The sequence below is a fragment of the Janthinobacterium foliorum genome, assembly GCF_978021625.1.
The window spans coordinates 1-56482 of the sequence record NZ_CDXDQE010000004.1 but is presented as its reverse complement, the minus strand read 5'-3'; the positions used below and the strand labels follow the sequence as shown (position 1 = coordinate 56482).

The window sequence follows — 56482 nt, the reverse complement described above, 5'->3', positions numbered from 1 at the left end:
GCTTCCGCCCGCGTGGAATAGCCCTGGAAGTTGCGGTGCAAACGGCCCTGGCGCTGCGCCACGGCCAGGTCGTCCGTGGGCTTGGCGAAATGGTCCATGCCGATGTACACATAGCCGGCGGCCGTCAGGCGCGCGATGCACAAACCCAGCATGGCCAGCTTGGTGGCGCTGTCGGGCATGTCGGCGTCGAGGATGCGGCGCTGCGGCTTGAACAGGTGCGGCATGTGCGCGTAGTGGTACAGGGCGATGCGGTCCGGGCTGGCGGAGATCACCTTGCGCAGGGTTTCCGTCATCGTCTCCAGGTTTTGCTTGGGCAAGCCGTAGATCAGGTCGATGCTGATCGAGCGGAAGCCGGCGTCGCGCGCCGCCTGCATGATGGCCACCGTTTCCGCTTCCGGCTGGATGCGGTTGACGGCTTTCTGCACGTCGTCGTCAAAGTCCTGCACGCCCAGGCTGATGCGATTAAACCCTTGCGCGCGCAGCGAGAACACGCGTTCGCGCGACACCGTGCGCGGGTCGATTTCGATGGAGTATTCGCCATCTTCATCGGCGGCGAACTCGAAATGCTGGCGCAAATGCAGCATCAGTTCGTCCATCTGTTTTTCGCTCAGGTAGGTGGGCGTGCCGCCGCCGAAGTGCAGCTGCTCGATCTGGTTCATGCCGGCAAACAGCTTGCCCTGCATGGCGATTTCCTGTTTTAAATAGCTGAGATAGGTGGCTGCCTTGCTGCGGTCTTTCGTGATGATCTTGTTGCAGGCGCAGTAGTAGCACAGGGTGTCGCAGAACGGCACGTGCACATACAGCGACAGCGGGCGGCGGCCGCCGCGCATGCGCAGGGCGGCCAGCGCTTCGAGGAAATTGCCATAGCCAAAGTCCCCGTTGAAACGGTCGGCGGTGGGATACGACGTGTAGCGCGGGCCGGACTGGCTCATCTTGCCGATGATGACCGGGTCGAATTCGACGACGGCGTCCAGTTCGGCGGAAGCACTGCTGAGTAGTGTAGGCATGATGTGTTTTAATTCTTGAAAAGTTTAGGCGGCCAGGCGTTTCAGGCCGGCGCTCTTGCCGGTATTCGCGGCACCGGATTTGCCGCCGGGCATGGCGACGCGGCGCGGCGGCGGCATCTTGCCGAAATTGAACAGGCTGACGGCTTGCGACAGGCTGGCCGCCTCCTCCGCCAGGCGCGTGGCCGCCGCGGCCGCTTCTTCCACGAGGGCCGCGTTCTGCTGCGTCACCTGGTCCATGTGGGCGATGGCCTGGTTGACCTGGTCGACGCCGATGCTCTGTTCGCGCGAGGCGATGGAGATTTCCTGCATGATGGCCGTCACCTGCTTGACGGAGCTGACCACCTGCTCCATGGTGGCGCCGGCGCGGTTCACCTGCTGCATGCCGGCGCCCACCTTGCCGACGGAAATTTCAATCAGCTGCTTGATGTCTTTCGCTGCCACCGACGAGCGCTGTGCCAGGTTGCGCACCTCGCCCGCCACCACGGCAAAGCCCTTGCCCTGCTCGCCGGCGCGCGCCGCTTCCACGGCCGCGTTCAAGGCCAGGATGTTGGTCTGGAAGGCGATGCCTTCGATCAGGCCGATGATGTCGACGATCTTCTTCGACGAGGTGTTGATTTCATCCATGGTGGTGATGACGTCGGAAACGATCTCGCCGCCCTGCACCGCCACTTTCGAGGCGGCCACGGCCAGCTCGTTCGCCTGCACGGAATTGTCCGCGTTCTGTTTCACGGTGGACGAGAATTCCTCGATGCTGGAGGCCGTTTCTTCCAGGCTGGCGGCCTGCGATTCCGTGCGGCCCGACAAGTCCATATTGCCGACGGCGATCTGCTTGGTGGCCACGGCCATGGTTTCCACGTTGATGCGCACGTCGCGGATGGTAGCGATCAGGTTGCTGTTCATTTGCTGCAGCGCGCGCAGCAGCTGGCCCATTTCATCCGTGCTGTCCGTTTCGAAACTGCCCGACAGGTCGCCGGCGGCAATGGCCCGCGCGCCGTTCAGGGCCTTGCCCAGCGGCTTGAGCACGGACATGCGCAAGGTGTACCAGAGGAAGACGTTGATCAGGAAGCCGAACAGGGTAGCGCCGAAGATGGCGTAATTGGTGATCTCGCCGCCGGCGGCGAACAGGCTGATGATGCACACCAGCAGTTGCAGACAGTTGACGATGGAGGTGGCGGCCCAGATGCGCAGGTTCAGCGACATGTGGGTCAGGCTGTGCAGCAGGTGCGCCAGGCCCGGCCGCACGATCTGTCCGTTCTTGATGACGATATTGCCGCCTTCCTTGTTGCGGATGGCGGCGTACGCTTCTTCGGTGGCCTTGACCTGGTCCTTGTCGGCCTTCACGCGCACGGACATGTAGCCGACGGTCTTGCCCGCTTCGCGGATGGGCGTGACGTTGGCGCGCACCCAGTAAAAGTCGCCGTTCTTGCAGCGGTTCTTGACCAGGCCCGTCCATGGCGTGCCCGCCTGGATCGACGCCCACAGGTCGGCAAACGCCTCGGCCGGCATGTCCGGGTGGCGCACGATGTTCTGCGGCGAACCGAGCAGTTCAGCCTCGCTGAAGCCGCTGACCTGGCTGAAGTACGGATTCACATACACGATATTGCCGTTCATATCCGTTTTCGACACGATGGCCTGATCGTCCAAGACGAGGACTTCACGGTTAGTCACTGGCAAATTTTGGCGCATGGTCGCGGCTTCCTGATCAGTTAAATAAGCAATTGGTGAGTAAGACTTGCACGATTGCAAGAACGGAGATCAGTGTAAGGAGTCGCCAACGCAAATTTATTGATGTAGATCAAAATCCTCCAGATTGGTCGTGCTTGCACGTATTTAACGATAGCAATGCGGCATGTTTTACGGCGGGCTGCCGTGCGCTAGTCGCTGCCCGCCGTCAGCGGCCGCAGATTGCCCACGGCGTAGCCTTGCGCGTAGTCGATGCCCAGCTCGCGGATGACGGCCAGGGTGGCGTCGTCTTCCACGTATTCGGCCACCGTTTTGAGGCCCATCACGTGGCCCACTTCATTGATGGCCTTGACCATGGCGCGGTTGATGGCGTTGCTGGCGATGTCGCGCACGAAGACGCCGTCGATTTTCAGGTAGTCGACGGGCAAGGCCTTCAGGTAGCCGAACGAGGAAAAGCCGCTGCCGAAGTCGTCGAGCGAAAATCGGCAGCCGAGCGCCTTGAGCTTGTGCATGAAGGCTTGCGCCTTGGGCAGGTTGGCGATGACGGCCGTTTCCGTGATTTCAAAGCAGATCTGTTCGGGGGCGATCGCGTAGTGCACGAACTGCGCCGTGATGTAGTCCTGCAAGCCCGTATCGGCCAGCGAGACGCCCGACAGGTTGATCGAGTACAGGGCCGGCGCGCGGCGCCGGCTTTCCGTCATGGCCTCGATGGGCGGCAGGCTGTCGCGCACGCTCTGGATATGGTGGCAGACGGCACGGATCACCCAGCGGTCGATGGACAGCATCATGTCGTAGCGTTCGGCGGCGGGAATGAAGGCGCCGGGCAGGATCAGGTCGCCCTTGCTGTTGCGGATGCGGATCAGCACCTCGTCGTGGAATTCCGGCTGGTCGTGCAGGTGCACGATGGGCATGGCGTACAGGCGGAAATAATCGTGCTCGAAGGCTTCGTTCAGGCGTGAAATCCACAGCATTTCGCCATGCCGCTGCGCCAGCATGACGTCGGACTCCTGGTACACGTGAATGCGGTTGCGCCCCTGTTCCTTGGCCAGGTAGCAGGCCTGGTCGGCCGCGCTCAGCAGCTCGCTCATGGACTTGCTGTCCTGGTTGATTTCCACGATGCCGATGCTCACGCCCAGCTCGAAGCTGCGTTCGCCCCAGGCGAAGCGGAATTCGCGGATGGACTGGCGCAGTTGCTCGCCGATCAGGCGCGCGTGGTCGAGCGGGCAATGCGGCAGCAGCACGCCCAGTTCATCGCCGCCCAGGCGCGCCAGGATGTCGCTGTCGCGCATCTGTCCCTGCAGCATCTTGGACAACAGCTGCAGCAGCACGTCGCCGGCGCCGTGGCCGCAGGTGTCGTTGATGACCTTGAACTGGTCCAGGTCCAGGTACAGCAGCGCATGCACATGACCCTCCTGCTTGGCCGTGTGCAGGGCGCCGGCCACCAGGTGCTCGAATTCGCGCCGGTTGATCAGGTTGGTCAGGGTATCGTGCGTGGCTTGCCAGGATAGTTGCTGGGTCAGCTTGCGTTCATGGCTGACGTCGCGGAACACGACCACGGCGCCGAGGATGTCGCCCTCGCGCGACCAGATGGGGGCGGCCGATTCCTCGACGGCGATGCGCCGTCCGTCGCGCGTGATCAGCAGGGTATGCATGGACATGCCGATGGCCTGGCGCTGGCGCAGGCACCTGATGGCCACGTGTTCGAGCGGCTGACCCGTGTGCTCATCGATGAGGTGCAAGGTGTCCCCGATGTCCAGGCCTTCGGCCATCTGGCTGCTCCAGCCCGTCAACTGCTCGGCCACCCTGTTCAGGTAGCGCGTCTTGCCGAACGGGTCGGTGGTCATCACGCCGTCGCCGATGGAACTGAGCGTCACCTCGGCCAGTTCCTTGCGCTCGGCGATCATCAGCTCGCGCGCCATGTGTTCCGTGATATCCCAGATGATGCCCAGGGTGCGCTCCGGATGGCCGGCCGCGTCCATGAATACTTGCGCCTTGGCCGCCAGCCAGTGTTCGCTGCCGTCGGGCCAGACGACGCGGTATTGCAGGGCGTAGCCGTCGCGCTGGCGCACGCCTTCCTGCAGCACGCTGACCACCTTGTCGCGGTCGTCCGCGTGCACGCAGTCGAGAAAGGCGCGGAACGCATGCGTGAGCGGGCGCTCTTCCATGCCCAGCAGGGTGGCGCCCTTGGCCGACCAGCTGACCGTGCCATCGATGACCTGGCCATGGACGATGCGCGAATCCCAGATTGCCATGTGCGCCGCTTCCAGGGCCATCTGCAAACGTTTCTGCTGGTCGCTCATCATCCCCTCCCCGTCTGGATACGGGTATAGATGCCTGCGCGGCGTTTAAGTTCCCGCCACCTCGCCGGGCGTGGCCGCCGCGGCGCGCGCCACGTCGCGCACGTTCTTTTGCACGGCCACGGCAGCAAACAGGCTGAGCAGGAATGCCATGGCATAGAAGCCCTTTTCGCTGTTCTGCAAGGTGGCGTTCCACAGTCCCACCGTCAGCAGCAGCAAGGCCAGCAGCACGGAAATCCAGCACAGGCCGAAATAGATGCCCGTCACGGCGATGCCTTCGCTGCGGTCGCGCACGGATTTCTGCAGCGAGATGGCGGCGAACAGGCCGTAGGCGAGGATGGTGAAGTAATAGCCCTTCTCGTTGAGCGCCATGCCGGCGTTCCACAGACCGGCCAGATAAGTCAGGATGCCGATCAGCAGGGCCAGCCAGGAGGCACCGATAAAGGCACTGCTGGGACGTTGGAAGGAAGTCGTCTGCATAGGGTCTCCATGGGCGGGCAGGCGCCGCCGGCATGGCCGGGGCGGCAGGCACGGATGCGCCTGCCGCCTCATCAGACCAGAAAGCCTATTTGCGCGACTTGATCATGCGCAACAAAGCCGAGACGGCCGTGACGCCGGCCAGCACCAGGCCGCCGGCGATGACGCCCGCCACCGCATTGATCAGGCTGGGCGTGATGGCGGCCAGCACGGGACCGACGAGGGCCACGCCGCCGACGGCCACTTCCACCTGGTGCAGCATGGCGCTGGCCCACGGCCAGCCGTGCGTCAGAATGCCGCCGCCCACCATGAACATGGCCAAGGTGCCCACCACGGAGAGAAATTTCATCAGCTTCGGTGCCGCCGAGACCAGCATGCGGCCAAACGCCCGCACGCCCTGCATCAGCGCGCCCGCGCCCTTGCGCGCGGACAGGTAAAAGCCCGCATCGTCGAGCTTGACGATGCCGGCCACCAGGCCGTACACGCCCACCGTCATGATGATGGCGATGCCGACGACGACGGCCACCTGCTCGGCGAAGGTGGCCGCAGCCACCGTGCCCAGCGCGATGACGATGATTTCCGCCGACAAAATGAAATCGGTGCGGATGGCGCCCTTGATCTTGTCCTTTTCCAGCGCCACGAGGTCCACTTGCGGGTCGCGCAGCGCCTGCGCCAGTTCGGCCTTGTGGCTGTCGTCCGGATGCAGGTATTTATGGGCGAGCTTTTCAAAGCCCTCGAAGCACAGGTAGGCGCCGCCCACCATCAGCAGCGGCGTGATGGCCCATGGGGCAAACGCGCTGATGGCCAGCGCGGCCGGCACGAGGATGGCCTTGTTCTTCAGCGAACCGACGGCGACGGCCCACACCACGGGCAATTCGCGCTCGGCGCGCACGCCAGCGACTTGCTGCGCGTTCAGGGCCAGGTCGTCGCCCAGCACGCCGGCCGTTTTCTTGGCGGCCACCTTGGTCATCAGGGAAACGTCATCGAGGATGCTGGCGATGTCGTCGAGCAGGGCCAGCAGGCTGGAGCCGGCCATCTCAGCGGGCTCCCACGGGGAAGGCAGGGAAGGTCCGGGCTAGGAAAGTGTTGTTTTTCATGATGTTATTCTTGGTTGTACGGCAAGGAAAAGCGCAGCGAGGGCGTGACACCGATCTTACCCCAGGGATGGCCGGCAGGCCCGCACTGGCCGGGGTAAAATTGCTAATCATCATTTTTTTGGACGCCGCATGCCCTTCGCCACCTGGATCACCTTTGTCATCGCCGCTTCCATCATCGCCGTCTCGCCCGGTTCGGGCGCCGTGCTGTCGATGTCGCACGGCCTGTCGTACGGGGTGAAAAAGACCAGCGCCACCATCCTCGGCTTGCAGCTGGGGCTGCTGGTCGTGCTGGCCATCGCCGGCGCCGGCGTGGGGTCCTTGCTGCTGGCATCCGAAGTGGCGTTCAACATCGTCAAGACGGTGGGCGCGCTGTACCTGATCTACCTGGGCCTGTCGCAGTGGCGCGCCAAGGTGGCCGTGGCGGGCGACCTGCATGCGGCCGCCGTGCTGCCCTCGGGCCGCCGGCGCGTGCTGACGGGTTTCTTGACCAATGTGACGAATCCGAAAGGCATCATCTTCATGGTGGCGGTGCTGCCGCAGTTCATCAGCCCCACGGCGCCGCTGCTGCCGCAATTGCTGATCCTGGCCGTGACCATGTGCACCATCGATCTGATCGTGATGCACAGCTACGCCTTCCTGGCCTCGTCGATGCAGCGTTTTTTCCGCGATGCCCGCGCCGTGAAAAAGCAGAACCGCTTTTTTGGCGGCCTGCTGATGGCGGTGGGCGCGGCCTTGTTCTTCGTCAAGCGGGGCAGCCACGCAGCGTCCTGAAACAGGACAAAATGCAAACATTTGTAAGCCCGCTTGCGGTGCCGGCCCGATAGGACTGTAATCGGGCTGCAGTCTACCTTTCATCCCTGTCCGTCCTGCCTGGAGCGCGCCATGCGTCCGACCCTGCCCCTGCCCCTGTTGAAAACCCTCTGCGCCGTGCTGCTGTCGTCGGCATGCAGCTGCGCCCTGGCGCAGGACCCGCCCGCCCGCGTTGGGCGCATTTCCACCGTCGAAGGCCAGGTGCTGGTGCGCGCCGGCGATGGCGAGGCGCAAAACGCCTTGCTGAACTGGCCCGTCACGACGGATAACCGCCTGAACACCATGCGCGGCGCGCTGGCCGAGTTTCGCGTGGGCGGTGCCGCCGTGCGCCTCGATGGCGATTCCGAGCTGGAAGTGAGCGAGCTCGATGACGACAGTTTTCGCCTGCACCTCGGCTATGGCAGTGTCAGCGTGCGCGTGCGCAGCCCGGACGCGCTGCGCGGTCTGGAATTGACCACCGCCCAGACCCGCGTGACGCTCACCGAACCTGGCTGGGTGCGCATCGATGCGCAACGCCAGCCCGGCACCAGCGTCGTCAGCGTGCTCGAAGGCGCGGCGGACGTGGATGGCACGACGGCCAGCATCACCTTGCGTGCCGGCAAGCGCGCGGAATTGACGGACGACGAGCTGCGCACGGGCGCCCTGCAGCGCGTGGCCTTCGACAACTGGCCCGAAGCCTTGCCCGTCGCCACGCCGGCCTTGCGCTATGTCACGGACGATACCACCGGCTATGAAGAGCTGGACCGCTACGGCGCCTGGCAGGATGACGCGGAATATGGCCCGCTGTGGCTGCCCAGCACGGTGCCGTTGGGCTGGGCGCCGTACAGCGACGGGCGCTGGACCTGGATCGCCCCATGGGGCTGGACCTGGGTCGACAATGCGCCGTGGGGCTATGCGCCGTCGCATTACGGCCGCTGGGTGCTGCGCGGCCAGCGCTGGGGCTGGGCACCGGGACGCGACCGCGCGCGCGTGCCCTGGGCGCCGGCGCTGGTGGGCTGGGTCGGCGGCAACCATGGGCCAGCTGCCGGGTCCAGCCACGGCCAGCGCCCTGGCGTGGGCTGGTTCCCCCTCTCGCCGCACGACCGCTACGTGCCTGGCTACCGCGCCAGCAGCGACTATGAGCACCGCCTCAACCGCTACGCCGATGGCCGCCGTCCCGTGGCGGGCGAGCGCGAACGCCGCGAAGGCATGAGCATGCTGCCCGGCGATCGCTTTGGCGGGCAGCGCACGGTGGACGTGCCGCGCCGCAACCGCACCACCCTGCCGCCGCCCGTCATGCAAAGTTTGCCCTTGAGCACGGCGCCTCCGCCAGCGGGCAATTGGCAGCGTCCCACCGAACGGCCGCGCACGGACAGTGGCCCCCGTGGGCCGCGCGACTGGGTCCACCGTCCTGGCCGCCTGCAGACGGACGATGGCCAGGCGCACGTGGCGCCCCGCCCTGCGCTGCCGTCCCAGCCAGCACGGCCGCCGATGCCGGCGATGCCGGATAGGCCGCCGCAACCCGCGCCGCCGCCGTCGCCGCCCGTGCCATCGCCGCCCGTGATGCCGTCCATGCCCGTCTTGCCACCGGTGCAAGACCATGTGGCGCGCCAGCCCGTGTGGCGTGGCGACGAGCGCCAGCGCGACGAGCGTCCGCGCGTCGAACGGGCGCCGCAGCGTCCCGCCATGGAGCGCCCGGCCATGGAACGGCCGGCCGAGGCCCCGCGCCGCGACGATGGCCGCTGGGAGCGCGAGCGCAGCGAACGCAGTGCGCGCCGCGAAACGCTGCAAACGGCCCCGCCACCGGTAGCGGCGCCGCGTCCGGCGCCGCAGCCGATGCCGGCGCCCGCTGCCCGCCCCGCGCAGGAAGTGCGCACGGAACGTGCCAGCCCGCCGCGTGAACGCGGAAACGAGCGCGGCAATGAAAGGAACAGCGAGCGCGGCAGCGTCGGCCGTAATGGCCGGGAGCAGGTATCGGACCGCTGACGGCCGCCGTCATCATCCCGCCTGGTCGCGCCAGGGCGGCGCTCATGCCGCCAAAGCGGCAGTTCGTCACATGCCGGCGGCACGGCGGCACTGTTTTGTCTACAGTGGCGTGATTGCGGAACAGCGCAATCCTTGTGGTGCGAGAGCATCAATTTTCCGGCTATTTTGTTCAAACGAAATAGTTTTCGCCAGCTGATCCAGCTGGCTTTTTTTTTCCGCCGCGCCGGCGCCACGGCGCGGGGCGCAGCCGCCCCCAAAGTTGGCTACAATACGCTTTTATGCAGCCGTCGCGCGATGTACGCTGCGCCGCCTGTCCTGACCGGCACTGATTGGAATTTCCATGCAAACCACCCCTCCCACCGAACACGTCATTCCTCCCAGCGAATCGCTGATCGAATATCCAAGCGACTTTCCCATCAAGATCATGGGTCCGACGCATGTCGACTTCGCCCCGACCATGCTGGAACTGGTCATCAGCCACGATCCGACCTTCCACGCGGGCCGCATGGAAGAGCGTCCATCGGGCAAGGGCAACTACACGGGCCTGACCGTCACCGTGCGCGCCATCAGCCGCGAGCAGCTCGACGCCCTGTACACGGCGCTGTCGGGCCACCCGATGGTCAAGATCGTCATGTAAGCAGCGCGTCCTGTGCCTGGAAGGCGGCGATTTCGTCGTGCAGCCAGGCGCGGAAGGCGCGCACGGGCTGCCTGTCCGCCACGGCGGGCGGGCTGACCAGGTAATAGCTGTCGGCACTGGGCGCGACCGTCCCGAACAGGCGCACCAGGCGCCCTGCGGCCAGCTCCTGCAGCACCACCACATGGCGCGCCAGCGCCACGCCGTCGCCATCGATGGCCGAACGTATCAGCATCGACAAATCCTCGTACAGCACCCCGCCCGCCGGTTCGGACAGCGGCAAGCCCGCCGCCGCCAGCCACGGCTGCCACGGTTCGATCGAGCGCAGCAAGGTTGCGTGCGCCAGGTCGGCCGGCGTGGCCGGCAGCTGGCCGCCCCGGTAGCGGGGACTGCAGACGGGATAGTAGACATCGCCCATCAGCGGCTGCACCAGCAAGCCCGGATAGTGGCCGCGGCCGAAGCGGATGCCCACGTCGATGCCTTCGGCGGCCAGGTCCTGCAGGCTGCCGCTCGTCTGCAGCACCACTTCGATGCCCGGATGGCGCTCGATGAAATGCCCGAGGCGCGGCGCCAGCCAGCGCGCCGCAAACGAGGGAAGCGAGGTGATCGTCAGGCGCGTGCTGGCCGCGTCCGGGCGCGCGGCCTGCGCCGCCGTGGCGATGTCGGCAAAGGCCTTGCCCAGCGCCAGGGCGAATTGCCGCCCCTGCGGCGTGACCGTCACGTGGCGGCCGTTGCGCTGGAACAGCACGGTGCCCAGTTCCTCTTCCAGCTTGCGCACCTGGTGGCTGATGGCGCCGTGCGTCACGTGCAGCTCATCGGCCGCGCGCGAAAAATTGGCGTGGCGGGCGGCCGCCTCGAAGGCGCGCAGTGCTGAAAAATTAGGCAATCTGGACATGGCGTTTGTTGTGAGTAAAATTCACCAGAATACCGAATATAACTCGTTTTGACGGGACAGCGCGGCGCCGTATGATGAATCCTGTTCACTTATCCACAGGAAGGCCCGCCATGTCCCTCATTCTGTATGTCGACCGCAACCGCATCAGCCCGTACACCTTTTCCACCTTCGTCGCGCTAAGCGAAAAACAGATTCCATTCACCGTGCGCGAGGTCGACCTGGACGCGGGCGCGGCGCGCCAGCCGCCCTTCAGCCGCCTCAGCCTGACGCAGCGCGTGCCGGCCATCGAGCACGACGGTTTTATCCTGGCGGAATCGAATGCGATTGCCGACTACCTCGACGACGTGTTCGGCGCGCCCGCCTATCCCTCCGTGCTGCCGCGCGGCGTGCGCCAGCGCGCGCGGGCGCGGCAGGTGCAGGCGTGGCTGCGCAGCGACTTGCTGGCGCTGCGCAACGAGCGCGATTCCACCGTCGTGTTTCACCCAGCCCCGGCCGCGTTCGCGCCCTTGTCCGCCGAAGCGCAGGCGGCTGCCGCCAAGTTGCTGCACGGCGCCGGCGCACTGCTGCAGGGCGAGCACCTGTTTGGCGCCTGGAGCATCGCCGACACGGATCTGGCGCTGATGCTCTTGCGCCTGATCAAGAGCGGCGCGCCCGTGCCGCCCGCTTTGCGCGCCTATGCGCTGGCGCAGTGGCAGCGCGCTAGCGTGCAGCAATGGCTGGCGGGCGTGCCGCTGCCGCAACGGGCTTAGTCAGCCGCCACACGAGGGCAAATGCCATGCTGGCCGCCGCCGTCACCCACAGCAGGGGCTGTTCCGTGCCGTCCGTGATGGCGGCGATGATGGCGCCGCAGGCGGCCGTGATGGCCATCTGCACGAAGAAGAACAGGCCCGAGGCGCTGCCCGCCTGGGCGCCGTACGGCTGCAGCACGGCCAGCTGGCAGGCGGGAATGGCCATGCCCACCGACACCATCACCAGCAGCATGGGCGCCACCAGCGAGGCCACGTACTGCGGCGCCATGCTGCCCGCCAGCAGCAGGCTGGCCGCGCCCGCCACATTCAGTGCCACCGCCACGCCCAGCAGGCAATCGGCGCCCAGGCGCGGCCCCAGTGCACGGAACAGGCTCGATCCCGCGATATAGCCGCTGACCGTCAGGGCGAACACCAGCGCATACGCGCCGGACGACAGCTGCATGCCCCGTTGCAGCAGCACGGACGATTCCGCGATGAACGGGAAATACGTGCAATACACGCAGCCGATGGCCAGCGCATAGCGCAGGAAATACCGGTCGCCCAGCAGGCGCCGGTACAGCGCCAGGGTATTATTTTGCGGCACGCTATCGGCGGGCCTGGTTTCCGGCACGTATGCGGCGATCAGCCACAGCGACAGCGCCCCCAGCGCGCACAGCACGCCAAACACGGCGCGCCAGCCGAATGCGGCATCGAGCACGCTGCCGGCCAGCGGCGCCAGGATCGGCGACAGGCCCATCATCATCGAAATGCGTCCCAGCATGCGCGCCTGGGTGGCGGGATCGAAACGGTCGCGCACCATGACCCGGCCGATGATGGTGCCGCTGCAGCCGCCGAACGCTTGCAGCAGGCGCGCGGCGATCAGCACGTGCACGTCGGAGGTCACGGTGCAGACGATGCTGGCGAGCACAAAAATGCCCGTGCCGGCCAGCAGCACGGGGCGGCGTCCCCAGCGGTCGGCCAGGGGTCCGCAGGCCAGCATCGAGGCGGCCGAGCCGGCCATGAACAGGCTCAGGGTCAGTTGCAATTGCGCATCGCTGGCATGCAGGGCATCGGCCATGGCCGGCAGTGAGGGCAGATAAATGTCGATGCTGATGCGCGACAGGCAGACCAGCAGCAGCACGATGCCGCCCCAGGCCCATAAGGCAAGTTGTTTCTGCATGATTGGTAGACGTTTCCTTGGCGTGCGCCCCGCTGGCGCACCAGAACGGTGAGAGTAAAATGTTTGTGGTGTAATGCGAAGTGCCAGTCATCACAAAAATCATTGGACCACTTGGACGAACATCATCATGCCGCGAGGAAAATCACCGCACGCCCTGGACTTGCCCCGCCCCACCAGCTGGCTCGACCAGGCTGGCGTCAGCAAGCAGGATGGCGCCTATGAAGCGCTGCGCTCGGCCATCCTGACGAAGATGCTGCCGGCGGGCAGCCGCCTGCCATCCAGCCGCACCCTGGCCGAACGGTGGGAATTGTCGCGTGGCACCATCGAAACCGTCTTCGACCGCCTGCACGCGGAAGCGTACGTGACGCGCGTGCCCGGTTCCGGCACGCGCGTGTGCGCCGTGGTGCCGGAGCGTTTTTTGATGGCAGGCTTTGGCGATGCCAGCCTGGCCGTACCGGCCACCGCCTCCGTGCCCGCTTCGGACACGGGCGTGCGCGATGGCTTGCCCTTCGTGGCCCGGCGCGCGGACGCCAGCCTGTTTGCCATGGCCGCCTGGTCCAAGTGCGCCGCGCGCGCGCTGGCCGCCGCCACGCCGGAGCAGCTGTGCAGCGCCGATCCGGCCGGCTTGCCGCCATTGCGCCAGCAGATCGCCGACTACCTGGGCAAGTACCGCGGCATCCGCTGCGACCCGCAGGACATCGTCGTCACCACCGGCATCCGTCACGCGATCGACTTGCTGGCGCGCAGCATCGTGCGCGATGGCGACAAGGTCTGCCTGGAAGACCCCGGCTATCCGGCCGCGCGTGCCCTGTTCGCCTTGTGCGGCGCCGTCTGCGTGGACATTCCCGTCGATGCCGAGGGCATCGATTGCGCCGCCTTGCGCCAGCACGGCGATGCCAGCGTTGCGTACGTGACGCCGGCGCACCAGTCGCCGCTGGGCGTGACCATGTCCGTCACGCGCCGCCTGGCCCTGCTGGAATGGGCGAACGACAGCGGCGCCTGGGTGGTGGAAGACGATTACGACAGCGAATTCAATTACCAGAGCGCGCCGCTGGCGGCCCTCAAGGCGCTGGACCAGTACCAGCGCGTGATTTACTGCGGCAGCTTCAACAAGACGCTGTTTGCGGGCCTGCGCGTGGGTTTCATGGTCTTGCCGCCCGGCTTGCGGCCATTGCTGCTGCGCACCTTGCAGCTGACGGGGCGCTCCGTGGGCGTGACGGAGCAGCTGGCGCTGGCCGCCTGGATGGAAGACGGCGCCTTCGTGCGCCACCTGCGCCAGGCGCGCCTGGCCTACAAGGAAAGGCGCGACCTGCTGCTGGCTTGCCTGGAACAGATCGCCCCCGGCCGTTACGCGATTACGGGCCAGCAGGCGGGCTTCCATTGCGTGCTGTGGCTGCCGCCGGGCAGCGATGCGCGCGCCTTTTGCGCGCGCGCGGCGCAGGATGGCCTGGCCCTGCAGCCGCTGGGCGACTTTTGCCATGGCGCCCAGCTGGCGCCGGCAGTGCTGCTGGGCTACACGGCCCTGAGCCTGGCGCAGGTGCGCCATGCTGCGCAAAAATTGGGCAGATTGCTGTTGCCCGTGGACAACGCCTGAATGAAACAGCGGGCTGGCTTATAATCACGGCTTCGCCGCAGCGTCCGCAGGGCGCCGGCAGCTGACCACCGAATCTGTCATGACCACCACCCGAACCGAAGCGGCGCTGATCCGCGAGCTGGGCCGCGTCGATTACGAGCCGACCTTTGCCGCCATGCGGGCGTTTACCGATGCGCGCACGACGGAGACGCGCGACGAACTGTGGATCGTCGAGCATCCGCCCGTGTTTACCCTGGGCTTGGCGGCCGACCGCGGCCACCTGCTGGCCGGCGCCGAGAACGTGCCCGTGGTGCAGACGGACCGGGGCGGCGAAGTCACCTTCCACGGCCCCGGCCAGGTGGTGATTTATTTGCTGATGGACTTGCGCCGCAACAAGCCGGGCGGCAAGCTGTATGCGCGCCAGTTCGTGCATAAAATCGAGCAAGCCATCATCAACGTGCTGGCGGCGTATAATCTCGCTGGCGAGCGCATCGATGGCGCGCCCGGCATTTATATTGCCGGCGGACCAGACAAGGGTGCGAAGATTGCCGCGCTGGGATTGAAAGTGCGCGGCAACGGCTGCACCTACCATGGCGTATCGCTCAACGTGGCGATGGACTTGGCGCCGTTTTCCTGGATTAACCCCTGCGGCTATTCCGGCCTGAAGACGGTGGACATGCGCAGCATGGGCGTGGTGGCGCCGCTGGCCGACGTGCAGCGGGCCCTGGCCCATGAATTGACCGTATTACTCGATGTAACCGAGGTAAACAGCGCCGCAGGCGCGCCTCAGGCAGCGGATGCCTGAGCAAACAAACCAACACTGCCCGTCAAGGGCTTGCAGCCATGACTTCTGAGACCATTTCCAGCACCGCCCCCGCCGCGACCGCCGTTCCCGCGTACAACCCGAGCGAAAAGCAAAAAGGCGCCAGCAAGACCTCGCGCATCCCGATCAAGATCATTCCGATCGAGCAAGTCGAGCGCCTGAAAAAGCCGGACTGGATCCGCGTCAAGGCCGCGTCGGCGTCGACCCGCTTCTATGAAATCAAGGACATCCTGCGCGAAAACAAACTCGTCACCGTGTGCGAGGAAGCTAGCTGCCCGAACATCGGCGAATGCTTCGGCAAGGGCACGGCCACCTTCATGATCATGGGCGACAAGTGTACGCGCCGCTGCCCTTTCTGCGACGTCGGCCATGGCCGCCCGGACCCGCTGGACAAGGACGAGCCGGCCAATCTGTCGAAAACCATCGCCAAGCTGCGCCTGAACTACGTCGTCATCACTTCCGTCGACCGCGACGACTTGCGCGACGGCGGCGCCGGCCATTTCGTCGAGTGCATCCAGCAGACGCGCGCCCTGTCGCCGAATACCCGCATCGAAGTGCTGGTGCCCGACTTCCGCGGCCGCCTGGAAAAAGCCCTGAACCTGTTCAAGGATGGCTTGCCTGACGTCATGAACCACAACCTGGAAACGGCGCCGCGCCTGTACAAGGAAGCCCGTCCCGGCTCCGACTACCTGCACTCGCTGAAACTGCTGAAGGACTTCAAGGCCATGTACCCGGACGTGAAGACCAAGTCCGGCATCATGGTGGGCCTGGGCGAGACGGACGAGGAAATCCTGCAAGTCATGCGCGACATGCGCGAGCACGACATCGACATGCTGACCATCGGCCAGTACCTGGCGCCATCGAACAGCCACTTGCCCGTGCGCCGCTACGTGCACCCGGACGTCTTCAAAATGTTCGAAGAGGAAGCATACAAGATGGGCTTTACCCACGCCGCCGTGGGCGCCATGGTGCGCAGCTCGTACCATGCGGATGAACAGGCGCACAGCGCCGGCGTGGAATCGGCGCTGAATTTCTAAGTATCCTGCGCAACATCAAGGCCGCCCGCTGCAGAGCCGGGCGGCTTTTTTTTGCCTGTGCGTATCGTATGCGCCTCATCGGCTGAGCATCCTATACTGGCATGCTGAAAAGGCATGATTAATAAATACGCTATGAGGTGGCGCATGGACGTACGCATCGATGCATCGTGGAAGGCGCGGCTGGAGGGCGAGTTTGCCCAGCCGTACTGGGAACGCCTGGCCGCCTTCGTGAAAGAAGAGTACGCGGCAGGGCCGTGTTGTCCTCCCGGCAAATATATCTTCCGCGCCTTCGACTTGACGCCGTTCGAGCAGGTCAAGGTCGTGATCCTCGGGCAAGACCCGTATCACACGCCTGGCGCCGCCATGGGGCTGTGCTTTTCAGTGCCGGATGGCCATCCCGCGCAGCCGAGTTTACAGAACATCTTCAAGGAACTGGCCACGGACGTGGGTGTCGAGCGCACGCGCACGAATTTGTCGGACTGGGCGCAGCAAGGGGTGTTCCTGCTCAACAGCGTGCTGACGGTGCGCGCCGGGGCGGCCGGTTCGCATGCGGCCAAGGGCTGGGAAAAGCTGACGGACAGCGCCATCGGCCACCTGTCCGCCGAGCGGACGAACCTCGTCTTCATCCTGTGGGGCGGCTACGCGCAAGCCAAGCGCACGCTGATCGATTCCGGCAAGCACCTGGTACTGGCGGCGCCCCATCCATCGCCCTTGTCGGCCAGCAAAGGTTTCTTTGGCAGCAAGCCGTTTAGCCAGGCGAATGCCTACCTGCAGGCGCATGGCCAGGCGGCCATCGCCTGGGGTTAAGTTAAACACAGTACGGCAACCGACAGCGGCAGGCGTTGCTCCCTGCCGCTGTCCTCGCGCGTAACTCTTAAAAACTCGTCGAAAGGCCGGCATAGAAGCTGCGGCGGGCGCCATACTGTGGCGCGCCCACGCCCACGCCGGAACCGTCACGCAGCAGATACGATTTGTCGAACAGGTTGATCAGGGCCAGGCGTCCCTCGACCTTGCCCACGGGCGTGTTCTTCCACGTGTGCGTCAATGCCGTGTTGACCGTGAAATAGCTGGGCAAATGGCCGGAATTGGGCGCGCCACCATCCGGGGTCATGCGCAGGCCGCTGCCGTACAGGAAGTCAGCGCTCACTTGCGAATCGCCAAAGTGGTAATGGCCGCCGCCCGACATCGTGTATTTCTGGTCATGATCGAGATAGACATAGTGGGAGCTGATGTAGTTCAACTCATCGGCGCCAAACAGGGCCTGGCCCGAATTGATGTTGCGGCCCTGCGCCTTTTGCGTGCTGGCATTGAGGAACAGGCCCCAGTTTTTCTCGCTGTAGATGGCGGACAGCTCCAGGCCCTTGGCATAGCCTTGCGCATAGTTAAATGGCGTCAGGATCAGCGCCTGGCCGAACTGGCCTTCGTCCAGCAGATTGCTGATCTTTTTGTAATACGCGTCCGCCGTCAGGGTCAGCTTGGCGTTCACTTGGTGGCTGATGCCGACGTCGTAGTAATGCGTGCGCTCGGCCTTGACGTTGTCGGACTGGCCGATTTCCGGCGCATTCGTCGTGTTGGCGTACAGGTCGATGCTGCCTTGCGCGGCCAGTTCCTGCGGCGGCGGCGTGAAGTAGCGCGAATAGCCCGCGTGCACGGCCGTACCGGGGGCCAGCTGGTAGGCCAGGTTGATGCGCGGGCTCCATTGCTGCTCGCTGGTATAGGCCGAGACCTTGTCGAAGCGGGCGCCATAGTTGAGGGTCAGCGGTTTGCTGATATGCCATTCATCCTGCAGGTAAAAACTCGACAGGGTGCCCGTCTTGCCGCTGTTGTCCAGCACCGTGACGGGCGTGGTGGACGTTTGCGCGCCGTCGTCGGCGGGGAACACGGCCACCGTGTTGTCGCTGGTGGTTTTCTGGCGCGTGTAGGCCAGGCCCGCGCGCAGGGTGTGGTCCTGGTGTACTTTGTAGCTGATGTCGAACTGGGCGCCGGACGCGCTGTTCGAGCGGCGCGAATCGGAGGCCACGCCGTTGTAGATCAGGTCGCCAATGGGATCGGGCGTGAAGTGCAGTTCCGAATACTGGTGGAAGGCGGACAGCTGGTAATTGATGTCGCCCATGCTTTTTTGCAGCGAGACCACGAGGAAGCGGTTCACTTCGCGCTGGTTTTCATCGAGCTGCGACGAGGGGATACTGGACGTGCCCGCCTGCGCATCGCTGTGGCCGGCCAGGGAAAAGCCGGGCGCCTGGTCCGGGTTGTTGGGGATCTGGAAGCGGCCGTTATATGTGCCGAACATGGCGCCCAGGCGCGTATTGTCATCAAGGAAATACGACAGGCTGCCGAAGGTCTTGTTCTGGCGCGTCTTGTCGTGCAGGGCGCTACGCGTGTCCTGCGGGTTTTCCACGCCCAGCGCATTGCCCAGGTAGCTGCCGGACAAATAGTAGTTGAACTTGCCGACGCTGCCGAAAAATTCGGCACTCGGCTCCACATGGTCGTGGCTGCCCACCAGGATGCCGATGCGCCCGCCTGGCGTCATGCCGCCCTCCTTGGTTTCAATATCGACGATGCCGGCCGTGCGCAGGCCGAACTGGGCCGGCAAGGCGCCCGTGATGAAATCGGTCTTGTCGATCAAGCGCGTGTCGATCGACTGGCCAAAGCCGCTGATGCTTTCCGGCAGCTGCACGCCATTGATGCGGTATTGCACGTTGGCATGGTCGTCGCGCACGTGCAGGGCGCCGGACCCCTTCGAATCCTGCGATACGCCTGGCAGGCGCAGCAGCACCTCATTGAATGGCGTGTTGTCGCCCTGTCCCAGCATGCCGACCATGTGGCTGTCGATGCTGTAGATGGTGGTGCCGACTTTCGGCGACAGGTCGATGCGCGCGCTTTTCAGGTGGGCGGAGGTGACTTCCACTGTTTGCATGGCTGGTGGCGCAGCGTCGGTCGCGGTATCGGCGACGGTGGGGCTGGCATCGGCCGGCTCGGCCGCATGGGCGGACACGGTAAACAGGCTGGCAAGGGCGAGCGACAGCGCGCTCAGACGGGGAGTGTGTTGCATGGTAAACCTCAAAATAGTCAACGCCAGGCGGCCCGGCGCGCTTGAAAGCGCGACAAGGGGCAGCCTGAAAAAGGAAAGACAGCGTGGGAACTACAGAGAGAGGGCAGGCGGGCCGCGCACGGGCGGCAAGACGAGGATGGCGACGGGCGCCAGGGTGGCAGGCGCGGCGGCCAGCAAGCGGTACGGCAATAATTGGGCGGGCGGCTCGGCGATGGCCGGCGGCACGGCGATATCGGCCACCTTGTCGATGACGGTGGCGCACAGCGCGCACTCTTCCGCGTCCAGGCTGGTCTTGTGCAGGTGCGACGCGGCCGTCGACAGCAGGAACACGAGGGCCAGCGCACTGAACAGGGCCACGCACAGGCGCCACGGCGTGCGCGCGAGGGCGGACACCGGGTGATGGGCGGGCATGCCGTAGGGCTTGCGGGTGGGCTGGCGGGAAGACATGGGCGAATAGTAGCAAGAAAAACCCGTCGCTGTCAGCGCTTGTTGCAATTGATTTGCGCTATGCGGGCCAAGCAGTATGCCAGTTGATAATGATTTCGCTCCTCCTCATTCATGCTATCGTTCCGCAGCCCAAAATTCCGCGAGTCTCTTCCCAATGTCCAAACGCCCGATGAAGTGCTTGTTCGCCAAGCTGCACCTGTATGCGGGCCTGTGGTTCGGCGCCCTGTTCGTCCTGCTGGGCTTGACGGGCTCGGCCATCGCCTGGATGCCGGAGCTTGACGCGTATCTGAATCCCGGGCTGCTGCAAGCCAGCGCGCCCGCGCCGGGCCAGGCCTTCCAGGTGACGCCGCGCACGCTGCAAGCGGTGCTGGACGGGCTCGCGGCCGACCCCGCTTATGGCAAGCCGAGCCAGATCAATCCACCCGCCGATGCGCGCGACGTGTACGTGGCGTCGTACCGCCAGCCAGGCCAGCCTTCGCCGTTCAGCCAGGCCCTCGTGCGCCAGGTGATGGTCGATCCCTATACCCTGCAAGTCAAGGGCGAGCGCGACTGGGGCCGTTTCGGTTTCTCTCGCCCGCTGCTGATGTCGGGCATGTTTCATCTGCACCGCTATCTGCTGTCGGGCGACGTGGGCAAGACGATCACGGGCATTTCCGGCGTGCTCTTGCTGCTGATTGCCATCAGCGGCATCTATCTGTGGTGGCCGCGCCTGCAGTGGACGGCCATCCGCCGCGCGCTGACGGTGTCGCATGGCGGCTCCTGGCCCCGCTTCAATTACACCCTGCACAAGGCGGCCGGCTTCTTTGCCGCGCCCGTGCTGGCCGTGATCGCCTTTTCCGGCATCTATTTCAACCTGCCGCAGCTGGTCGTGCCGCTGGTGGACCTGGTGTCGACGGTGCCGGATACGGTGAAATTAAAGAATGTGCAGCAGGACGGCGCCGTGCTTGATGCGGGCCAGGCCATGGCTGCCGCGCAAGCTCTGTATCCGCAGGCGCGCGTGTCGCGCATCGTGCTGCCGGCGAAACCGGAGCAGCCGTATGAGATCCGCGTGCGCCAGCCGGACGAAGTCGCCCACGGCGACGGCGCCACGCGCCTCACCCTGGACGCGCGCAGCGGCCAGGCCCTGCGCATCCGCGACCCGCTGACGGCGCCGTATGGCGAGCGCTTCCTGGGCTGGCAATTTCCCCTGCATTCGGGCCAGGCCTTTGGCGTGGCGGGCCGCGCTTTCATTACCGCCTTCGGTGTGATGCCGCTGCTGTTCATGCTGACGGGAACCCTGGTGTGGTGGAAGCGGCGGCGCGGCAGGCGGCAGGCGCGGGGCGCGCAAGCCGGTGCCGGGAATTTGCTATCATCATAGTAGTTTCCGGCAGCCTTTGCGCTGTCCGGCATCCTCACGACAACAAGGAAAAGCAGAGACCATGAGCAATCCCGAGATCACCGTAGCAATGTTGAATGAACGCGGCACCGGCCGCCTGCCCGGCCACCTGGGCATCGTCATCACGCAAGTGGGCGATGGCCAGCTGACGGCGGAATTGCCCGTGCTGCCGCACTTGCTGGCGCCGAACGGCTATCTGCACGCAGGCAGCGTCGTGACCCTGGCCGACACGGCTTCCGGCTATGGCTGCATCGTCAACCTGCCCGAAGGCGCCACCAACTTCACCACCATCGAGTTGAAATCGAACCACCTGGGCACGGCCCGCGAAGGCACGCTCACCTGTACGGCGAAAGTCGAGCACAAGGGCCGCAACACGCAAGTGTGGGATGCCGTGGTGAAAAGCAAGGAAACGGGCAAGACGATTGCCCTGTTCCGCTGCACGCAGATGATTCTGTATCCGAAGTAAGTTATTGATAACGTATCAACGTCTGACAGAACAGTAGCGAGAGGAAGGGAGAGGCGGCTAAGAAGCGCGACCGTACTGCTGGTACGGTGCGCATCGCAGGCCGCCTATACCAACGCGCAGCAGGTTTGGTCAGGCGTTGTCATATTTTCACCCAATTACCCTTGTAGAGAATCGGTCCCGTCGGTCCGTTCGGATCGGGCGAACCGCCTTTCGGTTCCAGGGTGACGGCCAAGAGGGCCACGTCGCTGCCGATGGCGCGCTCGGAGAGGGCCAGTTTGACGCTGCCCTTGTCGGCCAGCAAGCCGAGCGAACGGGGATTGCCGCTCTTCGGCACGGCCCACAGTTCCAGGTCGCGGTCGGCAGGCACGGGCGCGTTGCCCACCATGCGCACGTCGAGGGCGCCGTGGCGGCTGTCGGCCGTCAGCAGCAGGGCCGTTTGCGCTTTCTCGTCCGTCAGGCTGGCCACATAGCTGATCTGCGGCGCATCCAGCAGGCGCGTGGCCACGACGATGACCAGCAGGGCGGCGATGGCGCTCGAAGCCATGCCCAGCGAACGCCAGAACGACAGCGAATCGCGCCACAACGCCCAGCCGCCTTGCGGCGCCAGGTGCAGGCGCTGCTCGATCTGTTTCCACACGCGCTTGGGCGGCGCCACGGGCGTGGCGAATTCGGCCATCGGCTCCAGGCGCTGGCGCCACTCGGCCGTGATATTGCGCAAGTCGGCATCGTTGTGCAGCCAGCCTTCGAAACGCCGCCGCGCGCCCCCTTTCAGGGTGCCCAGCACGTATTCGGAAGCCAGTTTCTGGCGCAGGGTGTCATTGCCACGGATATTCATGATGCCTCCCGTTTCGCCAGACACGTGCGCAGCTTCTCCAGGCTGCGGCGTATCCAGGTCTTCACGGTGCCGATCGGTAGCGACATCTGCTCTGCCACTTCACTGTGCGACAGATCATGGTAATACGCCAGGGCAACCACCTGCCGGTGCAGCCCTTCCAGGGCCGACATGCAAAATGCCAGCGCCTTGGCATCACCGCTCATCTGCAGCGATTCGATCGGCGTGGCCTGGGGGTCTCGGAGTGCATTCATGACTTCGCTATCAAACTGTTCGGCATCGATTTCCACTGTGTCGTCGCTACGCCGCAGCACATCGAACGCCTTGTTGCGCACGATGGTGGCCATCCAGGTCATCGGCGCCGCCAGATGGCTCTGGTAGGAGGCGGCGTTGTTCCAGATGGCGACGAAACCCTCTTGCAAGGCTTCTTCAGCAAGCTCTTGCTTATGCAATATACGCAGCGCGAAGCCAAACAGTTTCGATGATGTGGAGTTATATAGCTGGCGGAACGCCGTGGCGTCCTTGTTCCCGGTGGCAAGCAGCCAGGTTTTGAGTTGCTGCGGGTCGAGCGGTTGAGCGGCTAGGGACACGGCTGGCCTTCACAAGGTGAATGGGATTCACGAATGGGAAGGTTATAACAACTTTGCAATCTTTAGCAACAAGGTTTTGTCGCGTGCGGCATTGCCGTGCGATTAACCGGCGATGGCAGTTTCGAGCAATTTGTGCAGTTCTGCAAATTCGGGCTTGCCCACATAGCGCTTGAGGATCTTGCCCTGCTTGTCGAGCACGAAGGTGGTGGGCGTCAGGGCCACGTCGCCGTAGGCCTTGGCCGCTTCGCCCGTCACGTCGAGCGCCACCTTGAAGGGCAGCTGGCGCGTTTCGGCAAAGTTCAGCACGTAGTTGGCCGGATCGTACTTCATGGCCACGGCCACGAATTCCAGTCCCTGCCCCTTGTACTTGTTATAGGTGTCGACCATTTCCGGCATTTCCGCCACGCACGTGGTGCACGAGGTGGCCCAGAAATTGACCATCACCACCTTGCCGCGCAAGCTCGCCGCAGTGATTTTCTCGCCATGGATGCCGTGGAAGGTCACGTCCGGCGCGCTTTGCTTGTCATTCAGCGACAGATACGCGGCCGCTGCCACGCCCGCCACGAAGACGGCGATGAGGGCTGGCTTGACCCAGGACTTGCTGGCGGATGGCGAAGTTGACATGGTTTTCACTTGAAAAGCGGGGCGATGCGGCCACGATATGACTATTATAGCCGCCGCATCGTCGGCGTGCCCTAGGCCGGATGGCGTAGGTGCTTACTGCTGGACCGTGTCGCTGACGGTGCTGGTGGTGCGCTGCTGCGGCGGGTCCGGCTGCAATTGCTTCAGTTCCGCTTCCGAGATGTAGTCGAACAGCTTGACCACTTTCTGCACGCCGCTCACGCCGCGCGCCACGTCGGAGGCGACCGTGCCTTCGCGCTGGGTCACGCGGCCCATCAGGAAGACGGTGCCGTTTTCCGTGACCACCTTGAACGAGGCGGCCGAGATGGTTTTCATGTCCACCAGGCTGGCCTTGACCTTGGCCGTGATCAGCGCATCGTTCGAGCGCGAGGTGTAGCTGGCAGGGCCGGCGATGATCAGTTCATTCGCCACCGATTCCACGCCTTCGATATTGCGCACTTCGCGCTCGACGGCATTTTTCATCGCCTCGTCGCGCACTTCGCCCGTCAGCAGGACGCGGCGGTTGAAGCTGGTGACGTTCACATGGCCGATGTCGCCGACGATGGAGGGGATGCGTGATTCGCCTTTCAGGGCGATCGACTTGTCTTCGGTCTGGGCGCCCAGGGTGCGGCGGTCCGCCGCGGCGACGCCGCCCATCACCGCGCCGCCGACCATCAATTCGATGCAGCCGGTGAGCGAGGTGAGCATGGCACCGCACAGGAGGGCGGTGGCCAATGGGCGTTGTACGCGTTTCCAGCCTGGGCCAGTACCGAATTTAGTCATTCACGTCTCCTCCGAATAGGGCGACATCGATGCCGTCGCAGATGCAATGTATGGTGGTCAGGTGCACTTCCTGGATGCGTGCCGTGCGTTCTGCCGGCACGCAGATGTGCACGTCGGCGTCCGTCAGCATCTTGCCGATGGCGCCGCCATCCTTGCCCGTCAGCGCGACGACGCGCATTTCGCGCTCGAGCGCCGCTTCCACGGCGGCCATTACGTTGGCCGAATTGCCCGAGGTGGAAATGGCCAGCAGGATGTCGCCGGCCTGGCCGAAGGCCTGCACCTGTTTCGAGAAGATCTCGCGGTAGCTGTAGTCATTCGCCACGGCCGTCAGGATCGAGGTATCCGTCGTCAGCGCCAGGGCCGGCAGCGGAAAGCGCTCGCGCTCGAAGCGCCCCACCAGCTCGGCGGCAAAATGCTGGCAGTCGGCGGCGGAACCGCCGTTGCCGCACGCCAGGATTTTGTTGCCGTTGGACAATGCATAAAACATCAGGTCGATCGCCTGCGCAATGGGTTGCGCCAGTACGGTAGCGGCCTGGATCTTGAGTTCGGCACTTTCGTGGAAGTGCGAGAGGATGCGTTGATTATTCATAGTCTGCCGATTATAGTGCAGGCGCGCGGCATGGCGAACAAGCACTGTTAAAAATGCTTACATATCCAGGATGTTTTTCAGCCAGCTGATATGCCCGCCGTCGATACACAGGGCGTCGAAGCGGCAGGCCGGCAGGCGCTTTTGGCCCAGCAGCCAGGTTTGCGCGGCCACCACCATGCGCCGCTGCTTGGCCGGCGTGATGCTGGCCAGGGCGCCACCGAAGGCCGTGCCCGAGCGCAGCCGCACTTCCACGAAGACGATGCCGGCGCCATCGCGCATGATCAGATCGAGTTCGCCGCCGCGGCACAGGTAATTACGTTGCAACAGTACCAGGCCTTGCAGCAGCAGATAGGCCAGCGCAGCGTCTTCCGCCTGACGCCCCCGTTCCTGCTTCGTTGGCACGGCGGGCGGCCGCATGGCGTGTCCTTATTGCGCCTGCGGCAAGGCGACGGGCGTGGGCGCGGCCGGCGGCCAGGTGCCCAGCGCGCCCTGCTGGTAGGTGGCGGCTTGTTCCGTGCGTTCGAAAACGCTTTGGCCATCTTCGAAGCGCACGGCCAGGCGGCCCGTCACGCCGTCGAGCGTGAATGGCGCGTTGGGCCGCAACGCCACTTCGCGCGCCACGCGGAAGGCGTCGATGCCCAGCGCATACAGGCGTTCCAGGTCGGCCGTCAGGCGGGCGTCGGCCGGTTGCGGCGGCTGCGGATACACCATCACTTGCGGATGGTCGCGCTGCACCTGCCACGGCAAGTCCAGCAGGCGTACGCCGTCCAGTTCAGGACCGCTGGCGCCACGCCCGGCGCCGGGATTCAATGAGGAGGTGCCATACAGGGGCAAGTCGCTGCCGATGGCCACGCGCAGCTGGCGCGCCTGGTCGGCGTCGAGCGCGGCAAACAGCAGGCCGGGCGGGGTATTGGCCAGGCGCGCGCGCAGCTGCACCAGCTCGGCGTCGCTCAGGTAGCCATTCGTGGCCGTCAAGTCCATCGTCTCGACCTTGCCGCCCTGGCGCAGCCATTCCTGCTTGAAGGCGGCGCTGGTGCGGCGCTGCGACGGCGAGCCGGCAGACAGGATCAATGCGCTGGCGCCCGGCTGTTCGCTGGCGGCCCAGGCGGCGACCTGGCGCGCTTCCGCCTCGATCGACAGGCCCATGACGAGCATTTTTTCCGGCAGGCGCGCTTCGCCGCGGTTGTCCGGATGGTTCAGGGCGATCGTCGGCTTGCGTACCAGGTCGCTGTTGGCCACGGCCGTGACGGCCGAGCGCGACAAAGGCCCCACGACGATGTCCTGCTCTTCCTGGGCTTGCGCAAATTTGTTCAGGACGTCGCTGCTGCCATCGCCCGTGTCGATCACCGTCACTTCAAAGCCGCTGCGGTCGCGTTCGTAGGCGGCCATGAAGCCGGCGCGCAGCAATTCGGCGGCCGGGCCCAGGGACGCCGAGCGTAGCGGCAGCAGCAGGCCGATGTGGTGAAGATTGCCATCGGCGGGCGCCGGCGCCGTGGCGGCCGGCATGTCCTGCGCCGTGCCGGTGGCCGGCTTGCCCTTGACGGGGGCCAGCGGCGCGCCATTCTCGTCGTACGAGGTAATATCGGGCACGGCGACGGCAAAGGTCACAGGTTCCGGCGCAGGCGGTTTCGGCGGCACGGGAGGCGGCAGTGGCTTCGGAGGTGGTAGCGGCCTTGTGTTAGATTCAATAGGCGCGCACAATTGCCCGGGCGCGTCGCAAGGCGTGCTGCAAGCGCTCAGCATGCCGGTCGCGGCACAAACAAGCAGTAACTTCACACTATTAGCAAGCATTTAACCTCCAAAATGACCGTACAAGAAATCAGTTCCATCGCCAGCCTGCCCATCATGACAGAGGCGGCGCACCAGGTCTATCCTATCGCAACATTGTATATAGTGGCCACGCCGATCGGGAATGTGACCGATATCAGCCTGCGCGCGCTGCATTTGCTGAGTCTTGCCGATGCCGTCGCCTGTGAAGATACGCGCAACACGGCACACCTGCTGACGCGCTTTGGCCTGAACAAGCCATTGATTGCGGCGCATCAACATAATGAACGGGAAGTGGCGGAAACCCTGATCGCCCGCCTGCACGCCGGCGAGCGCATCGCCCTCGTTTCCGATGCGGGCACGCCCGCCGTCTCGGACCCCGGCGCGCGCATCGTCGACGCCGTGCGCGCGGCCGGCCTGCGCGTGCTGCCCCTGCCCGGCCCGTCGGCGGCCATCACGGCCATTTCCGCCAGCGGCCTGTTAAACGACCAGTTTTACTTTGTCGGCTTCCTGCCGGCCAAGGCCAAGCAGCGCGAAAACATGCTGCACAGCCTGCGCGGCGTGACGGCCACGATGGTGTTTTATGAAGCGCCGCACCGCATCCTCGATTGCGCCACGGCCCTGGCCGAAGCGTTCGAGCCGACGCGCCAGGTGGTGTTCGCGCGCGAACTGACGAAAATGTTCGAGGAAATCCACCGCTGCCCCCTGTCCGAGGCGGAAAGCTGGATACGCGCCGACGCACATCGGGAAAAGGGCGAATTCGTCGTCCTGCTGGAAGGCGCCACGCAAGCGCAGGATGCGGAAGACGTGGAAGCGGAACGCATCCTGAACATCCTGCTGGCCGAATGCAGCGTCAAGCAGGCGGCGAATCTGACGGCGCAGATCACGGGCCGCAAGAAAAATGCCCTGTATGAGCGGGCGCTGCAGTTGAAGGGTCAGGAATAGGCCCCTTGCTGCATATCCTGTGGTGACGCGTCTTCGATACTTACCACTTGCAGCCACTGTCCTTCTTGTCCAGCAACATCAACACGGGCGCCAGCAAGCCCGCCCCCGCATAGGCGGTGCGGCAGTCGCCGCGTTTGCCCTGGGCGATATCGCGCGCCAGCTGGGTTTCCGTTTGCAGCGGCTTGTCGGGGATCTGTCCCACGGCCGTGCCCACCTTGGACGGATCGCGCTCGCCCGCCATCTTGCGCGCCGTCCTCCTGGCCGCTTCCATGTCGAATCTCGGCGTCTCCGGGGTCTCTTGCCTGAAGGTATCGGCACTGGCCGCCGACGTGGCCGGTGAGGCCGGTACGACCGTGATGGCTTGCGGGCTGGATGCCGGCGCCATGGCCGCCGCCGGCGTTTCCCGGCGCGTGGCCAGTTTCGGCTTGCTGATGGGCTTGGGCTCGCGCTTCGGCTGGACGACTTCGGCAGGTGGCGCAGGGGGCTTGGCCGCCAGCGGGCGTATCCACACGGCGATCGACTCCACCTTGGCCTCGCCGGGCGGCAGGGCTGGCGGCTGGACATGGCGCCACAGGTAGATCAATGCGCCATGCAGCAGCAGGGACACGGCGATGCCCAGCGCGATGCCGCGGCCGTCCGGCATGGACCGGCCGCCGCCACCTTTGTCGATACTGAAATCCATTGCCGTCGTCGCCTTCATGTCTGATCGGGAAAACTTGCAAACCTAGTGTCGCATACTTCCAGCAGGTTGAAAAATACATGCGCCTCTGTGCCGCGCGTAAATAATTTACACAGAGTTTCACCTGACCCTTGACCGAAGTGGATACGGCCTGTATTATCTTGGTCTTCGGAGTGTGGCGCAGCCCGGTAGCGCACCTGGTTTGGGACCAGGGGGTCCAAGGTTCGAATCCTTGTACTCCGACCAAATTTGTAGAAAAAAACCCAAGAGTTTCGACTCTTGGGTTTTTTTTCGTCGGTACGGCTGGCGTAGGTCGGGTTAGCGCAAAGCGCGTAAGCCGACAACATTGTTGGCCATGTCCCTGGTGGCGTCGGATTACGCGCTTGCGCGCTAATCCGACCTACCTCAAACAGCGGCGCGTTTCGCCGCGATGGCATTGCCGGCGCGGCTGGAACCCTTGCGCCCCAGCTGCTGCGAGATGAACTGCCCCGCGTCCACCACCAGGTCCAGGTCGATGCCGGTGGCAATCCCCAATCCCTGCATCATGTACAGCACGTCCTCGGTGGCCACGTTGCCGGTGGCGCCCTTGGCGTACGGGCAGCCGCCCAGGCCCGAGACGGACGAGTGATAGATGGCGATGCCCGTTTCCAAACTGGCGTAGATGTTCGCCAGCGCCTGGCCATAGGTGTCGTGGAAGTGGCCGGACAGGCCGCCCACATGGAAGGCCGCAATCGCGCGTTCCATCACCGCCTGCGTTTTGCGCGGCGTGGCCACGCCGATGGTGTCGGCGATGTCGATCTCGTCGCAGCCCAGGTCGCGCATGCGGCCCACCACGTCGGCCACGGCGTCGAGCGGCACGTCGCCCTGGTAGGGACAGCCGAAGGCGCAGCTGATGCTGCCGCGCAGGCGCAGGCCGTGTTCCTTGGCCGCCTTCGCCACGCTTTCGAAGCGGGCGATCGATTCGGCGATCGAGCAGTTGATGTTCTTTTGCGAGAAGGCCTCGGAGGCGGAGCCGAAGATCACCACTTCATCGGCCTTCGCCGCCAGCGCCGCGTCGAAGCCCTGCATGTTCGGCGTCAGCGCGGAATATAGCGTGCCGGGGCGGCGCGCGATTTTCTCCATCACTTCCGCGCTGGTGGCCATCTGCGGCACCCATTTCGGCGAGACGAAGGACGCCGCCTCGATATTGGCGAAGCCCGCCTGTGTCAGGCGGTCGACCAGTTCGATCTTGACGGCTGCGCTGATGGTTTCCTTCTCGTTTTGCAGGCCGTCGCGCGGGCCCACTTCGACGATCTTGACCTGTTTCGGCAAATTGGCTTGAGCGTTCATTTCAATATCCTTGCAAACGGTTGACGATGCCGGCGACAGCTACTCCGGCGTGCAGGCGGCGCATCTTGGCGGCGATCTGCGCCACGCTTTCGCGGCGCAGGGTGGCCGCTGAAATATGCGGCGTGATGGTGATGCGCGGCTCCTGCCAGAACGGGTGCTGCTGCGGCAGCGGCTCGTTGCGGAACACGTCGAGCGTCGCGCCGGCGATATGCCCGGAGCGTATCAGGGTCAGCAAGTCCGGCTCGGCCAGATGCGCGCCGCGCGCCACGTTGATGATATAGGCGCCCGGCAGCAGCATGGACAGGCGCGCGCGGTCGAGCAGGTTGTGCGTGTCCGGCGTGAGCGGCAGCATGCACACCAGCACGCGCGTGCCACGCAAAAATGCTTCGAGTCCCTCTTCGCCGGCATGGCACTGCACGCCGTCGATGTGTTTCTGGCTGCGGCTCCAGCCCCGCAGCGGAAACTCGAACTGCGCCAGCGCTTCGAGCACGCGCGTGCCCAGCACGCCCATGCCCAGCACGCCGACGGGGAAATCCGCCTTATCGAACGCGGGCAGCGGCTGCCAGATGCCGGCGCGCGCCTGCGCCTCGTAATCATCGAAACGGCGGAAATGGCGTAGCACGGCGTGGCTTACATACTCGGCCATCTGCACGCCCATGCCCGCGTCATCGAGGCGCACCAGCGGCACGTGGCCGGGCAGCGCCTCGCCGAATTTCAAGAGCGCGTCGACGCCGGCGCCCGTGTTGAAGATGGCTTTCATACTGGCCAGCGCCGGCAGCATGGCGGCGGGCGGCTGCCAGACGACGGCGTAGTCGCAAGGCGCAACTGCCTCGCCTTCGCGCCAGAAGTGGATCTCGGCTTCGGGCAGCAAGTCGCGGAAGTCGCTGATCCATGCCGCCTCCTTGCCATCCGCGCGTTGTAAAAGGATGCGCATCGTGGCTGCCCCTATGCGGCTGCCTTGAAGGCCAGCAGCGGCGCGCCATCGGCCACCTGGTCGCCGACGGCATACAGCACGTCTTCCACCAGGCCGTCGTGCGGCGCGGCGATCGTGTGCTCCATCTTCATCGCTTCCATGATGACCAGCGGTTCGCCTTTTTTAACATCCTGGCCCTTGTTCACCAGCACGGCGACGACCTTGCCCGGCATCGGCGCCGTCAGGCGTCCGCCTTCCGCTTCCGTCTCGCCTGCGTGGGCCATCGGGTCGCTGTAGTGCAAGGTGTAGTGCAAGCCATCGCTGAACACATGGAACTGCTCGCCGTCGCGCAGCACGGTGCCATGCACGGCCCGCTCGCCCAGCTTGATGTGCAGTTCCTGGCCGGCGCGCGACGTCAGGCTCAAGGGCTGGCCGTTGAACAGCCAGCCATCGTTTTGATAGGCGATGCGCGCGGCATAGGCCTGGTTGCCGCCAGCCTGCGTGAATTCGTCGGCAAACGCCAGGCTGCGTTCCAGGGTGCTGTTCAGGCGCCAGCCCAGGGCATTGCCCCACGGGTCGGCGCGGTGGGCCGATTGCGCTTCGGCGGCCGCTTTTTCTTCCAGCAGCAGGGCGACGGACGCCAGCGCCAGGGCCGTGTCGGGCGCGGCCTGCAGGGCGGGGAACAGCGAATCTTGATTGCGTTCGATGAGGCCCGTATCGAGGTCGGCGCTGGCAAATGCCTGGCCTTCGACCAGGCGTTTCAAAAAGGCGATATTGCTGGCCAGGCCGACGATCTGGTAGCCGGCCAGCGCCTGCGCCATGCGCGCCAGCGCTTCGCGGCGGTCCGCGCCCCAGACGATCAACTTGGCGATCATCGGGTCGTAGAACGGCGAAATGGCGTCGCCTTCGCGCACGCCCGAATCGATGCGCACGGACGCCGGAACGCCCGTGCCGCCCAGTTCGAACGTCACGGCCGGTGGCGACTGCATGTGGCGCAGGGTGCCGATCGACGGCAGGAAACCCTTCTCCGGATTTTCCGCATAGATGCGCGCCTCGATGGCGTGGCCGTGGATCGTCAGTTCGTTCTGTTTTTTCGGCAGCGGCTCGCCAAAGGCGACGCGCAGCTGCCATTCCACCAGGTCGGTGCCGGTGATCATTTCCGTCACCGGATGCTCGACCTGCAGGCGCGTGTTCATTTCCATGAAGTAGAACGAGCCATCCTGGTTGGCGATGAATTCCACCGTGCCCGCGCCCACGTAGCCGACGGCCTTGGCGGCGGCGACGGCCGCCTCGCCCATGGCCGCGCGGCGCTCGGACGGCATGCCCGGCGCCGGCGCTTCTTCCAGCACCTTTTGATGACGGCGCTGCACCGAGCAATCGCGCTCGAACAGATAAATGCAGTTGCCCAGGGTATCGGCAAACACCTGGATTTCGATATGCCGCGGACGCGACAGGTATTTTTCGGCCAGCACCTTGTCGTCGCCGAAGGAGCTGATCGCTTCGCGCTTGCACGAGGCCAGCGCGGCCTTGAAGTCGGCGCTGCTGTCGATGACGCGCATGCCCTTGCCGCCGCCGCCGGCCGAGGCTTTCAGCAGGACGGGGTAGCCGATCTTGTCGGCCTGGCCGTGCAAGAAGTCCGCATCCTGTTCCTCGCCGTGGTAGCCGGGCACCAGCGGTACATTCGCCTTTTCCATCAGCGACTTGGCGGCCGATTTCGATCCCATGGCGCGCATGGCGGATGCGGGCGGGCCGATGAAGACCAGTCCCGCCGCATGGCAAGCATCGGCGAAGTCGGCGTTCTCGGACAGGAAGCCGTAACCGGGATGGATCGCCTGCGCGCCCGTGGCCAGCGCTACGGCGATGATCTTGTCGCCGCACAGATAGCTTTCCTTGGCCGGCGCGGGACCGATCAGCACCGCTTCGTCGCACACGGCGACGTGCTTGGCGTTGGCGTCCGCTTCCGAATACACGGCGACCGTCTGGATGCCCATGCGGCGCGCGGTGGCGGCGACACGGCAAGCGATTTCGCCGCGGTTGGCGATCAGGATTTTAGTGAACATGGTCTCTCTCTATTCTCTCAATGGGGCAGCTGTCTCTTAATGGACCTGTTCTGCTGGCTTGTCGGCTTACGCGCTGCGCGCTAAGCCGACCTACGGATGGTGATGCCGGATAGCGTAGGTCGGGTTAGCCGGCACGGCGTAACCCGACAGGGCTGTCATCAGCAGCCGCACTTCTCTTTCTGTACCGATTCGAGCATGGCGCCGCGCGTTTGCAGGCCCAGCTTGTTCAACAGGACGCGGTCGTCTTCCGCTTCCGGGTTGTCGGTGGTGAGCAGCTTGTCGCCGTAGAAGATGGAATTGGCGCCGGCCAGGAAGCACATGGCTTGCACGGCTTCGCCCATCTGGCGGCGGCCCGCCGACAGGCGCACGCGCGCCTTCGGCATGGTGATGCGGGCGACGGCGATGGTGCGCACGAATTCGAACGGGTCCAGCGCTTCCAGGCCAAACAGGGGCGTGCCTTCCACCTGCACCAGGTGGTTCACGGGCACCGATTCCGGGTACGGATTCAAATTGGCCAGCTGGGCGATCAGGCCCGCGCGCTGCAGCCGCGTCTCGCCCATGCCGACGATGCCGCCGCAGCACACTTTCAAGCCCGCTTCGCGCACGCGGCCAAGGGTGTCCAGGCGGTCCTGGTATTCGCGCGTGGAGATGACGTTGTCGTAGAACTCGGGTGCGGTGTCCAGATTATGGTTGTAGAAATCGAGGCCGGCGTTTTTCAGGCGGTCGGCCTGGCCCTCTTCCAGCATGCCCAGGGTGGCGCAGGTTTCCAGGCCCAGCGCTTTTACCTTGCTGACCATTTCTTCCACTTTGTCCATGTCGCGGTCTTTCGGGCCGCGCCAGGCGGCGCCCATGCAGAAACGCGTGGCGCCGTTGGCCTTCGCCTGGCGCGCCGCGTCGAGCACCGTGTCGATGTCGAGGATTTTTTTCGCTTCCACGCCCGTGTCGTAGCGGGCAGCTTGCGGGCAGTAGCCGCAGTCTTCCTCGCAGCCGCCCGTCTTGATCGACAGCAGGGTCGCCAGTTCCACGTCGCCATCGGGGAAGTTGACGCGGTGGGTTTGCTGGGCCTTGAACATCAGGTCATTGAATGGCAGGTCGAACAGGGCCAGCACATCGTCGATGGGCCAGGTGGCCGCTTCCGGCAGGGTGATGCGCGCCGCAGGGCGGTGCAGTTCGACGGTTTTTGCTGCTTCTTGGACTAAAGACATGGTGATTCCTTCGCTTCTATTTTTTGGCTACGTTTAAGTGTCTGGTTTAATTCTTAGGCTGCTGCGCCGGCCAGTTGGGCAGGCCGGTGAAATCGAGATAGGCTGCCGCCGCTTCCGCGCTCGGCTGCGCCAGGCGCGGCACCCTGCCCAGCAGCGGGGCCGGGATGCGCTCGATCAGCGCATCGATATTTTCATCGAGGAAGCGCATTTCCATTTCCAGTGTGTTGGCGACCCAGCCGACCACCGTCAGGCCGCGCGCTTCGACGGCCTCCACCGTCAGCAAGGCCTGGCTGATGCAGCCCAGGCGCATGCCGACCACGAGGATCACGGGCAGGTCGAGCTGTTGCGCCAGGTCGGCCGAGTCGAAGCCCGGCGACAGCGGCACGCGGAAGCCGCCCACGCCTTCCACCACCACGGCGTCCGAGGCGGCGGCAATTTCCAGGTAGGCGGCCAGGATGGGCACCGATTCGATGCTCACGCCTTCGAGCGCGGCGGCGATGTGCGGCGCGGCAGGTTCCTTCAGCATGTAGGGCGTCGTCAGGCTGCGCAGCATGGTCACATTGCCGGCGGCGATCAGGCTGTCGGCGTCTTCATTATGCAGTTCGCCGTCGCGCATTTCGGCGCCGGCGGCCACCGGCTTCATGCCGCAGGCGCGCACGCCGCGCGCGACCAGCGCGTGCAGCAGGGCCGACGACGTCAGCGTCTTGCCGATCTCCGTGTCGGTGCCGGTGACGAAGCAGGCAAAGTGCGATGGCAGGCCGGTGGCGGCCGGCGCTGGCTGCACGGCCGGCGCCAGGTCCGCCAGCACTTCCGCCACGATAGGGTCATCAAGGCTCATGGCGAGTCCTTTCCAGGGTGTTGACTGCGTTGATCAATTGCGCCACTTCCAGCGCCGTATGGCCGGCCGACAGGGTCACGCGCAGGCGCGCCGTGCCCGCGGGCACGGTGGGCGGGCGGATGGCGCCGACCCACAGCCCCTGCTCGTACAGGCTGGCGGCGATGGCCATCATTTCCGCGTTCTCGCCGACGATGACGGGCTGGATGGCGGTCAAGGAGGGCAAGGCTTGCCAGCGCTGCAGCTGCAAGCCGTCGTTCCATTGCGCCACCAGTGCGGCCAGGTGTATCCGGCGTTGTTTTCCTTCGTCACCGGCGATGATGTCCAGGCTGGCCAGCAGCGCATGCGCCAGCGCGGGCGCGGCCGCCGTGGTGAAGATGTAGGGACGCGCCTTCTGGATCAGCGTTTCGATCACGGCTTCGTGCGCGCATACAAAGGCGCCGCCCACGCCGGCCGACTTGCCCAAGGTGCCCACATACACGAGGTATGGGGAACGCAGGCCGAAGTGTTCCAATGCGCCCCGGCCGTGCTCGCCCAGCGCGCCGAAGCCGTGCGCGTCGTCGACCACCAGCCAGGCGCCGTGCTGCTCGCACAGGGCCAGCAGCGCGGGCAGCGGCGCCAGGTCGCCATCCATGCTGAAGACGCTGTCGGTGACGACGATTTTTGTCTGCGCCGTGCTGGCCGCCAGCAGGGCCGCCAGGGCGTCGAGGTCGGCGTGCGGATACACGCGCGTTGTCACGCGCGCCAGGCGCGTGCCGTCGATCAGCGAGGCGTGGTTCAGCGCTTCCGAAAAAATCTCGGTCTCCGGGTCGCCCGCCGACAGGGCCGTCAGCACGGCCAGATTGGCCATGTAGCCGGTGCAGAAATACAGGGCGCGCGCGTCTTCCAGGTTGGCGCCCACGAAATTGGCCAGGCGCTCTTCCAGCTGGGCGTGGGCGCGGCTATGGCCGCTGATCAGGTGCGATGCGCCGCTGCCGGCGCCATACAGGTCGGCGCCCTCTTTCAGCGCTTCCACGATGCGCGGATGCGCGGCCAGGCCCAGGTAGTCATTGCTGCAAAAGGCCAGCATGGCGCGGCCATCGACCGTCAGGCGCGGCGCGCACGGCGTGTCGACGGTGCGGCGGCGGCGCATCAGGCTGCGCTCTTCCAGTCCGTGCAACTGCTGTTTCAGGCGCGTGAGCATTTCCATCTCAGGCTCCCATCACGCTGTTGAAGACGGCCAGCGTCTGCTGGCCCAGGCCGGCGATTTCTTCATCGTCGAGGATGTACGGCGGCATCAGGTAGACGGTGGAACCAATGGGGCGCATCAGCAGTTCATGCTCCAGCGCCGTGCTGAAGAAGCGGCGCGAGAAATCGGGCGCCGCGTCCACCGCATCGAAGGCCCAGATCATGCCCTGCTGCCTGAAGTTTTGTACCTGGTCATGCTGCGCCAGCGGCGCCAGCGCCTGCGTGATCTTGGCGGCGCGTTTGCGGTTGCTGGCCAGCACATCGTCTTCCTCGAAGATGGCCAGCGTCGCCAGCGCCGCGCGGCAGGCCAGCGGGTTGCCCGTGTACGAGTGCGAATGCAAAAAACCGCGGCGCACGTCGGTGCTGTAGAAGGCTTGATAGATGTCTTCGCGCGTCATCACCAGGGACAGGGGCAGGTAGCCGCCGCTGATGCCTTTCGACAGGCAGACGAAGTCGGGCCAGATGCCGGCCTGTTCGCACGCGAAGAAGGTGCCCGTGCGGCCGCAGCCGACGGCGATTTCATCGAGGATCAAGTGCACCTGGTAGCGGTCGCACAGGGCGCGCACCAGCGACAGGTACAGCGGATCGTGCATGGCCATGCCGGTGGCGCATTGCACCAGCGGTTCGATGATGATGGCGGCAATCTTGTCGGCCTTCTGCTGGAACAGCTGTTCCACTTCACAGGCGGCGCGGCGCGCCACATCCTGCGCTGTTTCGCCCTCGGCCGCCTGGCGGGAGTCGGGCGACATCACCGTCTGCGTTGCCCGCAGCAGCGGGCCGTAGGCGTCCTTGAACAGGGCTACGTCCGTGACGGCCAGGGCGCCGATGGTTTCGCCGTGGTAGCTGCCTTTCAGGCAGACGAATTCCTGTTTGTCACCCTTGCCGCTGTTGCGCCAGGCATGAAAACTCATTTTCAGGGCGATTTCCACGGCCGAGGCGCCGTCGGACGCATAAAAGCTGTGGCCAAGCACGCCGCCGGTCAGGGCGGAGAGCTTTTCCGACAGCTCGATGACGGGTTCGTGCGTGAAGCCGGCCAGCATGGCGTGTTCCAGGCGGTCCAGCTGGTCCTTCAGTTCCGCATTGATGCGCGGATTTGCATGGCCGAACAGGTTCACCCACCAGGAACTGATGGCGTCCAGGTAGCGTCGGCCTTCGTGGTCGTACAGCCAGGCGCCGCGGCCGTGGCTGACGGGGATCAATGGGACCGTCTCGTGGTGCTGCATTTGCGTGCACGGATGCCACACGCTGCGCAGACTGCGTTCGACCCAGCCCGATTGTTTCTCTGCTTTCAAAACTGCTCCAATGATATTCTTAGTCCATGCGCTTCAGACCATTAACTAGCCCATGAGCCAACTCGGCTTGCGCTTGTCGAGGAACGCTTGCACGCCTTCGCGGCCCTGTTCCGAAGCGCGGATCTGCGCGATGCGCTCGGCCGTGTCCAGCAGCAGCGCCTCGTCGACGGGTTGGCCAACGATCTCGCGCACCAGCGTTTTCGCTTGCGCCACGGCGTGCGGGCTGTTGCCCGTCAGCGCTTTGAGCACCTCGGCGGTTTTCGCGTCCAGTGCGTCTGCCTCGACTACCTCGTGGGCAAAGCCGATGCGCAGCGCCTCTTGCGCGGAGAAGCGCTCGGCGGTCAGGAAGTAGCGGCGCGCCGCGTTTTCGCCCATGGCCTTGATGACATACGGTGAAATAGTGGCGGGAATCAGTCCCAGCCGCACTTCGCTCAGGCAGAAATGCACGTCTTCCGCAGCCAGAATGATATCGCATGCGGCGACAAGCCCCATGCCGCCCGCATAACAGTCGCCCTGGATCTTCGCCACCACGGGCTTTGGGCACAGGTAGATGGTGCGCAGCATCTGCGCCAGCTGCAGCGCGTCGGCCTGGTTTTCGGCATGCGTGTAGCCTGCCATCTTCTTCATCCAGTTCAAGTCCGCGCCGGCGCAAAAGGCGGCGCCATTGGCCGCCAGCACGATGGCGCGCACCATGTCGCTGCGGCCCAGGCCTTCGAAGGCGCGCGCCAGTTCGGCGATCGTCGTCTCGTTGAAGGCATTGCGCACGTCGGGGCGGTTCAGGGTCACGGTGGCGACATTGCCCTCGATGACCAGCTTCAGGGTTTCAAATTCCATTGTCTTTTCTCCCTTTTCCGCTTACATGCGGAATACGCCGAACTTCGTGTCCGGGATTTCCGCGTTCAAGGCGGCCGACAGGCCCAGGCCCAGCACCATGCGGGTGTCGGCCGGGTCGATCACGCCGTCGTCCCACAGGCGCGCGGTGGCGTAATACGGGTGGCCCTGGTGTTCGTACTGCTCCTTGATCGGCTGCTTGAAGGCGGCTTCTTCGTCGGCGCTCCACTGCCCGCCCTTGCCTTCGATGCCGTCGCGCTTGACGGTGGCCAGCACGGACGCGGCCTGGTCGCCGCCCATGACGGAGATGCGCGCATTGGGCCACATCCACATGAAGCGGGGTGAAAACGCGCGGCCGCACATGCCGTAGTTGCCGGCGCCGAAGCTGCCGCCGATGATCACCGTGAATTTCGGCACGGCGGCCGTGGCCACGGCCGTGACCATCTTGGCGCCATTGCGGGCGATGCCCTCGTTTTCGTATTTGCGGCCCACCATGAAGCCGGTGATATTTTGCAGGAACACGAGCGGGATCTTGCGCTGGCAGCACAACTCGATGAAATGCGTGCCTTTCAAGGCCGATTCGGAGAACAAAATGCCGTTGTTGGCGATAATGCCCACCTTGACGCCATAGATGTGCGCGAAGCCGCAGATCAGGGTGGTGCCGTAGCGCGCCTTGAATTCGTCGAAATCGCTGCCGTCGACGATGCGCGCGATCACCTCCCGCACGTCGAACGGCTTGCGCGTATCGACGGGGATCACGCCATACAGTTCCTGCGTCGGGTATTTCGGTTCGACGGATGCGCGCAAGTCCATCTGCTGCGGTTTTTTGCGGTTCAGGTTCGAGACGATGGTGCGCGCCAGCGACAGGGCGTGCAGGTCGTTCTGCGCCAGGTGGTCGACCACGCCGGACAAACGCGTGTGCACGTCGCCACCGCCCAGGTCTTCGGCCATCACCACTTCGCCGGTGGCCGCTTTCACCAGCGGCGGGCCGCCGAGGAAAATCGTGCCCTGTTCCTTGACGATGATCGATTCGTCGCTCATGGCCGGCACGTAGGCGCCGCCGGCCGTGCAAGAACCCATCACCACGGCGATTTGCGGGATGCCCTTGGCCGACAGGTTCGCCTGGTTGTAGAAGATGCGGCCGAAATGGTCGCGGTCGGGGAAGACGTCGTCCTGGTTCGGCAGGTTGGCGCCGCCCGAATCGACCAGGTAAATGCAGGGCAGGTTGTTCTGGTCGGCGATTTCCTGGGCGCGCAAGTGCTTTTTCACCGTCATCGGGTAGTACGTGCCGCCCTTGACGGTGGCGTCATTACAGACGATTACGCATTCCTGGCCGGAGACCCGGCCGATACCGGTGATGATGCCGGCGGCGGGCGCCGCGTCAACGCCCTTGGCGTCCTGGTACATGGCGTAGGCCGCCATCTGGGAAAACTCGAGGAAGGGCGTGCCGGGATCGAGCAGCATCTGCACCCTGTCGCGCGGCAGCAGTTTTCCCCGCGCGACGTGCTTGGCGCAGGCAGCTTCGCCGCCGCCGGCCGCGATTTTTGCCACCTTGTCGCGCAGATCGTCGACGATGGCTTGCATGGCCGCGGCATTGGCCTTGAAATCTTCACTGCGCGGATTGAGTTTGCTTTCGATGTGCGGCATTGCGGTTCCTTTTTATTATCGCCCGGTCTCTCGGGTCGCGCTATTCGGGAAAACTGCCGTCGAGATAAAACCAGCGCAGGGCGCCATCGCCGCGGTTGTCCGCCTCGCGCACGAAGCGGCTCACTTCATGCAGGCGGTGCGCGCGGCCGTTGACCTTGTAGCGGGCCACGAATTCGACGCTGTCGCGGTTTGTCTCTCCGGCTTGATAGTCTGATTCTGCTTTACGTTGACGTAAACGTAAAGCAGATTTTACCTCAAGTCCCAGCCAGCGGATTTTTTCTTCTTCCGCAAATAAAGCATCGCCAGGACGGGTGCTGGGGTGCCAGGTGGCCAGCAGATACGCTTCATCGCGCAAGGTAAATGCCGTGTAGCGCGAGCGCATCAGGGTTTCGGCCGTGGGCGGCAAGGCGTCGCCCGCGATATACGGGCCGCAGCAGCTGGCGTAGGCGGCGCCGCCACAGGGGCAGGCGGCAGATTTGGAAGGTGTGGACATGCGCTGGCAACAAGGAGTGGAAAAGAGGGAACGGCAAAGTTCCGCAATTATCCGCCATATCGGCAGCGGCGCGTGCGCGCCGCCTTGGCCAGCTATATTTTCGGGCTGAGGAAGTCCAGCGCGAATGGCGGCGCCTTGCCGGCCATGAGGTCCGCCAGGATGCGCGCCGTGCCGGCCGCAAAGGTAAAGCCCAGCGGTCCGTGGCCCACGTTCAGCCACAGCTTGCCAACTTTGCTGGCGCCGACCAGCGGCGCGCTGTTCGGCGTGGCGGGCCGCAAGCCGGCCCAGGCCGTGGCCTGGTCGTAGTCGGCGCCGCGCGGCATGGCCTCGCGCGCCAGCCGCGTCAGGCCGGCGATGCGGTCCCAGTCGATGCTGTTATCGGCGCCCACCATGTCGACCATGGCGGCCACGCGCAGGTCGCCGCCGATGCGCGCGTACAGCACCTTGCGCTCGAAATCGGTGACGCTGATTTCGGGCGCCCGGTCCTGCGCGCGGATGGGCGCCGTCAGGCTGTAGCCTTTCAGCGGATACAGGGGCAGGTAGATGCCCGCCGTGGCGGCCAGGTCGCGGCTCTGGATGCCGGCCGCCAGCACATAATGATCTGCCTGCAACAGGCCCAGGCTGGTGTCGACGCCCGTGATCTTGCCACGGTGCGTGACAAGGCTGCGCGCCTCGCCCTTCAGCAGCAGTGAGCAGTTCGGGTGCTGCAGCAGGCGCGCTTCGAGGGCCAGGCAAAAGGCGTGGCAATCGGCCACCGCTTCGCCGGGCGTAAAGATGCCGCCCGCCAGGGAACCCTGCAGGGCTGCCAGCGCCGGTTCGCGCTGCACGGCTTCCGCTGGCGACAGCACGAGGCGCGCTTCTTCCGATTCGGGGCGGGCCACGGCGCGCTGGAAGATCGCGGGCGAACGGTAGACGATGAGCTTGCCCGCATCGCGCCAGGCATACGCCTCGGGCGCCACGGTCAATTCCAGCTGGGCCATGCCGGCGCGGCTCAGTTCGCCCAATTCCAGCAGCTTGGCCGTCGTGCGGGCATTGCTGGCGCTGTTGCAGTTGCGCAGGAAACTGGCCAGCCAGCGCCATTGGCGCCAGTCGGCCTCGGGACGGAAGCGCAGCGGGCCATCTTTCTGCAGCAGCCATTGCAGGGCTTTCAGGGGCACGCCGGCGTCCGCCAGCGGCGCCACATAGCGATAGCTGAGCTGGCCGCCATTGCGGTAGCTGGCGGCGATCGCCACTTGTTCATTGCGTTCCAGTACAGTGACCTTGTAGCCGGCCTCGGCCAGCCACCAGGCCGATGTCAGACCGACGATGCCGCCGCCGATGATGATGACTTGTTGCTGCATGTAGCCTCGCTGCGTTGCGCTCCCATGGTGCGGGAGCATTCGGAAAGAGCTTAGAGGCTGGCCGTTCAGGGAGCCAATGAAACATCATGGTGCAGCCATAACTTTCAGGAATGCACCATTTCAATGCAAGGACTGAGTGTAGTCAATCGCACCACGGTACAAGGTGGTGAGGATCAACTCCTCGCTGCGCCCCATGGCGGAATACGTGCCAGGATAGCGCTCCGGGTCGCTGCCCGTGCCGCCCGCCAGCATGACCATGCCGTTCCTGTTCTTGAAATCGAGCACGAAGGCGGACACCAGGCCGTATGCCTCGCCCAGATGCCCCACGGCGGGGAAGCTGGCGCCCTCGACCAGGCGGTTGCCCTGCCCCGCCACGGCGTCGAATTGCTGGTTGCCCAGGCCCCAGGCGCGGTACAGGCCCCGTTCGCTGTTGCCATTGCCGCCGTCGGGCGCCAGTTGCCATTGCCGGCCAAACATCAGGGCGATGCTGGATGCTTGCAATAGTTGCTTGCCCTGGTAGCGCCCGCCGTCGAGCAGCATCTGCATGACCTTGCCCAGGCCGGCGGCGGACATGCGCAAGCCGCCCGTGGGGCTGAAGACGGTGGCGTTGCTGCCGATCACATACCGGTCGAGGCCGGCCGGCGCGGCGGGGGGATGCGCAGAAAAATCGTCGACTTGCGCGATCCACGGCCCGTGCGGCTGCCACACTTCCGTTTCCAGCGTGCGCTTGCGGTACAGGGTTGCCGTGTTCGCCACGTCTGCCGCCGGGAAGGCCGCCTGGTGATAGCCGCCGCGCAAGTCCATGGGATCGAGCAGCAGGCGCCGCATCAGCAGGTCGAAGCGCTCGCCCGTGACTTGTTCCATCACCGTGCCGATCACGCCCCAGTTCAGGTTGGCATACGTGAAGTAGCGGCCCGGCGCCGCGTCCGCGTCCCACATGAGGTCGCCGCCGGCCGTAAACACGTCGCGCAAGCTGCGCTCCGGTCCCCAGGCGTAGCCGCCCGCATCGCGCAGCGAGGAAGTATGGCTGAGCAGGCTGCGCAGGGTCAGGGGTTGCTGGGGAAAGTGCGGGTTGCGCAGGGAAAATCCCAGGTAAATACTGACATCCTGGTCCAGGCTCAGCTTGCCCTGCTCCACCAGCACCATCAGGCCCACGGTGGTCATCATCTTGGAAACCGAGGCGATGCGGTACAGGGTGGCCGGCGTCGCCGGCAAGTTGCCGGCTGGCGTGGCGCCCAGGTGGCGGTAGCCAAACTGCTGCGCATACGACACCTTGCCGTGGCGGATGGCCAGCACGGACAGGCTGGCCAGCGGGTGCGCCGGATCGTCGACGATGGCGGACAGGGCCGCATCGAGCGCGCGCTGCCCTGCGTTGGGCGCGGCCTTGTCGGCGCCACCACCGGGCGGTGCCGCCAGCGCGCTCCACGTCGTGCCCAGCAGCAGCAAGCCCAGCAAGCCCGTCATCTTATTGCTCATGCTATCCCTGTCGTACGGTGGATGGAATTGCCAGCATAGGGGGGGAAAGTGTCCAAGGCCAATGAAAATTGCTTATTTATCTATAATGCAAAGCTATACGTACGGTAAAACATTGTTTTTTTAAGTGTATAACCGTTATTTATGGTCATTTTCCATTTATTCATGGGCGGACGGGATACGCGCAGGCGCCATCGCTATTACACTAGGAGGACAAGGAGAACTGTATGAGCCAGACCAGCGTAGAACTCAAGGTCGATTTAAATGACAATTCGCCTTTATATATGCAGATCGCCCGCAAGCTGAGCGATGACGTACGCAACGGCCGCTACCAGGTAGACCAGGCCCTGCCATCCGAACGTACCCTGTCCGAATTGCTCGACGTATCGCGCGTGACTGCCCGCAAGGCCATCGACCAGCTGGTCGAGCAAGGCCTCGTCGTGCGCCGCCGTGGCTCGGGCAACTATATTGCCCCGCGCATCGAGCAGCCGCTGTCGAACCTGTCGAGCTTTTCCGAGCAGCTGCAGCAGCGCGGCTACCGTCCCGGTTCGCGCTGGCTCAAGCGCGATGTCGTCATCGCCAGCAGCGATGAACAGCTGAGCCTGGGCTTGGCCCAGAATACGAAAGTGGCGCGCCTCGAGCGTTTGCGCCTGGCCGACGACGTGGTGATGGCGTATGAAGTGAGCGTGCTGCCGTTCAGCGTGGTGTCGGATCCGGGCGCCGTGGGCGACTCGCTGTACGCATACCTGAGCAACATCAAGAAGGCCCCCGTGCGCGCCTTGCAGCACATTCGCGCCATGAATGCGACGGCCGAGCTGGCCAAGCAGCTGGGCATCCCCGATGGCCAGGCCGTGCTGTTCATCACGCGCATCGCCTACCTGGAGTCGGGCGAGGCCGTGGAACTGACGCATTCGTATTGCCGCAGCGATCATTACGATTTCGTGGCCGAAATGCGCCGCTCCCCCAGTCAGCTGTAAACGCCGCGCGTGCCTCCCTGACGAGTCGGCATTGCTCTGCGCGCCGCAGTGCGGCGCCGCGACCCGACCCGCCAGGAAACCGCCCGCTACTGTTCGATCAGGCGGATCATGGATTCCGCCACGCCAACGGACGATTCCCAGCTCATGCCGGTCACCAGCCGGCCATCGACCTCGACGTGACTCTTGCCGTTGGCGCCGTGCCGGAATATGCCGCCATGGCGCTTGATGCTGGCTTCTGCCGAAAAGGGATAAGCCTTGTAGACCGCCGATTCCCTGTTGAGAAACGCATCGGGGAACGAGGTGAGCACCTTGCCCTGGATGAGGTACGTACCGTCACCGAGCTTCAGATTCTTGATGCCCTCGGTGCCATGGCAGATAGCCGCGATCACCCCGCCCTGTTGTTCGTAGATACGCAAGGCGATGTCCTGCAGCGGCTTGTTTTCCGGGATGCCGACGATGGCCGCGCCGCCGCCGACAAAAGCCATGCCTGCATACTCGTCCGCCCTGACTTCGGCGACGGGCTTGGTATGGGCCAGTGCCCACATGAAATCACTGTCGTACAGATGCTTCTTGAGCAGCTCGTCCGACGTGACGATCATTTCCAGGGGAATGGCGCCCCCCTCGGGACTGACGAAGTCGACGGCATACCCTGCCTTGCGAAAGGCATCATAGGTATACGCCAGTTCGGGAAAATTATTGCCTGCATTAACCTTTGTACCGGGATATTGATGCACATTCGACACCACCAGCAGCACCTTGCGTGCCTGGCGCGGGGCGGCTGGCTCGCGGTGGGCCGACTTGCTGACGATCTTCCAGTTGCCGGCGATCTTTTTCAACAGAAAGACATCCACATAGCGGACGCCTTGTGCGGGAATGTGGATCTCGGCCTTGGCGGTGGCCACCTTGCCGCTCACATCCACCTTGATCAGCCGCCCGTGGCGCCCATTGAATTGCGCTATTTTCTCTTGGGAAAAGAGTTTGGCGTATTCCGGACCGCTCAACTCCCATTCCGCATCGTTTTTACCGTCCAGGTAAAGGCGTGAGCTTGCATGGAAGGCCTGGTTGATCTCATCCTGTACGTTGAAGCTGGTGCCATGCATATATAAGCGCACGGTCTCGCGGATGGCCTTTTCGTCCTGGTCTGCGGTTGCGGCGGTGCCGGCGGCGGTGATGCTTAACAAGCAACAGGCGAGTACCGTTCGCAATAAAATCTGAATCATGGCTTTACCTTGAATGAAGAATGACGTTTATCGGAGCAACGATCGATGCAGATCGCTGGTGCTCGATAATTTATCGACATGCAGGGGATTTGATGTCGCCAAACGTGATTTCAGACTCCGGAATGGCGATTCCGGAGAGGTGTTACGCGGAAATAGCCTTGGCCGCCGGGCTGGATTGGGCCCGGAAGCTGGCGGGCGTCTGCCCAGCCACTTTCTTGAAGGTCGAATAGAAGGTGGAACTGGAGTTGAACCCGCAGCGCTCGGCAACGATATCCAGGTTCAGTTGCGGCTCGTCCGTCAATACCTGTTGCGCTTCGGCGATACGGTATGCGTTGACGTAGGTGTTGAAGCTCTTGCCCAGCTTGTCATTCAGCACCTGCGACACCTGCGCCTGCGTGCATCCCGCCCGCTTGGCCAGTTGGGCCAGGGTCAGGTTCGGATTCAGATAGGATTTCTGCCCGGTCATCAGTTGTTCCAGCGCCACGAGCACGGCAAGCGCATCCTCGTGCGCCAGCCGGCTATGCCGGTACTTCTGCTGCGGGTCGGCGGGCGCCAGGATTTCCTTCCGCAGCAGAAAGACCATGACGGCGACATGCAGCGAGAAGGTGAATGACAAGGCGCCGACGATATACGAAGTGAACGGCGTGCTGGCGTATGCCGTCAGCATGATGCAGCTGCCGGCAAAGACGCTCAGCATCAGCATGGTGCTGGTTGCCATCCGATGACCGTCGTTCAGCCATGCGCGGCGGGTTTGCCAGAGCAATCTGGCGGTCGCCAGCAGGTAGCAGAGCCAGAACACATGAATTGCATGACTCGACAGATTCCACGCAGCACGATACGCGGTATACGGAAAGGCAATGCCAATGCCGATCAACAGGAAGCACAAGCCGAGATGGCGGCGCCATTCGGTTCCTGCAGGCGTTTGCGTGAGCCCGGCCAGGAAAGCACGGACATAGAGATAGGTCAGGGGACCGATCAGCAGGCAGGCCGAGAGGCCCAGCTGGCGGAATTCGAGTGCGATCGTGGGGTTGAAGAAGAGAAAGGCGGACTTGGCGGTACGCACGCCGACGGCAAGCAGCAATGCACCCAGCATGCAGTCGGCGAGGCAGCGAGGGCGGCGGCTGAAAAAATAGACGGCCAGGAAAATTCCGTTGATGGCGCCGAGGGCGCTAAACAGGAACAGCAATTGGCGAGCGATCATGGGCGTGTCGTTGAGTATGGCGTCGAACGCAGTATAGACACAAATAGGTGTGAAACCTGGCTATGGGGGCTGAATTAACAGTTGCATGGGCAATTGCCGTCAAGCACCCGCGTTGCGGCTCGCCGGCAATGGCGCGTAGCTCCACCACGTCCCTGCGCCAGCCATAAACTCCCGTTATGCCCGCCCGCCATCCTTTCATGGCTGATCTTGCATATCGGTATTAAACTGGTTTCATCTTCAACCATGTTCGAGATCATGTTGAAAACTGAAACCCCGAGCCGGCGGCATCCGGATCTGGATATGTATCCGGTGGAGCAACTGGTGGCGGCGCTGGTCGATGACCAGTTCTGGGCCGTCGAGGCCGTCCGGCTGGCGTCGCCCGACATTGCCGCTGCCATCACGGCCGCCCTGCCCCGCATCGCCGCCGGTGGCCGCCTGCTGTACGTGGGTGCCGGCACGTCGGGACGCCTGGGCGTGCTCGACAGTGTTGAACTGAATCCCACGTTTTCCTGGCCGCCCGAGCGGGCCGTGGCCATCTTGGCCGGCGGCGCAGGCGCCATGTTTACGGCCGTCGAAGGGGCGGAAGATGATTTATCGCAAGGCGAGCAGGATTTGCTGGCCCTGTTGCCGCAAAAAAACGATGTCGTGATCCTGCTGGCCGCCTCCGGCGCCACGCCGTATGTGCTGGGCGCCCTGCTGGGGGCGCGCAAGGCGGGTGCCTTGACGATCGGCATCGCCAACAATGTGGACGCCCCCGTGGCGCACGAGGCGCAATGCGGCATCGTGCTCGACACGGGCACGGAAGTCATTTCCGGCAGCACGCGCCTGAAGGCGGGCACGGCGCAAAAAATCACCCTGAACACGATTTCCAGCGCCCTGATGGTCGGTTTGCATAAAACCTACGGAAACTTGATGGTAGACTTGAAGCCGACCAACGCCAAGCTGATCTGGCGTGCGGTGCGTCTGACCATGCATGCCACCGGCGCCACCGAGGCGCAGGCCAGGAGCGTGCTGGAGCAATGCCAATTTCACGTCAAGGTGGCGATCGTTGCCTTGATAAAAAAAATCAACACAAACCAGGCACAGGCATTGTTGGCCAGAGCGGACGGCAGTGTGCGGGCGGCACTGGCGGCTTGATCCGATGGCGCGACATTCTTCTGTCTGGGCAACAACGAAGGATGTATGGAGCTTGTGAAACAAACCGCCCCGGCGCGCGCGAATAAGCCGTCAAATAAGCCGTGGCTGTGGATCCCCTCCCTGTATTTCGGGCAGGGCATCCCGTACGTCGTGGTCATGACCTTGTCCGTGATTATGTACAAGAACTACGGTTTTTCCAATACGGATATCGCGCTGTATACCAGCTGGCTGTACTTGCCGTGGGTCATCAAGCCCCTGTGGTCGCCCTTCATCGACATGTACCGCACCAAGCGCTTCTGGATCGTCGGCTTGCAGCTGGTGATCGGCGCCGCGCTGGCGCTGGTGGCCTTGACGACTTCCCTGCCCCATTTTTTCCAGATCAGCCTGGCCATTTTCTGGCTGATGGCCTTTAGTTCCGCCACGCATGATATCGCCGCCGACGGTTTTTACATGCTGGGCCTGGAACAGCACCAGCAGGCGGCGTTCGTCGGCGTGCGCAGCACGTTTTATCGCCTGGCGATGATCGCCGGCCAGGGCGGCCTCGTGTATCTGGCCGGCTATTTGACGCATGCGACGGGCAATGTGCAGCTGGCCTGGTCCGTCGTGCTGGGCATTTTGGCGGGCTTGTTCATCGCCCTCTTCCTGTACCACTATTTTATTCTGCCGCAACCGCAGGACGACCGTCCCAGTATCCAGGGCGCAGGTATTTCCCCATTGCAGGAATTCGTCGCCACCTTTGCCGCGTTTTTCAAAAAGAAGGATATTTTCGTCATCCTCGGCTTTTTGCTGCTGTTCCGCCTGGGCGAAGCGCAACTGTTAAAGCTGGCCGCGCCCTTCCTGCTCGACCCCGTCGCCAAGGGCGGCCTGGGCCTCAGCACGGAACAGGTGGGCCTGGTCTACGGCACCATCGGCGTCATCGCCCTGACCCTGGGCGGCTTGCTGGGCGGTTACATCATCTCCCGTTTCGGCTTGAAACGCTGCCTGTGGGTCATGGTGCTCTCCGTTCACCTGCCCGATCTGGTGTTTGTCTACCTGGCCACGGCCTTGCCCAGCAATATCTATGTGATCGCGGGAGGTATTGCGCTTGAGCAATTTGGCTATGGCTTCGGTTTCGCTTCGTACATGTTGTACATGATCATGGTGTCCGATGGCGCGCATAAAACGGCCCACTACGCCATCTGCACGGGCTTCATGGCCCTGGGCATGATGTTGCCGGGCATGGCCAGCGGCTGGATCCAGCAGCTGCTCGGCTACCAGCACTTTTTCATCTGGGTCTGCATCGCCACGATTCCCGCTTTCATCATGGCCGCCCTCGTCAAGATCGATCCGGAGTTCGGCAAGAAGGCCGAGGCCTGATTCTTTTGCAGTGTGCGCCCGCAAGGAATGCGGGCGCACAGTAAAATGCCCGCACCGATAGACCTGCGCTCCACCACTGCAAGGAATTGTTTTGTTGTCTACTTTCAAGAAACGCCTGGGCGCCACGGCTGGCGTGCTGGCCGCGCTGGCCACCGCCACATTGCTCAGCAGTTGCACCAGCACCAAGATGCCTCCCGCAGTGACGCCGGGCGAAACAGTCTTGCCGGCCGTGCCGCCCGTGCAGCACATCACGGGCGAAGTGCCGCCGCCGGCGCCGCGCGAATTCCGCGCCGCCTGGGTCTCGACGGTGGCGAATATCGACTGGCCCAGCCGCAACAATTTGCCGGTGGCCAAGCAACAAGCGGAAGCCATCGCCATTCTGGACCGGGCCAAGTCCCTGAATCTGAACGCGATCGTGCTGCAGGTGCGCCCCAGCGCCGACACGATTTACCCGTCGCAACTGGAGCCGTGGTCGGAATATCTGACGGGCAAGCAAGGCCAGCCGCCGTTGCCCCTGTATGACCCGCTGGCCTTCTGGGTGGCGCAGGCGCATGCGCGGGGACTGGAATTGCACGCCTGGTTCAATCCCTACCGTGCCCGCCATGCCACTGCCAAGTCGCCGCTGGCGCGCGACAGTTTCGCCTCCACCAACCCGGCAGCCGTCAAGCAATATGGGCGCTATCTGTGGATGGACCCGGGCGAAGCGGCCGCCTCGAAACACACGACGGACGTGGTGCTGGACGTGGTGCGCCGCTACGACATCGACGGCGTGCACATCGACGATTACTTTTATCCATATCCGATCGACGCGCCCGGTGCCGGCGCGGGCGCGGAAACGGCCGCGCTGGATGCGGGCAATGGCGGCGCCAAGCGCGAATTGCCGTTCCCTGACGAGCCTTCCTGGCAGCAATACCTGCTGGCGGGCGGCCAGCTCGACCGCCCGTCCTGGCGCCGCCAGAACGTCAACCAGCTGATCGAAGCCTTGTATACAGGCATCCACCGCGAGAAGAGCTGGGTGCGCTTCGGCATCAGCCCGTTCGGCATCGGCCGTCCGGACCGCCGCCCTGTCGGCATCGTCGGCTTCAGCCAGTACGATAAATTGTATGCGGATGCGGAACTGTGGCTGGCCAAGGGCTGGCTCGATTACCTGTCGCCGCAACTGTACTGGCCCGTGGCGCAGGCGCCGCAAGCGTTTGGCGTGCTGCTCGATTACTGGCTGGCGCAAAATCCGTATGGCCGCCACGTGTGGCCTGGCCTGTACACGAGCCGCATCGACAATTCCGCCAAGTCCTTCACGCCGCAAGAGATCATCAAGCAGGTGGAAGTGACGCGCACGCGCCCCGGCGCGAATGGACAAGTGCATTTCAGCATGGTGCCCCTGATGCAGAACCGCAAGGGCATCAGCGACCAGCTCAAGGCCACCGTGTATCAAAGCCCTGCCCTGATTCCCGCCACGCCGTGGCTGGGCAAGGAAGCGCCCGGCACGCCGGCGGTGGCCACGCGCCGCGATTCCACCAGCCTGAACCTGAAATTGACGGCGGGCGGCGGCAAGCCCGTGGCGCAATATGCCATCTGGGCCCGCTATGGTGAAGACTGGCGCTTTACCGTGGTGACGGGCGTGCAGGGCGAACTGACCCTGGTCGACGATGCCACAGGTAAAGTCAACGCGGTGGTGGTCAGTGCCGTGGACCGGCTAGGCAACGAAAGCGCGCGCGTCACCGTGCGGGCACCGTTTGCGGCCGCTGCCAGGTAGTCGCTGAAGGTTCACCAGTAGTCCATAACCTGCAGGCATGAAACATGCGCAAGCTTTCATGCCTGCAAGCCCTGCTTGGCTTTACACTCATGCCATGATTTCCTTCCCTACAGCCAAGAATGCGCTGCCCATGCTGGGCCTGGGCATCGATGCGGGCGGCACGCAGACGCGCTGGGCTTTGGCCAGTGCAGATGGCGCCATCGTGGCGGATGGCGCCGTGGAAGGCTTGTCTGCCTTGCAAATGGGCAGTGAGTCTGGCCGCGCGGCCGTGCATGCCACGTTCACCCGGCTGTGCCAGGCCGTGCTGGCCGTCGGCCAGCCCCGTGCCGTGGTGGCGGGCTTGACGGGCTTTGGCGGCGACGATGCCGTTCTGGCGCATACCCTTGCCGCGCTGCTGGCGCTGGACGCGGCAGACGTCAGCATCGGCAATGACATTGAAATCGCCTATCGCGACAGTTTTGCACCGGGCCAGGGTTATCTGGTCTACGCGGGCACGGGCTCGATTGCCGCCTGGATCGATGCCGACGGCGAGTTTCACCGCGCGGGCGGGCGCGGCGTGTTGCTCGACGATGGCGGCGGCGGCTACTGGATCGCCCGCGAAGCCTTGCGCCAGATCTGGCGCCGGGAAGACGAGGCGCCCGGCAGCTGGCAGGCGTCGCCCATGGCCCAGGCCGTGTTTGCGCAACTGGGCGGCAGTGACTGGTCGCTGTCGCGCGCCTTCATGTATGGCGAGGATCGCGGTACCATCGGTCGTCTGGCGCTGGCCGTGGCCGCCAGCGCCGACATTGACCCGCTAGCGCTGGACATCTTGCAGCGCGCGGGCCAGGAACTGGCGCGCCTGGCCCTGGCCTTGACGGCGCGTCATGGCCCGCGTCCCGTGGTGCTGGCGGGCCGCGCGGCACAGTTGCATCCGGTCATCGCGTCAGCCATGCGCGCCGCTTTGCCTGCATCGTTGACAATGGAGCAAAAAGTTGCCCGGCCACATGAGGCGGCCGCCCGGCAAGCGGCGAAGGCGGTTGCCACGGCAGCCAGCCAGGGTACCGGCCTCGCCTGAACATTTTATTAACCCGAACACGGATCTCTCATGAAAAAAATCGCCCTCGCCCTGCTGGTGGCCCTGCTTTCCGCTTGTACCACGCCCGCGCCGCATCTCGACCATAGCTTGAGCGCGCGCAGCCAGAGCCCGCGCGTAAAATTCATCGTCATCCATTACACGGTCAGCGACCTGCCCCGGTCGATCAAGATCCTCACGGAACAAGTAGTCAGCAGTCATTATTTGCTGACGGACACGGATAAGCCGAAGTTTTACGTGCTGGTCGATGAATCGCGCCAGGCCAATCACGCGGGTGTGAGCAACTGGAAGACTTATACACAGCTGAACGTCAGCTCGATCGGCATCGAGATCGTCAACCCGGGTTTCAAGGACACGCCGGAAGGCCGTATCTGGTATCCGTTTTCGCAGGCGCAGATCGATGAGCTGATCCCCCTGCTGAAAGATATCCAGGCGCGTTACAACATTGCACCGGAAAATATCCTGGGCCACAACGAAATCGCGCCGCAGCGCAAGCAGGACCCGGGACCGCTGTTCCCATGGCGCCAGCTGGCCGATGCGGGCCTGATCGTCTGGCCCGATGCCAACCGGGTCGCCGCGCAACGCGCCATTTTTGACCAGCAAGTGCCGGACGCCGTCTGGTTCCAGAAGAAGCTGGCCCAGCACGGTTATGCGACGCCGAATACGGGCGTGTTCGATGAAGCGACGCGCAATGTGCTGATCGCCTTCCAGATGAAATACCGCAACAAGTTGTTCGACGGCACGCCGGATGGCGAAACGGCGGCCTTGCTGGAAGTACTGACGACGCCGGCGCCCGCGGTCCCCGCTGTTGTTGCAAAGTAGCACGGCCTTTCCAGTCCATGACTTTTTCTTATATGCTGAACGCTGACGGCCAAGGCGGCCACGGCAAGGTAAAGGAATAGCTCATGCGGCTGCGTCATATCGAAGTATTTCACGCCATCATGCAAGTTGGCACCATCAGCGGCGCCGCCCAGGTGCTGCATATCTCGCAACCGGCCGTGACCAAGGTCTTGCAGCATTGCGAGTTGCAACTGGGCATGCCGCTGTTCGAACGCGTGCGGGGCAAGCTGTACCCGAAGCCCGAAGCGCACCGGCTGTTTGTCGAGACGGAAAAGCTCAACCGCGATTTATTGGGCATCCGCCGTCTGGCGGCCAGCCTGAAGGGGCACGCGGTGGAAACCATTCGCCTGGTCTCCACGCCGACTATCGCCATCAGCGTCTTGCCGTTCGCCATGACGCAATGGCGGCACGACTTTCCCCACACGCGCTGCCAGCTGGCTACCCATCACACGGGCGAGATCGTCAATGCCCTGCGCCTGGGTGAAGCGGATCTGGCCGTTTCCCTGCAAGATCCGCGTCACCCGGGCATCGTGGCCGAACCGATCGCCCAAGGCGTCATGACGGTGATCGCCCCCGCAGGCACTTGGCATGCCGCCGCCTGTGGCACGCCGTTGACGGCGCATGGCCTGTCTGGCGAGTTGATCGGCCATGCCGACAATGATCCGCTGGGCGAACTGGTGGTCGCCGCCTGCGAAGCGCAGGATATCCACCCCGTCTTTTCCACCGTGGTGCAAACCTATCAAATCGCCCGTTCCTTGGTGGAAGCGGGCGCGGGCATGGCCGTGGTCGATCCCTTTACGGCCGCATCCGGCTCGCCCGAACGCCTGCAGCGCCGGCCATGGGCGCCCACGATCCCCATCCAACTGTATTTATTGACGGCCAGCCACTCGCCGTTGTCGCATGGCGCGCGGCGCCTGGCTGACAGCATCGGCGTGGCGGCACGTAATTGCCTGGAAAGAGGAGTCTGATGTCTGTTGCAAGTCTGCAATTGGAAGCGGTGAGCAGTGACCCGCAATTTCGCCACCTGAGCAGCGTCGATGGCATCGCCGTCGATTTGCGTTATGCCACGCCCGATAATTTCGTCGGACGCGATTTATACAGTCCCATCGATTGCGCCTGGCTGCACCGCGATGCGGCCGCCGCGCTGGAGCAGGCCGTGGCGTGGCTGGCCGAGCGACGGCCTGATCATCACCTGCTGGTACTCGACGCCTTGCGCCCGCAACGGGTGCAGCAGCAATTGTGGGATGCGCTGCAGGGAACGGAATTGCTCGGCTATATCGCGGAACCGTCGCGCGGCTCCATCCACTCGTTCGGCATGGCGCTCGACATCACCATCGTCGGGCCGGACGGGCAGGAACTGGACATGGGCACGGGTTTTGATGACCTGAGTGAGCGCTCGCACCCGGCGCTGGAGCTGGCCATGCTGGAAAAGGGGGAGATTACGGAGCAGCACATCGAGCATCGCCGCCTGTTGCGCGGCGCCATGTTCCAGGCGGGCTTTTTTGGCATCAACAGCGAATGGTGGCATTTCGATTGCGGCGACCGGGTGCTGGTGCGCCAGACCTACACCCGGGTACTTTGATTAAAAGACTTTCAATCCCTTCAGCATCACGATCAGGATCAGCACGGGCGAGACGAAGCGCAGCAGGAACAGCAGCACATGCGCCAGGGCTGTGTTTTGCAACTGGCCGTGATTGCTGATCGCGTCAATGAAATGCTGCTTGCCCCAGGCCCAGCCAGTAAACAAGGCAATCGCGATGCCGCCCACGGGCAGGAAGATATTCGATGACACAAAATCGAACAGATCAAACATGTTCAAATTGAATAGCCTGAAGTCCGCCAGGGTACTGTTGCTCAGGGCGCACACGGAACCGAGCAGGGCCAGCAGCAGCATGGTCACGATGGCGGCCTTGGTGCGTGTCCAGCCGAAGCGCTCATGGAAAATCACCACGGGCACTTCCATCAGGGACAGCATCGCGCCCGTGGCGGCCACGGCGGCCAGGATGAAGAACACCACCATCAGCGCTTGTCCCATGGGAATTTGAGAGAACACGGCGGGAATTGTGATGAACACGAGCGACGGTCCCGCGCTGGGCGCGAAGCCAAACGTGAACACGGCGGGGAAGATGGCGATGCCGGCCAGCATGGATACACCCAGGTCGGCCGCCATTACGCGCAAGGTGGTGACGGGGATATTCTGGTCGTCGCGGAAATAGCTACCGTAGGTCATCATCGTACCCATACCGACGGACAATTTAAAGAAGGCCAGTCCCATGGCCGTCAGCACGACGGACGCCGTCAGCTTGGAAAAATCAGGACGGAACAGAAAGGCCAGGCCTTCGCCCGCCTTGTCCAGCGACAGGCTGACCGCACAGAGCATTAGCAGCAACAGGAACAGCAGCGGCATGAGTTTCTTGGCGATCGCCTCAATGCCCTTGGTCACGCCCAGCATCAATATGCCGCCAATAAACAGCAGCACGCCCCATTGCCACAGCAGCGATTGCAAAGGATTGCTGATCAGCGAGGCGAAGGCTGCCTCTGTCACCAGCTTGTCGCTGCTGAGGATGGAGCCATCGATGGCCTTGGCGATATAGGCAAACACCCAGCCCACCACTTCCGAATAGAAGGCGACGATCAGGAAGGCGGCGACCATGCCGATGAAGCCGACCAGCCACCATGGCTTGCCCTTGGGCGCCAGTTGTTCCATGGTCGAGATGGGATTGACCTTGGCGCGGCGCCCCAGGGTGATTTCCGCGATCATCACGGGCAGTCCTACTAATAGAGTCGCCAGCAGATAGATGAGCAGGAAGCCGGCACCGCCATTGGCGCCCGTCAGGTAGGGGAACTTCCAGATATTGCCGAGACCGACTGCGGAACCGAGGGTGGCGGCGAGCACGCCGAAGCCAGTGGTAAAGCCAGCTCGTTTCAGGGTCAGGCCTGATCCTTGAGCTTGTTGTTTCATGGTGAATCTTCTATGGATGGGCGCGAATTTGCGGTGAGGGGGCGAAATTGTAGCAGTTAGCCGCAAAACCCCCGGAAAAGCCTTGCTTCCGCTGGGGCGCTTTGCTATAGTTCGCCTCCCCAATGAGACGCAGTCAAATGCGGCACTTGAGGATCACCGGAAACGGTGATGTAGCAAAAAAGAAGGTGTTGACGGATTTAGCGAAATGCTTCATACTCTTCCTTCTTCGCAGCTGACAAACACAACGCTTTGTCGATAGCGCGAAAGCAGTAACCGAATACAGTTCTTTAACAATTAACAGTCGATAAGTGTGGACATTTGAGGCAAGTGCAGCGCCGATCTTCGGATTGGCGTCATACTTAAAATATCAAATGTTCACAAGAAATAATGAAATAGGATACTTCTTCGGAAGTAGCCTGTCAGTTTTTTGAGTGAGCAAATCTTTTGCAATGCAAAAGATTTGGATGGTAGTGATACTGTCCGACCTGTCAGAAATGACATTAAACAGAGATTAAACTGAAGAGTTTGATCCTGGCTCAGATTGAACGCTGGCGGCATGCCTTACACATGCAAGTCGAACGGCAGCACGGAGCTTGCTCTGGTGGCGAGTGGCGAACGGGTGAGTAATATATCGGAACGTACCCTAGAGTGGGGGATAACGTAGCGAAAGTTACGCTAATACCGCATACGATCTAAGGATGAAAGTGGGGGATCGCAAGACCTCATGCTCGTGGAGCGGCCGATATCTGATTAGCTAGTTGGTAGGGTAAAAGCCTACCAAGGCATCGATCAGTAGCTGGTCTGAGAGGACGACCAGCCACACTGGAACTGAGACACGGTCCAGACTCCTACGGGAGGCAGCAGTGGGGAATTTTGGACAATGGGCGAAAGCCTGATCCAGCAATGCCGCGTGAGTGAAGAAGGCCTTCGGGTTGTAAAGCTCTTTTGTCAGGGAAGAAACGGTGAG

51 protein-coding genes, 1 tRNA gene and 1 rRNA gene (1 of these 53 cut by a window edge) are annotated in these 56482 nt (G+C 63.9%); 21 read left to right on the top strand and 32 right to left on the bottom strand.

The window, feature by feature from the left end; all coding sequences use genetic code 11:
* The 5 genes from hemN to ACZ92H_RS10500 all read right to left on the bottom strand — a co-directional run.
* Positions 1-1007, bottom strand: partial view of an oxygen-independent coproporphyrinogen III oxidase gene (gene hemN / locus ACZ92H_RS10520; RefSeq protein WP_465049290.1) — the 5' portion only. The gene continues 442 nt to the left of window position 1, outside the view; the window shows 1007 of its 1449 coding nt (coding positions 1-1007); its start codon is at positions 1005-1007; its stop codon lies off the left edge, out of view.
* A gap of 24 nt (positions 1008-1031) precedes the next feature.
* Positions 1032-2693, bottom strand: coding sequence for a methyl-accepting chemotaxis protein (locus tag ACZ92H_RS10515; RefSeq protein ID WP_131374959.1), 1662 nt, complete (start codon positions 2691-2693; stop codon positions 1032-1034).
* Positions 2694-2881: 188 nt separating this feature from the next.
* Positions 2882-4993: an EAL domain-containing protein gene (locus ACZ92H_RS10510; protein WP_465052355.1), complete on the bottom strand. Its 2112-nt coding sequence runs from the start codon at positions 4991-4993 to the stop codon at positions 2882-2884.
* Positions 4994-5035: 42 nt separating this feature from the next.
* On the bottom strand, positions 5036-5467 hold the full coding sequence (gene yiaA / locus ACZ92H_RS10505; RefSeq protein WP_465049288.1) for an inner membrane protein YiaA: 432 nt from the start codon (positions 5465-5467) through the stop codon (positions 5036-5038).
* A gap of 85 nt (positions 5468-5552) precedes the next feature.
* On the bottom strand, positions 5553-6500 hold the full coding sequence (locus ACZ92H_RS10500; RefSeq protein WP_131374965.1) for a DUF808 domain-containing protein: 948 nt from the start codon (positions 6498-6500) through the stop codon (positions 5553-5555).
* 190 nt (positions 6501-6690) lie between these two features.
* On the opposite strand from ACZ92H_RS10500, the gene ACZ92H_RS10495 reads away from it, so the two are divergent.
* The 3 genes from ACZ92H_RS10495 to ACZ92H_RS10485 all read left to right on the top strand — a co-directional run bounded on the left by ACZ92H_RS10495 (position 6691) and on the right by ACZ92H_RS10485 (position 9973).
* The gene (locus ACZ92H_RS10495) at positions 6691-7332 is read left to right on the top strand and encodes a LysE family transporter (protein ID WP_131374967.1); all 642 of its coding nucleotides are present in this window, start codon (positions 6691-6693) and stop codon (positions 7330-7332) included.
* Between the two features lie 111 nt (positions 7333-7443).
* On the top strand, positions 7444-9336 hold the full coding sequence (locus tag ACZ92H_RS10490; protein WP_465049287.1) for a DUF6600 domain-containing protein: 1893 nt from the start codon (positions 7444-7446) through the stop codon (positions 9334-9336).
* 340 nt (positions 9337-9676) lie between these two features.
* Positions 9677-9973: a DUF493 family protein gene (locus tag ACZ92H_RS10485; RefSeq protein ID WP_092799075.1), complete on the top strand. Its 297-nt coding sequence runs from the start codon at positions 9677-9679 to the stop codon at positions 9971-9973.
* Here ACZ92H_RS10485 and gcvA read toward each other — a convergent pair.
* The gene (gene gcvA, locus ACZ92H_RS10480; RefSeq protein ID WP_465049286.1) at positions 9966-10865 is read right to left on the bottom strand and encodes a transcriptional regulator GcvA; all 900 of its coding nucleotides are present in this window, start codon (positions 10863-10865) and stop codon (positions 9966-9968) included. The genes ACZ92H_RS10485 and gcvA overlap by 8 nt on opposite strands.
* Before the next feature lie 110 nt (positions 10866-10975).
* Between gcvA and yfcF the strand changes: the two genes are divergently transcribed.
* Entirely contained in the window at positions 10976-11614 is a 639-nt protein-coding gene (yfcF, locus tag ACZ92H_RS10475) for a glutathione transferase (RefSeq protein ID WP_465049285.1), read from the top strand.
* Here the strand turns inward: yfcF and ACZ92H_RS10470 are convergent.
* Positions 11565-12773 (bottom strand): multidrug effflux MFS transporter, encoded by a 1209-nt coding sequence (locus tag ACZ92H_RS10470; protein WP_465049284.1) that lies wholly within the window; start codon positions 12771-12773, stop codon positions 11565-11567. The two genes, yfcF and ACZ92H_RS10470, sit on opposite strands and share 50 nt — an antisense overlap.
* Before the next feature lie 127 nt (positions 12774-12900).
* Between ACZ92H_RS10470 and pdxR the strand changes: the two genes are divergently transcribed.
* The 4 genes from pdxR (at position 12901) to ACZ92H_RS10450 (ending at position 17013) form a co-directional block, all read left to right on the top strand.
* Complete coding sequence (gene pdxR, locus ACZ92H_RS10465; protein WP_465049283.1) at positions 12901-14367, top strand: MocR-like pyridoxine biosynthesis transcription factor PdxR; 1467 nt, start codon at positions 12901-12903, stop codon at positions 14365-14367.
* Between the two features lie 79 nt (positions 14368-14446).
* On the top strand, positions 14447-15151 hold the full coding sequence (gene lipB / locus ACZ92H_RS10460) for a lipoyl(octanoyl) transferase LipB (protein WP_465049282.1): 705 nt from the start codon (positions 14447-14449) through the stop codon (positions 15149-15151).
* A 38-nt stretch (positions 15152-15189) separates the two neighbouring features.
* Positions 15190-16206, top strand: a complete 1017-nt coding sequence (gene lipA, locus ACZ92H_RS10455) for a lipoyl synthase (RefSeq protein ID WP_131374982.1) — start codon at positions 15190-15192, stop codon at positions 16204-16206.
* 144 nt (positions 16207-16350) lie between these two features.
* The gene (locus tag ACZ92H_RS10450) at positions 16351-17013 is read left to right on the top strand and encodes a uracil-DNA glycosylase (RefSeq protein ID WP_465049280.1); all 663 of its coding nucleotides are present in this window, start codon (positions 16351-16353) and stop codon (positions 17011-17013) included.
* Between the two features lie 67 nt (positions 17014-17080).
* Here ACZ92H_RS10450 and ACZ92H_RS10445 read toward each other — a convergent pair whose 3' ends face one another.
* Together ACZ92H_RS10445 and ACZ92H_RS10440 are read right to left on the bottom strand one after the other, a co-directional pair.
* On the bottom strand, positions 17081-19258 hold the full coding sequence (locus tag ACZ92H_RS10445; protein ID WP_131374986.1) for a TonB-dependent receptor: 2178 nt from the start codon (positions 19256-19258) through the stop codon (positions 17081-17083).
* 90 nt (positions 19259-19348) lie between these two features.
* Complete coding sequence (locus ACZ92H_RS10440) at positions 19349-19705, bottom strand: hypothetical protein (protein ID WP_131374988.1); 357 nt, start codon at positions 19703-19705, stop codon at positions 19349-19351.
* Between the two features lie 169 nt (positions 19706-19874).
* Between ACZ92H_RS10440 and ACZ92H_RS10435 the strand changes: the two genes are divergently transcribed.
* Positions 19875-21062, top strand: coding sequence for a PepSY-associated TM helix domain-containing protein (locus ACZ92H_RS10435; protein WP_465049279.1), 1188 nt, complete (start codon positions 19875-19877; stop codon positions 21060-21062).
* A gap of 61 nt (positions 21063-21123) precedes the next feature.
* On the top strand, positions 21124-21546 hold the full coding sequence (locus ACZ92H_RS10430) for a PaaI family thioesterase (protein WP_131374992.1): 423 nt from the start codon (positions 21124-21126) through the stop codon (positions 21544-21546).
* A gap of 139 nt (positions 21547-21685) precedes the next feature.
* On the opposite strand, the gene ACZ92H_RS10425 is transcribed toward ACZ92H_RS10430, so the two are convergent.
* The 7 genes from ACZ92H_RS10425 to ACZ92H_RS10395 form a co-directional block, all read right to left on the bottom strand.
* The gene (locus tag ACZ92H_RS10425; protein WP_131374995.1) at positions 21686-22381 is read right to left on the bottom strand and encodes an anti-sigma factor; all 696 of its coding nucleotides are present in this window, start codon (positions 22379-22381) and stop codon (positions 21686-21688) included.
* Positions 22378-22968, bottom strand: coding sequence for a sigma-70 family RNA polymerase sigma factor (locus tag ACZ92H_RS10420; RefSeq protein WP_465049278.1), 591 nt, complete (start codon positions 22966-22968; stop codon positions 22378-22380). The genes ACZ92H_RS10425 and ACZ92H_RS10420 overlap by 4 nt, the downstream gene beginning before the upstream one ends.
* Before the next feature lie 102 nt (positions 22969-23070).
* The gene (locus ACZ92H_RS10415; protein WP_131374999.1) at positions 23071-23592 is read right to left on the bottom strand and encodes a TlpA disulfide reductase family protein; all 522 of its coding nucleotides are present in this window, start codon (positions 23590-23592) and stop codon (positions 23071-23073) included.
* A gap of 93 nt (positions 23593-23685) precedes the next feature.
* The gene (locus tag ACZ92H_RS10410; RefSeq protein WP_131375001.1) at positions 23686-24372 is read right to left on the bottom strand and encodes a BON domain-containing protein; all 687 of its coding nucleotides are present in this window, start codon (positions 24370-24372) and stop codon (positions 23686-23688) included.
* The gene (locus tag ACZ92H_RS10405; protein WP_034752465.1) at positions 24365-24961 is read right to left on the bottom strand and encodes a phosphoheptose isomerase; all 597 of its coding nucleotides are present in this window, start codon (positions 24959-24961) and stop codon (positions 24365-24367) included. Before ACZ92H_RS10405 ends, ACZ92H_RS10410 begins: the two co-directional genes overlap by 8 nt.
* Before the next feature lie 57 nt (positions 24962-25018).
* Complete coding sequence (locus ACZ92H_RS10400) at positions 25019-25378, bottom strand: YraN family protein (RefSeq protein WP_465049275.1); 360 nt, start codon at positions 25376-25378, stop codon at positions 25019-25021.
* A 9-nt stretch (positions 25379-25387) separates the two neighbouring features.
* Positions 25388-26569 (bottom strand): penicillin-binding protein activator, encoded by a 1182-nt coding sequence (locus ACZ92H_RS10395; protein WP_465049274.1) that lies wholly within the window; start codon positions 26567-26569, stop codon positions 25388-25390.
* 195 nt (positions 26570-26764) lie between these two features.
* On the opposite strand from ACZ92H_RS10395, the gene rsmI reads away from it, so the two are divergent.
* On the top strand, positions 26765-27673 hold the full coding sequence (gene rsmI, locus ACZ92H_RS10390) for a 16S rRNA (cytidine(1402)-2'-O)-methyltransferase (RefSeq protein ID WP_131375007.1): 909 nt from the start codon (positions 26765-26767) through the stop codon (positions 27671-27673).
* Positions 27674-27713: 40 nt separating this feature from the next.
* Here rsmI and ACZ92H_RS10385 read toward each other — a convergent pair whose 3' ends face one another.
* The gene (locus tag ACZ92H_RS10385) at positions 27714-28355 is read right to left on the bottom strand and encodes a hypothetical protein (RefSeq protein WP_465049273.1); all 642 of its coding nucleotides are present in this window, start codon (positions 28353-28355) and stop codon (positions 27714-27716) included.
* Positions 28356-28521: 166 nt separating this feature from the next.
* Between ACZ92H_RS10385 and ACZ92H_RS10380 the strand changes: the two genes are divergently transcribed.
* Positions 28522-28598: transfer RNA gene (locus ACZ92H_RS10380), tRNA-Pro, on the top strand.
* Between the two features lie 159 nt (positions 28599-28757).
* Here the strand turns inward: ACZ92H_RS10380 and ACZ92H_RS10375 are convergent.
* From ACZ92H_RS10375 to ACZ92H_RS10320, 12 genes are all read right to left on the bottom strand, one after another.
* On the bottom strand, positions 28758-29681 hold the full coding sequence (locus ACZ92H_RS10375; protein WP_465049271.1) for a hydroxymethylglutaryl-CoA lyase: 924 nt from the start codon (positions 29679-29681) through the stop codon (positions 28758-28760).
* Between the two features lies 1 nt (position 29682).
* Entirely contained in the window at positions 29683-30615 is a 933-nt protein-coding gene (locus ACZ92H_RS10370) for a 2-hydroxyacid dehydrogenase (protein WP_131375013.1), read from the bottom strand.
* A gap of 11 nt (positions 30616-30626) precedes the next feature.
* Positions 30627-32654 (bottom strand): acetyl/propionyl/methylcrotonyl-CoA carboxylase subunit alpha, encoded by a 2028-nt coding sequence (locus ACZ92H_RS10365; protein ID WP_465049270.1) that lies wholly within the window; start codon positions 32652-32654, stop codon positions 30627-30629.
* A gap of 158 nt (positions 32655-32812) precedes the next feature.
* Positions 32813-33859: a biotin synthase BioB gene (gene bioB, locus ACZ92H_RS10360; RefSeq protein WP_465049269.1), complete on the bottom strand. Its 1047-nt coding sequence runs from the start codon at positions 33857-33859 to the stop codon at positions 32813-32815.
* Positions 33860-33905: 46 nt separating this feature from the next.
* Positions 33906-34697, bottom strand: a complete 792-nt coding sequence (gene bioD, locus ACZ92H_RS10355; RefSeq protein WP_465049268.1) for a dethiobiotin synthase — start codon at positions 34695-34697, stop codon at positions 33906-33908.
* Positions 34687-35883 (bottom strand): 8-amino-7-oxononanoate synthase, encoded by a 1197-nt coding sequence (bioF, locus tag ACZ92H_RS10350; protein ID WP_465049267.1) that lies wholly within the window; start codon positions 35881-35883, stop codon positions 34687-34689. Before bioF ends, bioD begins: the two co-directional genes overlap by 11 nt.
* Position 35884: 1 nt before the next feature.
* Positions 35885-37213: an adenosylmethionine--8-amino-7-oxononanoate transaminase gene (gene bioA / locus ACZ92H_RS10345; RefSeq protein WP_465049266.1), complete on the bottom strand. Its 1329-nt coding sequence runs from the start codon at positions 37211-37213 to the stop codon at positions 35885-35887.
* A 45-nt stretch (positions 37214-37258) separates the two neighbouring features.
* Positions 37259-38047: an enoyl-CoA hydratase/isomerase family protein gene (locus ACZ92H_RS10340; protein WP_131375029.1), complete on the bottom strand. Its 789-nt coding sequence runs from the start codon at positions 38045-38047 to the stop codon at positions 37259-37261.
* A 21-nt stretch (positions 38048-38068) separates the two neighbouring features.
* A complete protein-coding gene (locus ACZ92H_RS10335; RefSeq protein WP_465049265.1) occupies positions 38069-39691 on the bottom strand; it encodes a carboxyl transferase domain-containing protein in 1623 nt (540 codons plus the stop codon).
* A 40-nt stretch (positions 39692-39731) separates the two neighbouring features.
* A complete protein-coding gene (locus ACZ92H_RS10330) occupies positions 39732-40184 on the bottom strand; it encodes a YchJ family protein (RefSeq protein WP_465049264.1) in 453 nt (150 codons plus the stop codon).
* A 92-nt stretch (positions 40185-40276) separates the two neighbouring features.
* Entirely contained in the window at positions 40277-41563 is a 1287-nt protein-coding gene (locus ACZ92H_RS10325) for a D-amino acid dehydrogenase (RefSeq protein WP_465049261.1), read from the bottom strand.
* An 81-nt stretch (positions 41564-41644) separates the two neighbouring features.
* Positions 41645-43000 (bottom strand): serine hydrolase domain-containing protein, encoded by a 1356-nt coding sequence (locus ACZ92H_RS10320; protein ID WP_465049259.1) that lies wholly within the window; start codon positions 42998-43000, stop codon positions 41645-41647.
* A gap of 224 nt (positions 43001-43224) precedes the next feature.
* On the opposite strand from ACZ92H_RS10320, the gene ACZ92H_RS10315 reads away from it, so the two are divergent.
* On the top strand, positions 43225-43974 hold the full coding sequence (locus ACZ92H_RS10315) for a GntR family transcriptional regulator (RefSeq protein ID WP_131375038.1): 750 nt from the start codon (positions 43225-43227) through the stop codon (positions 43972-43974).
* 86 nt (positions 43975-44060) lie between these two features.
* On the opposite strand, the gene ACZ92H_RS10310 is transcribed toward ACZ92H_RS10315, so the two are convergent.
* Together ACZ92H_RS10310 and ACZ92H_RS10305 are read right to left on the bottom strand one after the other, a co-directional pair.
* Entirely contained in the window at positions 44061-45194 is a 1134-nt protein-coding gene (locus tag ACZ92H_RS10310) for a nuclear transport factor 2 family protein (RefSeq protein ID WP_465049258.1), read from the bottom strand.
* A 142-nt stretch (positions 45195-45336) separates the two neighbouring features.
* Entirely contained in the window at positions 45337-46395 is a 1059-nt protein-coding gene (locus tag ACZ92H_RS10305; RefSeq protein WP_465049257.1) for a helix-turn-helix transcriptional regulator, read from the bottom strand.
* 255 nt (positions 46396-46650) lie between these two features.
* On the opposite strand from ACZ92H_RS10305, the gene ACZ92H_RS10300 reads away from it, so the two are divergent.
* The 7 genes from ACZ92H_RS10300 to ACZ92H_RS10270 all read left to right on the top strand — a co-directional run bounded on the left by ACZ92H_RS10300 (position 46651) and on the right by ACZ92H_RS10270 (position 54135).
* The gene (locus ACZ92H_RS10300) at positions 46651-47532 is read left to right on the top strand and encodes an N-acetylmuramic acid 6-phosphate etherase (protein WP_465049256.1); all 882 of its coding nucleotides are present in this window, start codon (positions 46651-46653) and stop codon (positions 47530-47532) included.
* Between the two features lie 45 nt (positions 47533-47577).
* On the top strand, positions 47578-48888 hold the full coding sequence (locus ACZ92H_RS10295) for an MFS transporter (RefSeq protein WP_465049255.1): 1311 nt from the start codon (positions 47578-47580) through the stop codon (positions 48886-48888).
* A gap of 91 nt (positions 48889-48979) precedes the next feature.
* Entirely contained in the window at positions 48980-50641 is a 1662-nt protein-coding gene (locus ACZ92H_RS10290; protein WP_465049254.1) for a glycoside hydrolase family 10-like protein, read from the top strand.
* Between the two features lie 94 nt (positions 50642-50735).
* Complete coding sequence (locus tag ACZ92H_RS10285) at positions 50736-51695, top strand: N-acetylglucosamine kinase (protein ID WP_465049253.1); 960 nt, start codon at positions 50736-50738, stop codon at positions 51693-51695.
* Positions 51696-51725: 30 nt separating this feature from the next.
* Positions 51726-52535, top strand: coding sequence for an N-acetylmuramoyl-L-alanine amidase (locus tag ACZ92H_RS10280; RefSeq protein WP_131375052.1), 810 nt, complete (start codon positions 51726-51728; stop codon positions 52533-52535).
* A gap of 83 nt (positions 52536-52618) precedes the next feature.
* Positions 52619-53521 (top strand): LysR family transcriptional regulator, encoded by a 903-nt coding sequence (locus tag ACZ92H_RS10275; protein ID WP_131375054.1) that lies wholly within the window; start codon positions 52619-52621, stop codon positions 53519-53521.
* The gene (locus tag ACZ92H_RS10270) at positions 53521-54135 is read left to right on the top strand and encodes a M15 family metallopeptidase (RefSeq protein WP_131375055.1); all 615 of its coding nucleotides are present in this window, start codon (positions 53521-53523) and stop codon (positions 54133-54135) included. The genes ACZ92H_RS10275 and ACZ92H_RS10270 overlap by 1 nt, the downstream gene beginning before the upstream one ends.
* On the opposite strand, the gene ACZ92H_RS10265 is transcribed toward ACZ92H_RS10270, so the two are convergent.
* A complete protein-coding gene (locus tag ACZ92H_RS10265) occupies positions 54136-55515 on the bottom strand; it encodes a sodium-dependent transporter (protein WP_465049252.1) in 1380 nt (459 codons plus the stop codon). It lies immediately after the preceding gene.
* Positions 55516-56028: 513 nt separating this feature from the next.
* On the opposite strand from ACZ92H_RS10265, the gene ACZ92H_RS10260 reads away from it, so the two are divergent.
* Positions 56029-56482, top strand: a 16S ribosomal RNA gene (locus ACZ92H_RS10260); the annotation flags it as partial.

Coding starts and splice junctions, on each gene's coding strand:
- ACZ92H_RS10515 (WP_131374959.1), bottom strand. CDS start 2,693: ATGCGCCAAAATTTGCCAGTGACTAACCGTGAAGTCCTCGTCTTGGAC.
- ACZ92H_RS10510 (WP_465052355.1), bottom strand. CDS start 4,993: ATGATGAGCGACCAGCAGAAACGTTTGCAGATGGCCCTGGAAGCGGCG.
- yiaA (WP_465049288.1), bottom strand. CDS start 5,467: ATGCAGACGACTTCCTTCCAACGTCCCAGCAGTGCCTTTATCGGTGCC.
- ACZ92H_RS10500 (WP_131374965.1), bottom strand. CDS start 6,500: ATGGCCGGCTCCAGCCTGCTGGCCCTGCTCGACGACATCGCCAGCATC.
- ACZ92H_RS10495 (WP_131374967.1), top strand. CDS start 6,691: ATGCCCTTCGCCACCTGGATCACCTTTGTCATCGCCGCTTCCATCATC.
- ACZ92H_RS10490 (WP_465049287.1), top strand. CDS start 7,444: ATGCGTCCGACCCTGCCCCTGCCCCTGTTGAAAACCCTCTGCGCCGTG.
- ACZ92H_RS10485 (WP_092799075.1), top strand. CDS start 9,677: ATGCAAACCACCCCTCCCACCGAACACGTCATTCCTCCCAGCGAATCG.
- gcvA (WP_465049286.1), bottom strand. CDS start 10,865: ATGTCCAGATTGCCTAATTTTTCAGCACTGCGCGCCTTCGAGGCGGCC.
- yfcF (WP_465049285.1), top strand. CDS start 10,976: ATGTCCCTCATTCTGTATGTCGACCGCAACCGCATCAGCCCGTACACC.
- ACZ92H_RS10470 (WP_465049284.1), bottom strand. CDS start 12,773: ATGCAGAAACAACTTGCCTTATGGGCCTGGGGCGGCATCGTGCTGCTG.
- pdxR (WP_465049283.1), top strand. CDS start 12,901: ATGCCGCGAGGAAAATCACCGCACGCCCTGGACTTGCCCCGCCCCACC.
- lipB (WP_465049282.1), top strand. CDS start 14,447: ATGACCACCACCCGAACCGAAGCGGCGCTGATCCGCGAGCTGGGCCGC.
- lipA (WP_131374982.1), top strand. CDS start 15,190: ATGACTTCTGAGACCATTTCCAGCACCGCCCCCGCCGCGACCGCCGTT.
- ACZ92H_RS10450 (WP_465049280.1), top strand. CDS start 16,351: ATGGACGTACGCATCGATGCATCGTGGAAGGCGCGGCTGGAGGGCGAG.
- ACZ92H_RS10445 (WP_131374986.1), bottom strand. CDS start 19,258: ATGCAACACACTCCCCGTCTGAGCGCGCTGTCGCTCGCCCTTGCCAGC.
- ACZ92H_RS10440 (WP_131374988.1), bottom strand. CDS start 19,705: ATGTCTTCCCGCCAGCCCACCCGCAAGCCCTACGGCATGCCCGCCCAT.
- ACZ92H_RS10435 (WP_465049279.1), top strand. CDS start 19,875: ATGAAGTGCTTGTTCGCCAAGCTGCACCTGTATGCGGGCCTGTGGTTC.
- ACZ92H_RS10430 (WP_131374992.1), top strand. CDS start 21,124: ATGAGCAATCCCGAGATCACCGTAGCAATGTTGAATGAACGCGGCACC.
- ACZ92H_RS10425 (WP_131374995.1), bottom strand. CDS start 22,381: ATGAATATCCGTGGCAATGACACCCTGCGCCAGAAACTGGCTTCCGAA.
- ACZ92H_RS10415 (WP_131374999.1), bottom strand. CDS start 23,592: ATGTCAACTTCGCCATCCGCCAGCAAGTCCTGGGTCAAGCCAGCCCTC.
- ACZ92H_RS10410 (WP_131375001.1), bottom strand. CDS start 24,372: ATGACTAAATTCGGTACTGGCCCAGGCTGGAAACGCGTACAACGCCCA.
- ACZ92H_RS10405 (WP_034752465.1), bottom strand. CDS start 24,961: ATGAATAATCAACGCATCCTCTCGCACTTCCACGAAAGTGCCGAACTC.
- ACZ92H_RS10400 (WP_465049275.1), bottom strand. CDS start 25,378: ATGCGGCCGCCCGCCGTGCCAACGAAGCAGGAACGGGGGCGTCAGGCG.
- rsmI (WP_131375007.1), top strand. CDS start 26,765: ATGACCGTACAAGAAATCAGTTCCATCGCCAGCCTGCCCATCATGACA.
- ACZ92H_RS10385 (WP_465049273.1), bottom strand. CDS start 28,355: ATGGATTTCAGTATCGACAAAGGTGGCGGCGGCCGGTCCATGCCGGAC.
- ACZ92H_RS10375 (WP_465049271.1), bottom strand. CDS start 29,681: ATGAACGCTCAAGCCAATTTGCCGAAACAGGTCAAGATCGTCGAAGTG.
- ACZ92H_RS10370 (WP_131375013.1), bottom strand. CDS start 30,615: ATGCGCATCCTTTTACAACGCGCGGATGGCAAGGAGGCGGCATGGATC.
- ACZ92H_RS10365 (WP_465049270.1), bottom strand. CDS start 32,654: ATGTTCACTAAAATCCTGATCGCCAACCGCGGCGAAATCGCTTGCCGT.
- bioB (WP_465049269.1), bottom strand. CDS start 33,859: ATGTCTTTAGTCCAAGAAGCAGCAAAAACCGTCGAACTGCACCGCCCT.
- bioD (WP_465049268.1), bottom strand. CDS start 34,697: ATGAGCCTTGATGACCCTATCGTGGCGGAAGTGCTGGCGGACCTGGCG.
- bioF (WP_465049267.1), bottom strand. CDS start 35,883: ATGGAAATGCTCACGCGCCTGAAACAGCAGTTGCACGGACTGGAAGAG.
- ACZ92H_RS10340 (WP_131375029.1), bottom strand. CDS start 38,047: ATGGAATTTGAAACCCTGAAGCTGGTCATCGAGGGCAATGTCGCCACC.
- ACZ92H_RS10335 (WP_465049265.1), bottom strand. CDS start 39,691: ATGCCGCACATCGAAAGCAAACTCAATCCGCGCAGTGAAGATTTCAAG.
- ACZ92H_RS10330 (WP_465049264.1), bottom strand. CDS start 40,184: ATGTCCACACCTTCCAAATCTGCCGCCTGCCCCTGTGGCGGCGCCGCC.
- ACZ92H_RS10325 (WP_465049261.1), bottom strand. CDS start 41,563: ATGCTCCCGCACCATGGGAGCGCAACGCAGCGAGGCTACATGCAGCAA.
- ACZ92H_RS10320 (WP_465049259.1), bottom strand. CDS start 43,000: ATGAGCAATAAGATGACGGGCTTGCTGGGCTTGCTGCTGCTGGGCACG.
- ACZ92H_RS10315 (WP_131375038.1), top strand. CDS start 43,225: ATGAGCCAGACCAGCGTAGAACTCAAGGTCGATTTAAATGACAATTCG.
- ACZ92H_RS10310 (WP_465049258.1), bottom strand. CDS start 45,194: ATGATTCAGATTTTATTGCGAACGGTACTCGCCTGTTGCTTGTTAAGC.
- ACZ92H_RS10305 (WP_465049257.1), bottom strand. CDS start 46,395: ATGATCGCTCGCCAATTGCTGTTCCTGTTTAGCGCCCTCGGCGCCATC.
- ACZ92H_RS10300 (WP_465049256.1), top strand. CDS start 46,651: ATGTTGAAAACTGAAACCCCGAGCCGGCGGCATCCGGATCTGGATATG.
- ACZ92H_RS10295 (WP_465049255.1), top strand. CDS start 47,578: ATGGAGCTTGTGAAACAAACCGCCCCGGCGCGCGCGAATAAGCCGTCA.
- ACZ92H_RS10285 (WP_465049253.1), top strand. CDS start 50,736: ATGATTTCCTTCCCTACAGCCAAGAATGCGCTGCCCATGCTGGGCCTG.
- ACZ92H_RS10280 (WP_131375052.1), top strand. CDS start 51,726: ATGAAAAAAATCGCCCTCGCCCTGCTGGTGGCCCTGCTTTCCGCTTGT.
- ACZ92H_RS10275 (WP_131375054.1), top strand. CDS start 52,619: ATGCGGCTGCGTCATATCGAAGTATTTCACGCCATCATGCAAGTTGGC.
- ACZ92H_RS10270 (WP_131375055.1), top strand. CDS start 53,521: ATGTCTGTTGCAAGTCTGCAATTGGAAGCGGTGAGCAGTGACCCGCAA.
- ACZ92H_RS10265 (WP_465049252.1), bottom strand. CDS start 55,515: ATGAAACAACAAGCTCAAGGATCAGGCCTGACCCTGAAACGAGCTGGC.